We start from the raw sequence: 57,671 nt of genomic DNA on the forward strand, positions 1-57,671 counted from the left end.
GATTATCGGCACGATTATCGGCGGCGCTGCTACCGTCGGCACGGCACAGCTTGGCTTCAAGCTGGGGTTGACGGCTTGGTGGTTTACGCTGGGCAGCGGTATCGCGCTTTTGCTGATGGCGGCGTTTTACGCTGTGCCATTGCGCCGCAGCTCGCTGACCACAGTAGCGGAGTATCTCGTTACGGATTACGGCAAGCCTGCGGGGTGGCTGGCGACCTTCAGCGCCTGCGCCGGTATTTTTTTCAGCATCGTGGCGAGCACGCTTACCGCGCTGCATCTGATTGCTGGCTTGTTCGGCGTACCTTTGCTTGCTGCAGCAGCCATTGTTATCGCTGTTACTTTGCTGCTGGTGTTTTTCGGCGGCCTCAGCAGCAGCGGTATGGCCGGCATTTTTAAGATTGTGCTGATTTTCGCCAGCATTTTCGTCGGCGGCTTTCTGGCCTACGCCGATATGGGCCGATGGCAGGGGCTGACGCAGAGCTTTGCTGCATATCCCTGGTTCAGCCTTTTCGGACGCGGCGTGGAGGACGGTCTTGTCAGCTTCGGTTCGATGATTGTGGGGGTTATTTCTACGCAGACCTATGTGCAGGCACTGTTTTCGGCGCGCGATACCAAAACTGCAGCTGTCGGCTGCTGTGCTGCCGCACTGATAGTAATTCCCGTGGGATTGCCGTCGGTAATGATCGGTATGTTCATGCATCTGCATCATCCGGAGATAAATTCTATCGATGCACTGCCGCTGTATCTCGTTACCTATCTGCCGCAATGGCTTGGCGGTATCGGTCTGGGCGCTGTGCTGCTTTCGGCACTGGGCTCAATCGCCGGTCTGGCGCTGGGCGTAGGTACGATGATTTCACGTGATATCGTCAGCAAAATCTGGCTTAAGGCTACGGCTGCAGGCCAGCTGTGGGCAAGCCGCCTGAGCGTGCTGGCCGTTTCTGTCGCTGCGATGGTGTTTGTCTTTATGCACCTTGATTCGTCGGTGCTGGAGTGGAATTATCTCTCCATGGCGCTGCGAGGCAGCGGTATCTTTCTGCCGCTGACGTTCTGCATCTTCTTCCCGGGCAGGGTGCGCGCTTCAATGGGTGTGGCTGCTATGGGCGCAGGTATTTTTGCGGCACTTTTCTGGAAGCATATCAGTCCTTGGGAAATCAACAGCCTGTTGCCGGCGCTCGTGTATAATCTGTTCTTTTTGCTCATTGGTCTGGCGTGGGGTAAAAAAGGGGAATAGAAAAGAAATATTTACATACATTTGCCGCGGATTTGCGCGGCAGCGGTCTTTAAATTTAAGGAGCAAGAGATGACAAAACGCTTTACTCATTTACATGTACATACGGAATACAGCCTGCTGGATGGCGCTTCGAAAATCCACGAGCTGGTGGCCTACGCCAAGGAGCTGGGGATGGACAGCTTGGCGATTACCGACCACGGCGCAATGTACGGCGCAGTGGAATTTTATCAGGAGTGTACCAAGGCAGGCATCAAGCCGATTATCGGCTGCGAGGTGTATCTTGCGAAGGGCTCGCATCTGGAAAAAAATAACCGTGGCATGTACCATTTAATTTTGCTGGCGGAGAACGATACAGGCTACCATAACCTGATGAAAATTGTCAGCATTGGTCAGCTGGAGGGCTTTTATTATAAACCACGCGTAGACAAGGACGTGCTGCGTACCTATCACGAGGGCGTTATCTGCCTCAGTGCCTGCGTTGCCGGCGAGGTGCCGCAGATGATTCTGCAGGACAACCTGGAGGGAGCACGTCGCTGCATTCAGGAATATATAGACATTTTCGGCAAGGAAAACTACTTTCTGGAAATTCAGGACCATGACCTTGATGAGGAGCACAAGGTCAGCGCGGAGCTGAAGCAGCTGGCGCAGAAGTTCGGTCTTGGTCTGGTGGCGACAAACGATTTGCATTATGTGCAGCAAAAGGATGCCGCGGCGCAGGATATTCTGCTGTGCATCCAGACGACGAGCACGGTTGATGAGCCTGATCGTATGCGCTTCAACAACGACAGCTATTATCTGAAAAGCTATGATGAGATGGAGGCACTGTTCGGCGATTGTCCGGAGGCTTTGAGCAATACCAATAAAATTGCTGACCGCTGCAACGTGAAGATGGAGTTCGGCCATCTGCTGCTGCCGGAGTTCCCGGTGCCGGAGGGCTTTGATGCCGTGAGTTATCTGCGTCACCTGTGCGAGGAGGCCTTGCCTAAGCGCTACGAGGTTGTGGATGAGAAGGTACGCAAGCGTCTGGATTTTGAGCTGGACATCATCAATACGATGGGCTACGCCTGCTACTTCCTCATTGTTTGGGACTTCATCAACTACTGCCGCAGCCATGATATTCCGGTCGGGCCGGGTCGTGGCAGTGCCGCAGGCAGTATCGTGGCCTATCTGCTGCGTATAACGAATATTGAACCTTTGCGTTATCATCTGCTATTCGAACGCTTTTTGAATCCTGAACGTGTAAGCATGCCTGATATTGATACCGACTTCTGCTATGTGAAGCGTAATCAGGTGCTGGATTATGTGGTGCGCCGTTACGGACAGGAGCGTGTGGCGCAGATTATTACCTTCGGTACACTGCAGGCGCGCGCGGCAGTGCGCGACGTCGGCAAGGCACTGGGCATGAGCTACGGCGAGGTAGATGAAATCGCCAAGCTGATTCCGCGTGAGCTGGGCATTACGTTGGAGAAGGCGCTGAACGGCAGCAAGGACTTCCGTCAGGCATATGACTCGCGTCCGGAGGTCAAGAAGCTGATTGACCTTGCGCAAAGCGTGGAGGGCCTGCCGCGTAACGCAGGCACGCATGCCGCCGGTGTTATTATCGCGCCGCATAATATGAAAAATTACGTACCGCTGCAGCAGGGCAGTGAGGGTGGCGTCATCACCCAGTACGATAAAAATAAAGTAGAAGAGCTTGGCTTGCTGAAGATGGACTTTTTGGGGCTGCGCACGCTGACTGTTATCGGTGACTGCATTCGCTTTATCCGCGAAACTACGGGTGAAGAAGTTGATATTGATAATATACCGCTGGCAGATGAGGCGACCTGCGCAATGCTGCGCCGCGGTGAAACGGCCTGCGTTTTCCAGCTGGAGTCGGCAGGCATCACCAAGCTGGTTATGGATTTGGCTCCCGAAAGCTTTGAGGACCTGATTCCGTTGGTGGCTTTGTACCGTCCGGGGCCTTTGGGAACCGGTATGGCGGAGGACTTTATCGCCGGCCGTCACGGACAGCGCACAGCCAAGGTATTACATCCGCTGATGGAGCCTATTTTGAAGGATACCTACGGCGTTATCCTGTATCAGGAGCAGGTTATGCAGATAACCTCCGCACTAGCAGGCTTTACGCTCGGTCAGGCAGATATTCTGCGCCGTGCGATGGGCAAGAAGAAGGCCAAGGAGCTGGATTCTATGCGCCAGTCCTTTATCGACGGTGCCAAGAAGCTGCACAATATTCCCGAAGAGCTCAGCGACCAGATTTTCTCGCTCTTGCAGCACTTCGCTGGCTACGGCTTCAACAAATCCCACTCCGTAGCCTATGCGCTGGTAGCCTATGAAACCGCTTATCTGAAGGCGCACTGGCGTCCGCAATTCTATGCGGCCTTCCTCAACAGCATTATCGGTGATGCGGATAAGGTGAGCTGGTATATCAACGTCTGTCGTAATGATAATGTCAAAATCCTGCCGCCGGATGTCAACGAAAGCGGTCACAACTTTACGGTACATCAAAATGCATCCATCCGCTTCGGCCTGGCAGGCATCAAAAATACCGGTGATGCCGCAGTAGATGCCATTATCAGCGCCCGCAACGAGGGCGGTCCGTTCAAGAGCCTGACGGATTTCTGTTGCCGTGTGAATATGCGCGTAGTCAACAAGCGCGTTATCGAAAATATGATTAAATGCGGTGCGATGGATTCCTTCGGCGCCAGACGCTCGCAGATGCTGGCTATTATGGACCAGGCGATTGATTTGGGCGCTGCCTGCCAGAGGGACAAAGCCAACGGCCAGCTGGGACTGTTCGGAGATGACAGCTTCGGCGTGACGGAAATCAAGCTGCCGCCGCTGCCGGAAATCCCCAAGCAGCTTATTCTGCAGAACGAAAAGGAAATCATCGGCTTTTACGTTACCGACCATCCGCTGAGCGATTACAAGCAAATGCTGCAGCGCTTCATGCCGCTGCACCAGTTCGGCGGCGAAACGCAGGTGCAGGACGGACAGTTTGTGCGTGTGGCCGGTATTATTACGGATTGTGTGATAAAAAATACCAAGCGCGGCGATACGATGGCTCTTCTGACGCTGGAGGATTTCAGCGGACGCTTCCCGATTATCGTGTTCCCGCAGGCTTATCATGCAAATGTCAAGGATATCTATGAAGACAGCATTGTGGCTATTGAGGGACGCTTCAGCGTGGATGAGCGTGAAAGCAAGATTATTGCCAATAGCGTGCGCGCTCTGCCGTCCAAGCCGCCTACGGAGATCCGTCTGCGCATCGAAGCGCATCTGGAAAATCCGCTGGTGCAGCGTGAGCTGATGCAGCTGTTCCAAAAATATAAGGGCGATGATTGCGTATACCTGCAGCTGATGGGCTCGCGCAAGCTGATCAAGACAACACCTAACTTTTGGGTAAACAGCGAAGCACCTGGCTTTGCCGAGGATGTAGTCAAAATACTGGGCGAAAACTGCGTAGTAAAGAAAGGCTGATTTAATTATTTGAGCTGTTTTTCATAAACTTTCATGATATACTTGCAAGTTTAAGTACAAAAATGCTAAAATAAAGAGAAGAATGTAAAAAAGCCGGAGCAGCAGCTCCTGTAATAAGCTTAAGGAGGCAGCAAATGAATATTCTCGTTTGTTTAAAACAAGTGCCGGATACGGCAAAAGTAAAATTTAACCGCGAAACCAATACCTTGGACCGTACGGGTGTAGAAAATATTATGAATCCCTATGACCGTCAGGCATTGGAGGTAGCACTGTGCCTGAAGGATAAGGAAGGCGCTAAGGTAACAGTACTGACCATGGGCCTGCCCCAGGCAACCGATATTCTGAAGGAAGCAATCGCTATGGGCGCTGATGACGGCGTTCTGCTGAGCGACCGTGTTCTGGGTGGCAGTGATACTCTGGCAACCAGCCTGGCTCTGGCTGCTGCTGTAAAACATCTGGGCGAGTTTGATCTCGTGCTCTGCGGCAAGCAGGCAGTAGACGGCGATACCGCACAGGTTGGCCCGGAAATGGCAGAGCATCTGGGAATTCCGCAGATTACCGGCGCTCTGAGCCTGAGCTATGAAGACGGCAAATTTGTTGTTGTCCGCGAAAACGAAAATTATCAGATGACCTTGGCTTGTGCAGCACCGCTGCTGGTTACCGTAACCAAATCCGAAAAAGAGCCGCGTTTTGCCAGCATTAAGGGCAAAATGAAAGCTCGTAAGGCTCAGATTCCTACTCTGACCGTTGCTGACCTGGATATTGATCCTGCAACCGTAGGCCTGAAGGGTTCTCCGACTAAGGTTAAAAAAGCCTTCACCCCGACCCCGCCTGAAATCAATGGCGAAATCATTACCGAAGCAGATGCTGATGCAGCAGTAGACATGCTGTTTGAAAAGCTGGTTAAGGCAGAGGTTATTACCCGCTGAGGCGAACCATGCTGATAAAAGTAAACAGGCAGCTTTGCTGTGGCTGTGAGGAATGTGTGGCGGTATGCCCGATGGGCGCTGCGACGCTGCGAGAGGGCAAGGCGCAGATTGATATGCAGCAGTGTGTCTGCTGCGGTGCCTGCATCCGCGAATGTTCCATGGAGGCTATAGCTATTGCCGAAACTGACGATACTGAAGATAACGAATAGGAGTGTGTAAATATGTGGGTTATTGCTGAACAGGAAAATGGTCAGCTGATGAATGTTACCTTTGAGCTGTTGGGCGCTGCCAAAGAGCTGTGTGCCAAGCTGGAGGAAAAATGCTGTGCGGTACTGGTGACCGCTGCTGCAGGCGAGCTGCCGCAGCAGCTGATTGCTGCCGGTGCTGATGTTGTTTATGTTATTGAGGATGCTAAATATGCAGATTATGATACCGAGTTATATACCGATGCTATCTGCCAGCTGTCCAAGAAATATGATCCGGCTTCTATTATGTTCGGTGCTACCGATGACGGCCGTGACCTGGCTCCGCGTGTTGCAGCACGTCTGCATACCGGCCTGTGCGCTGACTGTACCGCTCTGGATGTAACCGATGATAAGCTCGTTGCCTGGACTCGTCCCGCACTGGGCGGCAATATCTGCGCTACCATCATCTGCGACGTTAACCGTCCGCAAATGGGTACCGTTCGTCCTAAAGTATTCAAACCGGCTGAATTGGATAACACCCGCACCGGTGAGGTTATTGCCTTCACTCCGGAAGCAGGCGCTGTAAGCCGTGTTGAACTGGTTAAAAAAGAAGCTCTGAGCAGTGAAAACGCTGTTAAGATTGATGAAGCTGATATGATCGCAGCAGGCGGCCGCGGCTTCGGCAGCAAGGAGAAATTCGACGTGCTGGAACAGCTGGCTGCTCTCTTTGAAAATTCCGCAGTAGCAGGCACCCGTGCCGCTATTGATGAGGGCTGGCTGACTCATTCCCAACAGGTTGGCCAATCCGGTAAATCCGTTACTCCGCATATCTACTTTGCCTGCGGCATCAGCGGTGCTATCCAGCATCTGTCCGGCATGAAGGACAGCGATATCATCATTGCTATCAATAAAGATGCAGAGGCACCGATTTTCACCGTTGCTCATTATGGCATCGTAGGTGATGTAAACGTAATCCTGCCGAAGCTGATTGAAAAAATCAAAGCTTACAAGGCTTAATCCAATTACCTGATTTACAGGAGGCATTCTAGTATGTGGAAAACAATTTATATTGCCCACACTGAGGAACAAGCCAAAAAAATAAAGCAAATGCTGACGGAAAACGGCTTTTTGGTACAGCTAAAAAGTGCCGGAGGCAAGCATAACAAGGCTTATGAAATCTGTCTGCCGGTTTCGGAGGCAGAGGATGCCTATGAGGTTTTGTGTGAGAATAAGTTTCAGTACTGAGGAGGCGCAGTCCTGATGAAGAAAACGAAGATTATCTGTACAGTAGGTCCCAGCACGGACAATGTAGAGCTGCTGCGTAAGATGATGCTTGCAGGCATGGACTTGGCACGCTTCAACTTTTCGCACGGCAACCATGAAGATCATGGCAAAAGGCTGCAGCTGGTGCGCCGGGCAGCAGAAGAGGCCGGTAAGGTAATCGCTACGATTGCCGATACCAAGGGCCCGGAAATGCGCCTGGGCATGTTTGCCGAAAGCAAAATCGAGCTGAACGAGGGCGATGATTTCTGCCTGACTACTGAAGAATACCTGGGCGACCGCCATATGGCACACGTTAATTATGCAGGTCTGCCGCAGGAGGTAGAAATCGGCAGCAATATTCTGCTGGCCGACGGACTGCTTTCCCTAAAGGTTGTACGCATTGACGGCTGCAGAATTTATACTAAGGTGGTCAATGGTGGCGAGCTGAGCTCGCGTAAGCGCGTGGCTTGCCCCGGCATTGAGCTGAAGCTGCCATTCTTGTCGGAGCAGGACAAGGCAGATATTCTTTTTGCTGTCGAGCATGATATGGATTATATTGCGGCATCCTTCGTGCAGAAGGCCGATGATGTTATCGCTATCCGTAAAGTGCTTGAGGAAGCAGGCTCTTCCATCGGGATTATTTCCAAAATCGAGAATGAGGCCGGTGTGCAGCATATCGATGAGATTATCGGCGTATCCGACGGTATAATGGTTGCCAGAGGCGACCTGGGCGTAGAGATACCGACCGAGGATGTACCTTTGGTACAGAAGGATATTATCGCGCGCTGCAATAAGGCGGGCAAGCCTGTTATCACGGCTACGCAGATGTTGGAAAGTATGATTAACAGCTACCGTGCAACCCGTGCCGAGGCCAGCGACGTTGCCAACTCTATTTTCGACGGCAGCGATGTTATTATGCTGAGCGGCGAAACTGCCAGCGGCAAATATCCGCTGGAGGCGGTGCAGACAATGGCTAAGATTGCCGTTCGCACGGAAAATGCACTTGATTATGTGCATATCTTCCAAAAGAAGGGCATCAGCGAGCGCATCCATTCTACTGACGCAATCAGCCATGCTACCGTACAGATTTCTCAGGAAATAAAGGCAGATACTATTCTTACGATTACCGAATCAGGCTTTACGGCGCGTATGATTGCCAAATATAAGCCTCAATGTACTGTTGTTGCTGTATCACGTCTGCCTGAGCGCGTGCGTGCGATGCAGCTTTATTGGGGTGTATTGCCGCTTTTGGGGCCATACTCCACAAATACTGATGAAATGATTGAGCTGTCTTTGCAGTGTGCTTTGCATCACTCCGTAATCAAGGACGGCGCATCTGTTGTTATAACTGCCGGCGTGCCTATCGGTACTCCGGGCAGTACAAATCTGATTAAGGTGGTTACAGTGGGCACCAAGCTGCTCAGCGGTACCGGTATCGGCAGCAAGACTGTCACCGGCCGTATCTGCGTAGGCAGAACTGCGGCAGACTTCAAGGACAAGCTCCAAAAGGGCGATATCCTTGTAGTTGATGTGCTGAATGACGAGTTTGTACCGCAGGCTGCTGCCAAGGCAGCAGCGATTATCGCTGAAGAGGGCGGCCTGACATCCTCCACTGCTATTGTTGCCGTAACCTGCGGCCTGCCTGTTATCGTAGGCGCGGAGAAAGCAACCTCCAAGCTGGCCGACGGCCTGCTGGTAACGGTGGATCCTGTTTCCGGTGATGTCTACGAAGGCGATATTAACCTGTAGAAATATGGTAACAGAACTTATTTTAGAAACATGTATTGCTCTGCGTGACGGCAGAGAACAAAACGCCTGCACAGCTTTTTCGGGTATTATTGCTGAAGCAGCAGATAATGAAGCATTACAAGCAATCAGCTGCTGTCTGCTGGTGGCCTTACGCCACCGGCAACGGCAGCTTTTTACGGCTTGGATGCAGGAAAGCAGGCCGCGTCTGGAGCAGCTGCTGGTCAATCCGCAGCTGGCACATCGGGGCGGCAGCGTTCTGCTGAGGCTGACGTTTGCCGTGTGCGACAGGCGTTTGGCTGAGGTGCGTCCCATGCTTGCACTGCTGGTGCGGCGCTGGCTGCGGACGCAAGCCGACAATACTGCAATGCTGCAGGAATTTATGGGCGAATGGCTTAGTTTGGCGGCGCGTATGGCACGCAGGCGGTGGCGCGAGGAGACGGCGTTTCTGCTGCGTGAGGCCGGACGCTGGCTTTTAAAGCAGCAGGACTTGCAACGGTGGGCGTGGAGCCTGCAGCAGCTGCAGCTGCATTTCGTCGTGTATGCACGTTGGGACGGCTTTGACAAAGCCTGCAGGATTTACAGAGAACTGACGCTTCTGTACCGTATAATGCTGCGGCGTGTGCCGAAGGCACAGCCTGAGCGGCAGACAGCGCTTCTGCAGCTGCTTTTGCGTCACCTGCGTGATGTAACCTCCAACGTATCACGTTCGGCGATGCTGGATGATGCGGATATCTTCCGCCAATGGTACAGCTTTTTCTGGCAGCTGACTGCCGATGACAAGAGCGCCAGGGAGGAGCTGCTGCGACTGCTGCAGCTTGCTATAACCTATTGGCATCAGACCATGCCCAAAACCAGCCGCAAGCAGGCAGTACTCCTTAAGGATTTGCTGCAGCCGAATCTGATTGACGGGCAATACGCATTGTTATTACAAAAAATTATATAAATCCTGAAGACAGGAGGTAGAAAATATGTCAAAGATTGTCGTAGTAGGCAGCTGTAATATTGATATTACCGTTGAATGTGACCGCTGGGTGCATCCCGGAGAAACTATTTTCGGCAACCGCCTGACCGTTTCTCCCGGCGGCAAAGGTGCCAACCAGGCTGTTGCTGCAGCCCGCCTGGGAGCAGATGTTATGATGGTCGGCTGCATCGGTGATGATGTATATGGTCAGCTGGTATTGAAGGCATTAAAGGAAAACAACGTTGATTCCACCTATGTGAAGGTGCTGCCGGGTGAAAATAGCGGTACCGCACACATTACCGTAGCGGAGGACGATAACACGATTATCGTTATCAAGGCCGCCAATGACCTAGTATCCCCGGCGTTGATTGATGAAGCGTGGGAGGACATCAGCAAGGCAGATATGGTGCTTTTGCAGCACGAAATTCCTGCTGCTACTAACGCTTATGTTATCGAAAAATGCGCAGCGCACGGTGTACCTGTGCTGCTGAACCCCGCACCTGTTGCTCCGGTGCCGCAGGCTCTGCTGGATAGGATTACTTATCTGACTCCCAACGAGCACGAGGCAGCAACATTGTTTGCCGGTAAGGGCAAGGCGGATATCCTTGACCAGAACCAGGGCAAGGTGATTATGACGCTGGGCAGCAAGGGTGTTGCCTATGCAGAAAAGGGACAGGTTATTACTGTTCCCGGCTTTAAGGTAAAGCCGGTTGACACTACGGGTGCAGGCGACACCTTTAACGGTGCCTTTGCTGTTGCCCGTGCAAATGGCAAATCCATGCAGGAAAGCATCAGCTTTGCCAATGCCGCCGCAGCTCTTTCGGTGCAAAAGCTGGGAGCACAGGGCGGTATGCCTTATTTACATGAAGTAGAGGAGATGCTTAAGTAATGCAAAAGGGTGGAATGTTAAACAGCTCTATTGCGAAGGTGCTGGCTGATTTGGGCCACACCGACACTATCGTTATCGGTGACTGCGGTCTGCCTGTGCCTGCAGGCGTGCAGAAAATCGACTTGGCTCTGAAGCCGGGAACTCCTTCCTTCCTGGAGGTTGTTGAGGAAGTAGCCAAGAATATGGTTATCGAAAAGGTAGAAATTGCAGCGGAAATGGAAGGCAGAAATCCTGCTGTCTACGGCGCTATGAAGCAGCTTTTCACTGAAGAGCAGTGGATTATCGATGCAGACCACGAAGCCTTCAAGGAGGCAACCAAGCATGCAAAATGCATTATCCGCACCGGCGAAATTACTCCTTTTGCCAATGTGATTCTGCACAGCAATGTTTTCTTTTAAAAATTAGCGTAAGGTAGGAATAAGGAAAAGTATGGAGATTGAATTAAGAAATATCCATAAGGCCTTTGGTTCTAATGAGGTGCTCAAGGGTGTTGACCTGAAGCTTAAAAGTGGTGAGGTACACGCTCTGATGGGTGAAAACGGTGCCGGCAAATCAACACTGATGAATATTCTGACGGGTATTCACAAGCAGGATAAGGGACAGATTTTTGTCGACGGCAAGGAAATCAGCTTCAAAAATCCTCTGGAGGCAGAAGCTTACGGCATCGCCTTCATCCATCAGGAGTTGAATATCTGGCCGAACCTGAGCATTCTGGAAAACCTGTTTTTGATGCACAGCGTAACCAACGGCATGGGTATCTTGGATTTTAAGGCTATGCGTGCTATGGCAGAGCAGAAATGCCGTGAAATTGAAATTGAGCTGCCACTGGATATGGAAGCCGGCGAATGCTCGGTAGGACAGCAGCAGATGACGGAAATCGTCCGTAACCTTCTGCTGGATGCCAAGGTTGTTATTATGGACGAGCCTACGGCGGCGCTGACCGAAAGAGAAACAGAAAAGCTCTTTGAGGTTATGCGCTCCCTGAAAAAACGCGGTGTAGCAATGGTTTATATTTCGCACCGTATGGAAGAGGTTACGCAGAACTGCGACACGATTACCGTTATGCGTGACGGCGTATCCGTTGCAACCAAACCTGTTAAGGAATATAGCATGGAGCAGATTGTCCGCGATATGGTTGGACGCTCCATTACGGAATTTTATCCCGACCGCCGCAATAAGCCGGGCGAGGTGCTGCTGGAGGTTAAGCACTTTGAACAGCCGGGAGTTTTCCATGATATTAACTTTAATCTGCGCAAGGGCGAGATTTTGGGTTTTGCCGGCCTTATGGGCAGCGGCCGTACCGAAATCATGCGCGCCGTTTTCGGCGTTGATCCTCATGCAGGCGGCGAGCTGGTTTTCAAGGGCGAGCCTTTGAAGATTACCAAGCCTGAGGATGCTATTCAGGCAGGATTGGGCTTCGTAACCGAAAACCGCAAAACAGAGGGCCTGATTCTGGACTTCTCCATTTTGCGTAACATTGCTCTGCCGAGTGTTGACAGCTTTGCCAAAAGCGGTGTCATCAATTTTAATGTTCTTAATAATTTTGCCGATAAAATGGCAAAAAAGCTGGGCGTAAAGACCAGCAGCCTGGAGCTTGAGGCCGGTGCGTTGTCCGGCGGTAACCAGCAGAAGGTGGTTATTGCCAAATGGGTTGGCATGCACCCGGAGGTCATTATTATGGATGAGCCTACCCGTGGTATCGACGTAGGTGCAAAACGCGATATATATGAGCTGATGAACGAGCTTACTGCAAGTGGCGTTTCGATTATTATGGTTTCTTCGGAGCTGCCGGAGGTATTGGGCATGAGCGACCGCATCGTCGTCGTTCACGAAGGCCGCATTGCCGGCGAGCTGCTGCACGATGAAGCAGACCAGGAAAAAATTATGACACTTGCAACGGGAGGGCAATAAAAAATAATGGATGTAAAAGCAATCTTGAAAAAATCCGGTTCCATAATCGGACTTGTTGTGTTGTTTGTGGTCATTTCCTGCCTCAACAGCAGCTTTATCGACCCCAGCAACTTGAAAAACCTGCTGCGTCAGGTTTCTATCAATGCCTTAATTTCCTTTGGCATGACCTTTGTTATCTTAACCGGCGGTATTGATTTGTCTGTCGGCAGTATTCTGGCGCTTTCCAGTGCACTCATGGGCAGCTTTATCAAGGGCGGTATGGATCCTGTATTCGGTATCGTGCTGGCCTGCCTCATCGGTGCTGTACTGGGCAGTGTCAACGGCCTGGTAATTACCTACGGCAAGGTGGCGCCCTTTATCGCAACCCTGGCGACCATGACCATTTTCCGTGGTCTGACTTTGGTATATACCAACGGCAACCCTATCAGCAGCCTGTCCGAGGATGACCGCTTCCTTGAATTCGGCCAGGGGTATGTTGCCGGTCTGCCGGTTCCTGCCATTATGATGTTGATTATGTTTTTTATTTTGTGGTTCATCCTGCACAAAACTCCGCTGGGACGCAAAACCTATGCTGTCGGCGGTAATGAGAAGGTTTCCTTCATTGCAGGTATCAAAATCAACCGCATTAAAATATTTGCTTATACCGTAACAGGTTTCCTTTGCGGTATGGCAGGCGCTATTCTTACCAGCCGTCTGAACAGTGCTCAGCCTACTGCCGGTACCGGCTATGAGCTGGATGCTATCGCAGCTGTAGTATTGGGCGGCACCAGTCTTTCCGGCGGTAAGGGCCGCATCTTCGGTACCATTATCGGTGCGCTGATTATCGGCACTCTGAACAATGGTCTGAATATCTTAAACGTATCCAGCTTTTACCAACAAGTTGTCAAAGGTATTGTAATTTTGCTGGCTGTGCTGATGGACAGAAAGAAAAACTAAGCGTGATGCGGACGTAAAGCACCATCCAGTGCTTTTCAGCCGCAGCCTGCTTAATTCAAGTTTTTGTCCGCATAGTAATTTCTAATTCCGGGAGGTATTTTCTCACATGAAAAAAATTTTATTGGTATTAACCTGCATTGTAGCAATGGCTATGATGATTGTCGGCTGCGGCGGCAGCGACAAGAAGGATGCTGCAAAAGGCAACGACAAGAAAATCACCGTTGGCTTCTCCGTATCCACTCAAAACAATCCGTTCTTCGTTTCCCTGGCTAAAGGCGTAGAAGCTAAGGCTAAGGAGCTGGGCGTAACCGTAAAGGTTGTTGACGCTCAGAACGATCCTGCAAAGCAGGCTAATGATATTGCTGACCTGCTGCAGCAAAACATCAGCGTTCTGCTGGTTAACCCTGTTGACTCTGATGCAATTTCTACATCCGTAAAGGCTGCCAACAAGGCTAACATCCCTGTTATCTGCCTCGACCGCAGTGCTAACCAGGGTGATGTAGCATGCCTGGTTGCTTCCGATAACGTAAAGGGCGGCGAAATGGCTGCTGATTACATTATCAAAAAGCTGGGCGAAAAGGTTAAGGTTGCTGAGCTGGAGGGTATCCCCGGTGCCAGCGCTTCCCGTGAACGCGGCGAAGGCTTCCACAAGCTGGCTGACAGCAAGCTGACCGTTGTTGCTAAACAGACTGCTGAATTTGACCGCAGCAAGGGCCTGACTGTAGCAGAAAACATGCTGCAGGCTAACCCGGACATCAAAGCTATTTTCGCTCAGAACGACGAAATGGCTTTGGGTGCAATCGAAGCTGCTAAGAGTGCTGGCAAGCAAATCTTCATCGTTGGCTTTGACGGTACTGCTGACGGCGTAAAGGCTGTAGAAAGCGGCGCTATGAGCGCTACTATCGCTCAACAGCCGGAAATCATGGGCCAGCAAGGTCTGGAAGTAGCTGTTAAGGCTGCTAAAGGCGAAAAAGTAGAAGCTAAGATTTCTGCTCCGCTGAAGCTCATCGAAAAGAAATAATAGCCGCTTAATTTATATTAACCTGACAACTTGAAGCAATAATGCCTCTGCGCGTTCGCGTGGGGGCATTTTGTTATGTTGAAAGCTAATAGTAACGATATATTTTTGTGAGTGGTATTTACAAAATTATTTGCCGCACTTGACAAACAGCGCTGCATTTTATATACTAACAGTTAAGCTAAGAAGAAGAGTAGTAATCTGCAAACTCAGCGAGCCGTGACAGTGTAAGGCGGCAAAGGCGGATGAAGGCGCTTTGGAGCTGTAATAGTATATTGATTGAGGCGGGCTGCAGTTATTGCAGTCAAGCAGGGTGGAACCGCGGAGTTTGAGCTGTATGCACTCCGTCCCTGTAACATTTAAGTTACGGGGACGCGGGTGCTTTTTTGTTTTTTCGGACAAAGCTGCTGCCATTGCCGTCTTTGTAACAAATATAGGAGGTAAAACATGGATTTTCAGACAATTATTTTGAAGCTGCAAAAATTCTGGGCAGGCCAAAACTGCATTATGGCACAGCCCTATGACATCGAAAAAGGCGCAGGCACAATGAACCCGTCTACCTTTTTACGCGTACTCGGACCTGAGCCCTGGCGTGTGGCTTATGTAGAGCCTTCCCGTCGTCCGGCAGACGGCCGTTACGGTGATAACCCGAACCGTCTGTTCCAGCATCATCAGTTCCAGGTTATCGTAAAGCCCTCTCCGGAAAACATTCAGGAGCTGTACCTGCAGAGCCTGGCTGAGCTCGGCATTCATCAGGAGGAGCATGATATCCGCTTTGTAGAGGATAACTGGGAATCTCCGACTCTGGGCGCTTGGGGCCTTGGCTGGGAGGTTTGGCTGGATGGTATGGAAATCACCCAGTTCACCTACTTCCAACAGGTAGGCAGCATTGACGTTAAGCCTGTAACCGTTGAAATCACGTACGGCCTGGAGCGTCTGGCTATGTATATCCAGGGCGTAGAAAACGTATTCGATATCCAATGGGTTGGCGACATCACCTACGGTGACGTGTTCCACACCAACGAGGTAGAGCAATCCTTCTACAACTTCCAGGTAGCAGACACCGCGCTGCTGTTTGACCTGTTCGACAAATATGAAGCAGAAGCTAAGCGCGTTATCGAGCTTGGTTATATCCGTCCTGCTTATGATTACGTTCTGAAATGCTCCCATGCATTCAACCTGCTGGATTCCCGCGGAGCAATCAGCGTAAGTGAACGTACTGCCTACATCGGCCGTGTACGTGCGATGGCCCGCCTGTGTGCAAAGGCTTATGTAGCACAACGTGAAGAAATGGGCTTCCCGCTGCTCAAGAAAGGGGAGAATAAATAATGGAAAAATTACTTTTTGAAATCGGTACAGAAGAGATTCCTGCGAAATTTATGCCTGCCATTCTGGCACAATTAAAGGATTTGGCAGAAAAGAAAATGACTGAGCTGCGCATTCCCTTCGAAGCAGTTAAAACCTATGGCACTCCCCGTCGCATGACCTTCATTGCCAGCGGCGTTGCCGAGGCTCAGGAGGACAGCACTGTTGAGGCTAAAGGTCCTTCCGCAAAAATCGCTTTTGTAAGCGGCGCTCCCTCCAAAGCAGCTATCGGCTTTGCTCGCGGCCAAGGCGTTGACGTAAAAGAGCTCGTTGTCCGCGATGATTATGTATATGCTGTTAAGCATCTGGCAGGCCAACCGGTTAAGGATTTGCTGCCGGGCCTGCTGAGTGATATCCTCACCAGCCTGAACTTCCCGAAAAACATGCGTTGGGCAGATCATGAATTCAAATTCGTCCGTCCGATTCGTTGGCTGGTTGCACTGTTCGGCGATGAAGTTATCCCTGTTGAAATTACCGGCGTAAAATCCGGCAAATTCAGCCGCGGTCACCGCTTCCTGCGTCCTTCCGCACTGGATAACGCTAAAGCTCATGAGTCCATCGGCGATGCTGCCAAGGCTTTGTTCGACACCGTAAAGAGTAAGGCTAAGAATGCAGTAGCTTCTGTTGCTATCGGCACCATCGGCGCTGTAGAAATCCCTGATGCTGATTCCTATGAAAAGGTTATGTATGACAACTACGTAATGGTTGACCAAGACGCTCGCCGTGAGCTGATTCGTCAACAGGTTACTGACCTGGCAATTGCCGAAGGCGGTCATGCCGAAATCAACGAGGACCTGCTGGAGGAAGTAAACTATCTGGTAGAATGGCCGACTGCTCTGTGCGGCAAATTCGAAGAGAAATTCCTTGCTCTGCCGAAGGAATGCATCATCACCCCGATGCGTGAGCATCAGCGTTACTTCCCGGTACTGGCAGAGGACGGCTCCCTGCTGAACAAGTTCATCACCGTACGCAACGGCGGCAAGGAGCATCTGGAAATTGTTGCTCACGGTAACGAGCGCGTACTGCGTGCACGTCTGAGTGACGCTGAATTCTTCTTCAACGAAGACAGAAAACAAACTCTGGCTGACCGTCTGGAAAAACTCAAAACCGTTTCCTTCCAGGAAGGCCTGGGAAATATGAATGATAAGAGCAAACGTCTGGTACAGGCTGTTGATATGCTGGCTATGGCTATCAATGCCAAGGTTGATAAAGAAAAGCTGGAGCGCACCGCTCTGCTGTGCAAATGTGACCTGGTAACCGGTATGGTTATCGAATTCACCGAGCTGCAGGGTGTTATGGGCCGCGAATATGCTAAGCTCGACGGTGAAGCTCCTGAGGTTGCACTGGGCATTTACGAGCATTATCTGCCGCGCTTTGCCGGTGACGAGCTGCCGACTACTGATATCGGCCGTCTGACCGGTATTGCCGACAAGCTGGACAACATCTGCGCTACCTTCAGCCGCGGTCTGGCTCCGACCGGCTCTCAGGATCCGTACGCACTGCGCCGTCAGGCTCTGGGCATCATCAACATTCTTCTGGACGGCAAATACCATGTATCTCTGTACAAGGTTATCGCCGGCGCTCTGTACCTGCTGAACATCCCGGCAGAGGATACCAAAAAGCTCGTACCGCAAATTGCTGAGTTTATGAAACAACGTCTGCGCAACATGCTGATGGATCAGGGCATCCGTTATGACGTAGTTGACGCAGTTCTGGCTGACCAGATGAACGACGATTTCACCGATCTTGTTGCCCGTGCTAAGGCTCTGAACAGCTTTGTTGCTTCCGCAGAGGCTCCGGCACTGATTCAGGCTGCAACCCGTGTTGCTAACCTGTGCAAGAAGATTGAAGAAGAATCCGCTATCAACCCGCAGCTCTTCGCTGTAGAGGCCGAAGGCGCTCTGCACAATGCTGCTATGGCAGCCAGCAAGGAAGTGCTGGTTGCAGCAACTAAGTATGACTATGCTGCAGTTATGGCTGAAGCAGTTAAGCTGGTTGACCCGATCAACAAATTCTTCGAAGACGTTATGGTTATGGACGAGGACGTTCGCGTGAAGAACAACCGTCTGGCACTTTTGGCAGCAGTTAAGGATATTACCCATGCTGTAGGTGACCTGAGCGTTATCGTACAATAATAAAAACTAAGGAGATTAGTATAATGGAACAATTTAATGCAGAAGCAAAAGCACTTGTAGAAATGCAGAACGAATACGTTTTGCTCACCAGCAAAAACCCCAGCGAAATGTGCCACGATGATTTCATCCGCGCAGAAGAGCTGAACGTACAGATTAAGGACGCAACCAAGGTTATGGCTGCGTTGGCAATCGAATTTGCTGGCTACAAAAAAGACGAAAAAGGCCTGTGGGTAGAAAAATAATTCTCCCGCTGTGCTTTTTAACAGCCTTTGGGGCTTAAGACCATAAGCCTCGCGTGATTGTTTTTGTAATTTAACCGGTCTCTGATATGCTATTACATATAGCTGTCGGAGGCCGGTTTTATTTTTTAGCTTTTTGAGTAATAAAAAAGTATCGGAGCCCCTGACCGTTATCGGTCGGGACTCCGACACTGAGAAAAGAAATGTTTTATGAATGTAAGGCGACAGATGTTACAGCTTTGCCGTCCACAATCCGTGCAGATTGCAATAAGCATAAGCGGCGAGCGGAGCTGCACCCTCGGCAAGAGCGAAAACAGCCTCCGGCTTGTCACCGGGCTTTAAGATATAGCGCTGACCGCCATGAGTTGTCTGCAGATAAATCCATTGGATGTAGTGCTTTTCAATCATGGGATGCTCCACGCTGCCTACAGCTACACGAACTGTGCTGCCATCAACAGTAATAACCGGCACATGCTTTTCCTGCGCTGCGTCTTCGGTGTTGGCAACAAGCTCCTGCATGGGCTTGCCGCAGCAGACAAGCTCGCCGCCGCCGTCCTGAATCAGGCCGACGATATTACCGCAAATACTGCATTTCAAAAATTTTACTGTCATTGTGCATCGCTCCTTTCGCAAAATAAAACCTTTATAGACCCGGAAACTCAATGTTCCTAACTTAATTATAGCTTATGTTATATGCAAAGTATATAGCTTTACAGAAAATGTTGCACACTTCTCACAATTACAGGAAAGATGCAAAGTGATATTTTGGTGTTATGTAGGCTGCGGAATTGATGTAAAGCATTATCTTAGCGTGCTGCTGGTTCTTTGCAGGCTGTTTTTGTGATATAATTAGATATATATACAATAAAATCGAAAAGGTCAGGTGGAAATATATGAAGCAGATAATTCCCGTAAAACAGGGGGATAATATTACGTTAACTGTCAATGGTCTTGGCAGCAGCGGCGAGGGCGTTGGCAAGTATGAAGGCTTTACAGTCTTTGTCAAAGGCGCGCTGCCGGAGGAAGAGGTACGCGTAACTATTACGCTGGTGAAGAAAAGCTACTCTGTAGGTGCGCTGGAGGAGATTGTCAAAGCATCTGCCGAGCGTGTGGAGCCTGCGTGCCCGGTGTATAAGGAATGCGGCGGCTGCCAGCTGCAGCATTTGAGCTATAAGGGACAGCTGGCATGCAAGCGTCAGCAGGTGCAGGATGCACTCACCAGAATCGGACATCTTAATTTAGAGGTATTGCCGGTGTTGGGGGCGGCGGAGCCGTGGAGCTACCGCAACAAGATGCAGTTCCCGGCGGCAGCGGACGCCGAAGGCGTGCTGCAGATAGGCTGCTATGCAACGGCAACACACAGCGTTGTAGATACGGATGCCTGCATGATATCCAAAGAGGCGAACAATGCGATTATGAAAACGGTACGCACCTGGATGCAGCATTATAACATCAGCGCTTATGACGAAAAGACAGGCAAGGGACTCGTGCGCCATATTATGGGACGCGTGGGCGTGCACAGCGGCGAAGTGATGGCGGTTATTATTACCTCCGGCTATGACATTCCGCATCGCGGCGTGCTCATCGAATGGCTGAAGCGTCATGTTCCGGGACTTGTGAGCGTGGTGCAGAACATCAACAAGAAGCAGACCAACGTTGTTATGGGCAGCAAGACGCGTGTGCTGTACGGTCCGGAATCGATTAAGGACAGCCTGGGCAGTCTGAGCTTTCATATTTCCGCGCAGGCCTTCTTTCAGGTGAACAGCGAGCAGGCCGAAAAGCTGTATAACAAGGCGTTGGAGTTTGCGGCGCTGAGCGGCAAGGAAACCGTAGTGGACGTTTACTGCGGTACAGGTACGATTTCTCTGTATCTTGCGCGTCACGCCGAACAGGTTTACGGTATCGAGATTGTGGCGCCTGCGATTGAAAACGCCAAGAAAAACGCTGAGGAAAATAAATGCGCTAATGCGGAATTTATCTGCGGTGATGCTGCGGTAGAGCTGCCGAAGCTGCTGGCCGGCGGTGTGCGTCCGGACGTTGTGGTGGTGGATCCTCCGCGTGCGGGCTGCGAGCAGAAGGTGCTGGCGGCGATTGCTGAGGTACAGCCTGAGCGCGTTGTTTATGTGTCCTGCAATCCTGCGTCCTTGGCGCGTGATTTGGCGTTTATGGAGCAGCATGGGTATAAGGCGATTGTAGCGCAGCCGGTGGATATGTTCCCGATGACGAGCCATGTTGAGTGCGTCACCCTGCTCACTAGGAGCTGAGCGACGCGGTGAGCAGCTGGTGCGCGCCATGCGATAGCCGTCCAAGAATGCGAGCGTGAGCGAAGCGTGATTGGAGACGGCAAATCGCTGAAACTGTGGTGCTGCTGACTAAAGTACAGAATGAGCAGTATGAAAAATGATTGAAATACGCCTTTTGAATAGAGCTTTTGAAAACGAAAAAACAAACACAAATAAAAAATTAAATGTTTTGGTAGTTTGTGGTCAGTAGGATAGATATTATAGGGAGGCAGATGATATGCCAACAACAATAGAAGTTAATAAGCAAAGTGTGGAGACGCTTTTGGGTAGCGGAAAATCAAAGCCGTTTGTCATACCAGAATACCAGCGTCCTTATGCTTGGACTGATGAACAGGTAGAAACTCTCTTTGAGGATTTATGGGAGTTTACTGCTACAAGTGGTGGAACAGAAAGAGAAAGTTCCTATTTTCTGGGAAGTGTGGTTTCCTACGAAAATGAAAATGGTGAGCAGGAAATAATAGATGGGCAGCAGCGTATTACATCACTTTTTCTGTTATTGCGTGCTATTTATACAAAACTTGTTGCAACAGCAGCATCAGAGAGAACAGCAGAGGCCAACAATTTTATTGGAAAGATTGAGCCTACGATTTGGCGTACCAATAAACTTACCGGAATGGTGGATTTCAAGAACATTCTTTTGAATTCACGTGTTGTAAATAACGATGGTAATGAAATCTTACGTTCTATTTTGGAGACTGGAAAAGCTGATGAAAATGCGAAAGACAATTATTCGAAGAATTATCGATATTTCCAAGAGTTGTTTGATAAGCATTCTAAAGAGAATCCTCTGATGGTTTACCAGTTTATCTATGCTCTTTTGAACCAAGCTATTCTGCTTCCGATTAGAGCTGATACTCAGGATACTGCCTTGACGATTTTCTCAACATTAAATGATAGAGGACTTCCTTTATCAGATGCGGATATTTTCAAAGCGAAGATTTACAACAAACTTGAACAGGATGCTAAAAAGGCATTTATAGAACGCTGGAAAGAGTTAGATGAGCAAGCTACAGATGCGAATGAAAGTATACAACAGCTTTTCTACTACAATATGTTTTATTACCGGGCACTTGACAAAGATACTAAGACTACTACTCCGGGTGTTAGAAAGTATTACGCAGCTAATAAATTTGAACGATTATACAAGCCAGAACTTTTAGATACCCTTTTTGTGATTTTGAATCTATGGAAGGTTGTAAACAAGGGTGAAGAGCTAGAAGGTGAAGATTGGTCTAAAAACAAAAAAATTAGGCAGACACTGGATACCTTGGCTTCATATCCAAATGAGTTCTGGAAATATCCGGTTGTTATTTACTACGTTTGCTACAGAAATAAAGCGAATTTTGAAAAAAGATTTGCTCTGTTCTTGAATAAATTACTTATGGAGCTGATGACAAAGTATTTGATGACACCTACAATCAATGCTGTAAAACTAGATATCTTAAAATTGAATTCTGCAATTGTTGTTTCTATTGTACCTGCATTTGAGTTTAAGGTTATTGATATGCCACAGCTGGAACCATATATTCAGAATCCTAATCGTAATACAGTGCGTATGCTTTTGAAGACGCTTGCCTATGAGCATCAAGATGATTTGCTTCCTGCAAAATGGGAGATTGAGCATATCTTCCCTCAGAAGTGGCAGACCAACTACTTTCCAGATGAGTCGGATTCAACAATAAAGGAGAAAATAGAGCACATAGGAAACAAGCTACCATTTGAAAAGAAGTTGAATATTGTTGCCGGCAATGGCTATTTTAAGAAAAAGAAAAAAGAGTATGCTACTTCTAAGATTAAAATCACAAATGCTATGGGCATTTCGGATGTAATGGATTGGAATGTGGACTCTATCATGAAGCGAGACATTCGTGTATCGGATGAGGTAGTTAAGATTTTAAATAGATGGAACAACGAATATTTAAATATTCCAGGCGACGAAGAAAAGGCAGAATTACCTTCAGAGGAAGACTTAGCTCGAATTGAGGAGTTTAAGAAGAAGGGCTGGATATAATGACAAGGTAAAAAGGTGGCTTTTAACTTGGCAAAAAACAAAACCGAAATAACCATCCGTTCCAGCGCAGCGGAATACCTGACCTATGTTGCCTCTGTGGGTGACCAGCAGGACAGCATTGATATGCGCTACGAAGATGAAAATATATGGCTGACACAGAAGATGATGGTCACATTATATGGTGTTGGTTTGCCAACGATAAATGAACATATTAAAAAGATTTATGCAGATAGTGAATTAGAAGAGTCTGCAACTATTAGGAATTTCCGAATAGTTCAAACCGAAGGTTCACGTCAGGTGACTCGTGATACAAAGCATTATAATCTTCAAATGATTATTGCTGTTGGATTCAAGGTAAACAATGAGCGAGCTGTACAGTTTCGCAAGTGGGCTAACCGTATCGTTAAGGACTACACCATCATATGATCAAACAGCAAAAACGACCAAGCAGTTCTTTGCAAAGGTTCAAAATAAGATGCATTATGCAGTTCATGGACATACAGCAGCGGAGTTGATTTACGAGCGGGCTGATGCTGATAAGCCACATATGGGATTAACCACTTGGGCAGCAGCGCCAGAAGGAAAGATTGTAAAAAGTGATGTGAGTATTGCGAAGAATTATCTTTCGGAGAAGGAAATGCGTTCGCTGGAGCGTATTGTATCTGCTTATCTGGATTTGGCAGAAGACCGTGCGGAACGTCACATTCCGATGACGATGGAGGACTGGTCAAAGCGACTTGATTTATTTTTGATGGCCGATGACAGAGAGGTTCTTCAAGATGCAGGAAAAATCACTGCTGAGATTGCCAAGGCAAAAGCTGAAACTGAATTTGAAAAATATCGTGTCATTCAAGACAGATTATTTATGGCTGATTTTGATAAGTACATGTTGGAACTGGAAGAGAAAGCAAAAAATAATGGCTAGTCTCAGTGCGAGATTATGAAATGCGAGGAAGCGCTGAAAGTATGGTATTGTTAAACTATGTCCGAGGTGATTTTTGTGATGTTGAATAAAATTAGTTTTAAGCTGTCAACAGAAACTTTTGGGTGTGATAATGAGCCTACGGATGTAGTTGAAATCTATATTGATGGAGATAATCTGCGTAAAAAGATTTCATGCGGATTACCATTGTGGCCGTCGGAATTATATACAAGTCTTATGAGAAGTTTCTTTTTGGAGGGTGAACCGGTCAACATATTTGTATGTGGTTGTGGATGTGTTGGTTGTGGAGATACCGAGGTTCATATTGATGAAACGGAACGTTTGGTTATTTGGCATGATTTCATTCACGATTCTAAAACCATTGAGTTTAATCAGATATTTGTTTTTGATCGAGAGCAGTACTATTCTGAGGTAAATAAAATACTTGAATGGGTTGGAGATACAAGACTTGTTCATTATCTAGGAAATGTGTTTACTGTATGGTCTGATGAGCTGCGTTTAAGATATTTGGCAGATAATCTTAGTTGCTCATGTGCTCTAAGATATGATTTCAAGTCAGAAATTTATTTTGGGCGGGAAGAAGTGTTGAATGCGCTGAAGTTAGAGTTCGCAGAGGGTGCATATAAACAAAAAGAAACTCAAAATTTTTTCTACAGAATAGGTGGCTTTCATAGAAGAATGAAAGCAAAAGGATATAGTGACAAGTATCTGGAGTTATATCATCATGAAAGTCTAACTGAAGCAGTTATGCATGTGTTTTATAATACTGATTCAGATGGAAAAATCAATGATATATTGCTCAGAAGAAATATAGAGCGGTGAATTAAAATGTTGAGGAGGTGAAAGTGATAATGGTTACATTTAAATTGATAGAAGAAACAGACGAGTACTTAATTTACTGGTATTATACTAATGGTAATGAAAGCCTAAAACCGGGAATAATCATCGTTGATAAAATTAACGGTAAGATTGATATTACAGAGCTTGCCGAGGATGATTGGGAACGTGATATATCTGTTGAAGAGCTAAATGAATTAGCTGAATCAGTCAATAGGGAGATACGTGAAGAAGGAGGAACGGATTTTCTGGAGCTTGCAACGGAACCGGAGCATAGCGTATTTTTTGGAGACCATGCAGTAAATGCAATTTGGGATAAATTGCGTGAAGGAATTGTTCCGAAAAAAGGTGCTCGGGCTTGGTATTGATGAAGCGTTGAAGCAGTGATTTTGCTCTATTTTGAATAAGGCAGGAAAGAAAATTTTATCCTTGCTGGCAGCATAACAGCATAGCATTACAAGGCGTTCTACATGATTGCGGTAGAACGTCTTATTCTTCAAGAAAGATTAGAGAATTTTCATACTGTTCTTGATATTATCGCAATTATCTGATAATATAAGACCGTAAGATTTTGCACGCCTGCTTGGAGTACGGTCGTCGCAGCGTCATTGAGAACGCCTTATGTATTATTGAAGTAGTACATAGGGCGTTTTTTTTAGGAAGGGAGGTGAAGTAATGCAGACAAATGAAGCAAGTCAAGAAAGTGAAATCAAGCAGGTCATCCGCAGCCTTTGCATGATGAACAACAGGTTTATGAACTTTATGCTTGATGACAACAAAGAAGCAGCGCAGGTTTTCTTGCGCGTAATCCTGGGAGATGATAAAATTAAGGTGAGGAATGTCAGGATACAAAGCTTTATTCAAAACATCTACGGACATTCTTCGCAGTTGGATATCCTGGCGCAGGATAGCGAGGGACGCTATTTTAACGTAGAGGTACAAAGAAGCGATGAAGGTGCTCCGGCAAGACGCGCCAGATTTTACAGCAGTATCCTTGATACACACTTCCTGCAACCAAGTAAGCTTTACGAAGAGCTGCCGGATACCTACGTAATTTTTATTACAGAGAATGATGTCTTGCGCGATAATCTGCCTTTGTATAATATAAGACGCAGAATAGATGAAAATGCGAAATGCTTTGAAGATGGTTCGCATATCATTTATGTCAACAGCCAGCGTCGAGATGATACAGCGTTGGGTAAACTGATGCAGGATTTATATTGTACAGAGCCTAAAAATTTACATTACCATGAATTTGCCGATCGCATGGAGTTTTTGAAATACAGCAAGGAGGGCGAAGAAAAAATGACTGACGTAATTGAAGAATATGCTGCAAGAAAAGCCGAAGCAGCAGCGAAGGCAGTTGAAGAAAAAATGACTGATGTAATTGAAGAATATGCTGCAAGAAAGGCAGAAGCATTAGCTAAAGAAGCAGCAGAAGCAATGGCAAAAGAAAAGAAGATTGAATTTGCCAAGGATTTGCTGGCTGAGGGTATGAGCATTGAGTTTACCGTTCGTCTTTCCAAGCTGTCGGAAGCAGAGGTGCGCGAGCTGGCCTCCAAGCTGAGCGCGTAAAAGCATAATAGCATAGCATTACAAGGCGTTCTACATGATTGTGGTAGAACGCTTTTTTTATATAAACGCTCTCCGCATTCTCCATGATTTATGCTATAATAAACTACAAGTATGTTTGCAGGAGGTTGCCATGTTTGCTGTTAATGTTGCGATAAATTTACCGGTAAAAAATTTATTCCGTCAGTTTACTTACAGTGTGCCGGAAGCACTGCAGTTTATAGACAGCGGCTGGCGTGTAGTTGTTCCCTTCAGTGGCCAGAAGGTGGAAGGCTTTGTGGTAGAGCGTGTGCCGCTGCCTAGTGATGAAGTGCTGAGAAGTAAGCTGAAGCCTGTAGAGGCAGCCTTGGGCGATACTCCTTGGTTTGATAAGGAAATGCTGGCTACTGCCAAATGGATGGCAGATTATTATATGTGTTCGCTGGCAGAGGCGATGCGCCTTTTTGTGCCGGGTAAGTCGAGCATTAAGCGACGTGCCGTGCGTGATGCGCAGGGACGTTTGCTTTATTATGTTTATAATGAGCGTTTGCAGGAAAAAACAGTGCTGGCCTACCGCATCAATGCCACAGGCAGGAAAGCGCTGGCCAAAGGAGTACTTGCCAAACGCGCCAAGGGGCAGCATGCTGCGCTGGGCGTACTGGCGCAGGCTGCGGGAGCACTTAGCGTAAGCGAGCTGGCGCAGCAGGGTGTGAGCTCCGCTGTGGCGCGCGCATTAGCGCAAAACGGTTTGGCGGACGCAGTGCAGAAGCGTGTGCTGCGCAACAGCTACAACACGGTGCAGGAGCGTGGCGAAAGCCTGCAGCTGACGGCGGAGCAGCAGGATGCTGCTGTTAAAATCAATCAGGCGATAGATGTACAGCGTGCGCAGTCGTTTTTGCTGCAGGGAATTACCGGCAGCGGCAAGACGGAGGTTTATCTGCGCGCGGCGGCTCATGCTGTGGATGCAGGCTGGCAGGTGCTGATGCTGGTGCCGGAAATTGCGCTCACAGCACAGCTGGTGAAGCGCTTTCAGGCGTGGTTCGGCAGCGAAATTGCTGTGGCGCACAGTAAGCTTTCACAAAACGAAAGAGGCGACGTGTGGTACCGCATGCGTACAGGCAAGGCAAGGGTGCTGATTGGTGTACGCAGTGCTGTGTTCGCTCCGTTTGAAAAGCTGGGCTTGGTGATTGTCGACGAGGAGCACGAGGGCAGCTACAAGGAGGAGGACCACCGTCCGCATTACAATGCGCGTGATGTTGCCCGCACCCGCTGCCGCCTGACCGGCGCAGCTTTGGTGCTTGGCAGTGCCACGCCGGATTTATGCACGTATTATAAGGCACTGCAGGGCGAATGTACACATTTGCATCTTACGTCACGTCCTAATGGTGCTGCTTTGCCAAAGGTTGAGATCGTGGATATGCGCAAGGAACTGGAGGCACGCAATTTCAGCGTGCTGTCGCGCGCGCTGCAGCAGGCGCTGGTGATGACGGCGGCGGCGGGGGAGCAGGCGATTGTCCTCTTGAACCGCCGCGGCTATTCTACCTTTGTGATGTGCCGTGACTGCGGCCAGACGATTACCTGTCCGCATTGCGCTGTAGCAATGGTTTACCATAAGAAAAACGAGGATTTGCGCTGCCATTACTGCGGTAACACGATGCCGCTGCCGCAGGAATGCCCGAACTGCCACAGCCGCCGCATCAAATATTTCGGCAGCGGTACGCAGAAGGCGGAAGAACAGCTGCAGCAGCTGCCGGAGGTGCGGGTTTTGCGTATGGATCAGGATTCGACTGTGGCGAAGTTTGCACATGCCGATATCCTGCGGCGCTTTGCCGACGGTGCAGCCAATGTTTTGATAGGCACGCAGATGGTGGCAAAGGGGCATGATATTCCCAATGTAACGCTGGTGGGAGTGCTGGCGGCGGATAGCACGCTGCATCTGCCGGATTACAGGGCATCCGAGCGCGCCTTTTCGCTGCTGACGCAGGCGGCGGGGCGTGCGGGACGCGGTGACAGGCCGGGACATGTAATCTTCCAAACCTATGATCCGGATAACCCGATTCTGCAGCTGGCGGTGACGCAGGATTACGACACCTTTGCCAAGCGTGAGCTGCAGGAACGTCAGAACTATTTTTATCCGCCGTTCGCCCAGATGCTCAAGCTGCAGATAGTGGATAAAGATGAGGGGGCAGGACTGGCATTGGCGCAGCAGGTTGTCTTTTATCTGCAGAGCTTGAAGCTGCAAGGCAAACTGGAGGATTTGCTGATTGCAGGACCGTTTCCCTCACTGGTGGCGAAGGCCTATGATCTGTACCGCTTCAATGTGCTGCTGAAGGCACAGGACCTGCGTGAGACCAAGGAAGCGCTGTTGAACAGCGAATTTAAGGAAAAGCCTAATTTGTACTTTAATGTTGACCCTGTAAGTGTAATTTAACATGGTAAATGATTGTATAAAAACAGAGTTTGTGTTACAATATAGGAAATTTAACACTGCTAATACCGGTAGAATGTTGCAAAAAATCTGCCGGTGTCAGCAAATTGATTAATGGGAGTAATTGTTTATGAGCATGCAGATGGAATTTATCAAGGTTCTGCCGTCGCCGCAGGCCTTAATGGAGGATTATCCGGTAAGTAAGGCTTCTAAGCTGCTGAAGCTGCAGCGTGACGAGGCTATAAAGAATATTTTTACAGGCAAGGATGACCGCTTTTTGCTGGTTATCGGTCCTTGCTCCAGCGATAACGAGGATGCTGTGCTGGACTATGTTTATCGTCTGGCTAAGCTGCAGGAAAAGGTACAGGATAAAATTTTTATCGTACCGCGTCTGTACACCAACAAGCCGCGTACTATCGGCGTAGGCTATAAGGGTATGCTGCACCAGCCTTCTCCCGAGGGTGAAGAGGATATGCTGGGCGGTATTATCGCCATCCGCAAAATGAACGTGCGCGTGGTAGAAGAAACAGGACTGACTGGTGCAGAGGAAATTCTCTATCCTGAGGTTTTCCGCTATCTGTCGGATTTGCTGAGCTATGCCGCAGTTGGCGCGCGCTCCAGCGAGGATCAGCTGCACCGCATGATTGCCAGCGGCGTAGGCATTCCCGTAGGCATGAAGAATCCTACCAGCGGCGATTTGTCTGTTATGCTCAACAGTGTGGCGGCAGCGCAGCATGAGCAGGAATTCCTGTTCCGTGGCTGGGAGGTACGCACCAAGGGTAATCCGCTGGCGCATTCTATTCTGCGCGGCTATGTTGACCCCATCGGCAACAGCTTTCCCAACTACCATTATGAGGTGCTGAAAATCGTTATTGATATGTATGCAGAACGTCAGCTGCAGAATCCGGCGATTATTGTGGATACCAACCACGCCAACTCCGGCAAAAAATATCTGGAGCAAATCCGCATTGCTAAGGATATCGTGCATTCCCGCAAGCTGAACGCTGATATTAACAGAATCGTCAAGGGTCTGATGATTGAAAGCTATATCGAGGACGGTGCTCAGGGCGTACATGACGGCGTCTATGGCAAATCTATTACCGACCCCTGCCTGGGCTGGGAAAAAACGGAAAGATTGCTGCTTGACCTGGCGGAAGAATTGTAAACTGATAAGTATAAGCTGCTGCAGCGAAGGCTGCGGCAGCTTTTTTGCATGCAAAAAAGACCGCCTGCTTCAGCGGGCGGCCTCTAAATTTTCTTAGCTATTAAAATGTTTCCAGCAGCTTGTAGCCACGACCGATGAGGAAGGTGGCGGTTTCCGGCTCGTTGGTTTTGAAAACTACTACCGGCTTAACGTTATCACGGTTAAAGGAAATATACAGATAAGAAATGTCGATGTTGGCACCGTGAATAGCGGCAAGAATTCCGTCCAGATAACCCGGAGTATCGTTCATCTCTACGGCAATAACCTTGTCCTGACGGCATTGATAGCCTTCTGCCTTAAGCACCTCGATAGCAGTTTCTGCCTTGTCCACAATCAGGCGCACAATGCCGAATTCCGCACTGTCATTGGCCAGCATAGTGTAAATATTGATATTGGCTTTAGCAAGAATGGTGGTGATTTTGAACAAACCACCCTCGTTGTTTTCGGTGAATAAAGAAACCTGGTTCAGCATATGTAAAAATCCTCCCTAAATTATCATAAAGCGGGCTGTACTGTTGTCAGTTTTTGCTTGCTTAATAAAAGATTATAGCACAAAATTTGATGAGAAGAAAGAGGCTTTTGTAAAGTTATCTTTACCTGACGCAAGCTATTGTGAAGTGAAAGAGGACAAAAATAATATTTGTTTTTGTTTTGAAAGAAGCAAATAACAGGTTTTTGGGTTAAGGTTGATGCTTGCTAACCATTTCAATCTTTAGCGTAAATGTTTCAGTAGACTTCTGGTTGAAACGAATAAAGATTTCAAATTACTTGATTTTTCGTATGAAAGTGCTATAATAATTCTTGCAATATATGAACAAGCATCGAAGTGTTTGCAAGAAGGCGGAGGTTGATAATATGGGTATGAAAAAATTATTAGCAGTGTTATTTTCAGCTTTGCTGCTCGTAGGCGTTGCCGGCTGCGACGACAGTAATTCACAGCAGGGAGCCGTAACACAAAAGGTGATGAACGCTAAAAGCAAGCAGGATTTTGAGCCTGTGACGGAAATCAAGGAAGGACGCAAAAACGTTTATGCCGTACTTAAGGTTATGAAGGGTAACTACTGGGAAGAAGTTATCCGCGGTATTAAGGACGGTGCAGCCAAGGCTGACGTTAACGTTTATGTAGGCGGCGTTATGAAGGACGGCGACTGGGAGCTGCAGCGCGATATGGTCAAGGAGCTTCCCGGCAAAAAAGCAGATGCAGTTATTCTTGCTCCGGCGGACAGCTCCAATATGACGGCAAGTGCGAAAACACTGCGCGAGCAGAAGCTGCCGGTGTTTTTGGTTGATACTGCACTCAGCAGCAATGATTATGATGCAGCCTTCCTTACCAACAATCTCGAAGCCGGCGCCGAGGTTTGCCAGCAAATGGTAGAGCAGATGAAGGCTAACGGTGTGAAGGAATCCGAGGAGGCAACAGTTTTGGTACATGTCAGCACCTTGGCCAGCACTACGATTGCCGACCGCTTGAACAGCATTATGGCAAATTGGGGTAAATTTGCTCCTGCAAGCTGGAAAATCGAACATGATTATATTATTAACTACGGTGATGAAGCGGGCGCTGTTAAGCTGGTTGCCGAAAAAATCAAAAACACTCATAATGTTAAAGGCATTATTGCCTGCAACAACGGCTCCACCAATGCAACTGTGGAGGCTGTAATGGCTGCAGGTCGCAAGGATGTTGCCGTTACCGGTTTTGACCTTGGCAAAAAGACTTTACTGGGCTTGGAGGACAAGAACTATAGTATTGCCGTTGCCGTACAGAATCAGTACAAAATGGGCTACGAGGCTGTGATGGCTGCCGCTGCTGCAGCAAAAGATGGCAGCAAGCCGGCACAGAAGCTGGTGAATACTGGTATCAGTATGGCAGATAAAAATAATTATAAAAAATAGATAACAAAAAAGCTTAAGAGCCTTCTGCTTCTGACGGAAAATCCGCCTGACGCAGAAGGCTTTTGCTGTTTGGGCATAAATATATGAGGAAGCCTGCACAGAGAATTTGTTTTTTTCTGTAGTAATGTGTTATAATGAACTATTGGAATAGCTACAAGGAGGAACAAAAATGGCTAAGTTAAAAATAGTGATTGCCGGCGCTCCAGTGCTGCGTGAGGTAGCTCAACCGGTAGAGCGTATAGATAAAAAATTGCAGCGTCTGCTGCGTGATATGGCAGAAACAATGTATGCGGCCGACGGCGTAGGCCTGGCAGCACCGCAGGTGGGTGTAAGCAAGCGCGTAGTAGTTATTGACGTAGGCGAAGGCCTGTACGAGCTGATTAACCCTGAGATTGTTAAACGTGAGGGCAAGGTGTTGGGCAGCGAAGGCTGTCTTTCTGTGCCTGATTATGAGGGCGAGGTAGAGCGCTCCGAATATGTAGAATGCGAATTCACTGACAAAACCGGTCAACGCATGCTGCTTTCCGCAAGCGGTCTGTTGGCTATCTGCATTCAGCATGAGCTGGACCATCTGGACGGCATTCTGTTCATCGACAAGGCTAAAACCATTTCGCCTAAGCAGAAGGAAAATCCCGAGGATGCCGTAAGATAAATCCTAAGCGGGATATGAAAAAAGATATACGGAGGAAAACAAATGCGTATAGTATTTATGGGAACACCGGATTTCGCAGTCGGCAGCTTGCAGGCGCTGTGCGAAAGCGGTAAGCATGAAATTCTTGCGGTAGTAACTCAACCGGACCGTCCAAAGGGACGCGGCAACAAGCTGCTGCAAACACCGGTTAAAGAATATGCGCTGGCGCAGGGCCTAACTGTTTACCAGCCGCAAAAGGTAAAAACTCCTGAATTTGTTGAGCTGCTGCACGAGCTGCAGCCGGAGCTGATTGTCGTAGCTGCCTTCGGCCAGTTCTTGAGCAAAGAAATTCTGGAGCTGCCGAAATACGGCTGCATCAACGTACACGCTTCGCTGCTGCCGAAGTATCGCGGTGCGGCACCGATTCAGTACGCTATCATCAAGGGCGAAAAGGAATCGGGTGTAACGATTATGCAGATGGATATCGGTATGGATACCGGCGCTATGCTGGACAAGGTAGTAGTGCCTATCGAAGAAAATACCACAATGGGCGAGCTGCATGACGCTCTGCGTGAGCAGGGTGCGGCACTGCTGCTGCAGGTTATCGACAAGATTGCGGCAGGTACTGCCGTGGCTGAACCGCAGGATAACGAGCAAGCTACCTATGCAACACTTCTCGACCGCAGCATGGAGCATATCGACTGGAGCAAAACGGCGCAGGAGGTACACAACCTTATCCGTGGCTTCAACCCAGCACCCAGCACCTTTACCAAGTTGCCGAACGGCAAGAGCCTGAAAATCTGGGGCAGCAAAATGACTGACAAAAGCAGCGCTGCTGCTGCCGGTACCGTTATCGAAACCGGCAAGCACAGCTTCTTTGTGGCTTGCGGTGAGGGCGTACTGGAAATCACCGAGGTACAGCCCGAATCCAAAAAACGTATGCCGGCGCAGGTTTTCCTGAACGGCCGCGGCGTACAGGAGGGCGACCTGCTTGCCTGAAGCAGGCTGTGATTTGAAGGAGTAATCTTTTAATGAACGAAGACAGTGTATTTAAGCCTAAAAAACGTATATTTATGGCTCTGACCTCCATCAGCGCCATTTTAGGTGCGTTGATGTTTTATGTGGTCTGGAAGGTAACCTTTCCGGGACTTTATGAAATCAGCAGATTTTTGCCGATAGTCTTCGGCTTTTTCGGCGTACTTATAGTGTTGGCGATGCTCAGCGGCGTGCTGGGAATTGTTATGGCGCTGTTGGGAATACCGGTACTCAAGATTTTGTATTTTTGGGCGTGGAAGGCAATTAATATTCTTTTCCCCTTTGCGGTAGTACTGGGACGCTTGTTCAACATTCCCCGTGACCGCATCGAGCAGTCCTTTATTGAGGTCAGCAACAATCTGGTGCTGCAGCATAAGGTGAAGGTGCCTGCCAACCGAATAATGATTTTAACACCGCATTGTATCCAGCTGGATACCTGCGTACATAAGATAACCCGTAACGTAGAGAACTGCCGTCAGTGCGGACGCTGCAGCGTAGGTGCTATGCTTGGGCTGGCGCACAAATATGGTTGCCATTTTGCTGTGGCTACAGGCGGTACGCTAGCAAGGCAGATGGTTAAGCAGGCAAGGCCGAAGGCTATTGTGGCCGTGGCCTGCGAGCGTGATCTGACCAGCGGCATTCAGGACGTGTTTCCTCTGCCGGTTCTGGGCGTTTTAAACGAGCGTCCCTTCGGTCCCTGCTTTAATACACGGGTAGATATCAATAAGCTGGAAGCAGCAATTTTAGCATTTATGGAAGATGATGAGGAAGAAACAAAGCATGCGGAAGGAACAAAAAGCAAATTATCCTGAAAGCGCCCGCGGAGCAGCGGCGCTTTTGGTGCGTATGGTGCTGGAGGACGGCGCTTATACGAATATCGCTCTGAACCAGTATCTGCGCGGCAGCAGATTGAGTGACCTTGACAGAAGGCTGGCAACGGAGCTGGTATACGGCACGGTAAAGGCCAGCGGTACGCTTGACTGGTATCTGGCGCAGTGCGTCAGCCGTCCGCTGGATAAGGTGGCCGGTGATATTCTGGCGATACTGCGCATCAGCACCTACCAGCTGCTGTATATGACACGCATTCCTGCGTCGGCGGCAGTAAACGAGGCTGTGAAGCTGGCGCGCTCGGTGAGCCATGAGGGCAGTGCCAAGTTCGTCAACGGCGTGCTGCGCGGTCTGCTGCGCAAGCAGGAGGCAGGTGCGTTCGTCCTGCCAGATGCCGAAAAGCAGGATGCCGATTATCTGTCACTGAAATACTACCATCCGCGCTGGTTGGTGAAGCGCTGGCTGGGACCGTGGGGACGCGGCGGCACCGAACGCCTGCTGGCGTTTGATAATACGGCTGCGCCGGTGTGCCTGCGTGCCAATACGCTGGTGACTACGCGCGACAAGCTGTTGGCTGATCTGACGGAAATGGGTGCGCAGGTGCGTGCTTCCGAATGGAGTCCCTACGGCATTGTGGCAGAGCATCTGCCGTCGCTGCATACACTTTTGGCGGCACTGCCGCAGCATTTTTACATTCAGGACGAAAGCTCTATGCTGGTAGCGCCGGTGTTGGCGCCGCAGCCCGGAATGCGCGTGTTGGATATGTGCAGCGCTCCCGGCGGCAAGGCAACGCACGTGGCACAGCTTATGCAGGATAATGGCGAGGTTATCGCCTGCGATATCCACGAGCACAAGCTGGAGCTGATTGCCGAAAACGCTGCCCGTCTGGGTATGAAGAGCGTCAAAGCACTGCAGAACGATGCTCTGCAGCTGCGCAGCGAATGGCTGGGCGCGTTTGACAGAGTTTTGGTTGATGCACCCTGCTCCGGTCTGGGTGTACTGCGCCGCCGTGCGGAAGCACGCTGGCGCAAGCAGCGTAAGGACTTGAAGCTGTTCCCACCGCTGCAGCTGGCAATTTTAAAGAATGCCGCACAGTATGTGAAGGACGGCGGCACTCTGGTGTACAGCACTTGCACGATTGAGCAGAGTGAAAACCATTATCTGGTGGAAGAGTTTTTAACGCAGCATCCCGAATGGCAGCGTGTGGAATTTACGCATCCGCTGACGGGCGAGCAGGTACAGGAGCTGCAGCTTCTGCCGCAGAATGACGGCATTGACGGCTTTTATATCTGTAAGCTGATGAAAAAGCAGTAATATAGAGGTAAGAGAATGCAAGATATTTTTGCTTTACCAATAGAAGAATTACAAGAATTATTTGTGGCGGCAGGCCTGAAAAAGTTTCGTGCCAAGCAGGTGTTTCAATGGCTGTACCAAAAGTCGGTCTTTGATTTTGCCGCTATGCACAACCTGAGCAAGGCCGATATTACCGTGCTGCAGGAAAAATTTACCGTGCTGCCGCGCAGTCTGGAAATTTTGCGCGAGCAGAATTCCTCCGACGGCATGACGAGCAAGCTGCTCTTGGGCTTGCCGGACGGAAATTCGGTAGAAACGGTTCTGATGCACCATGATTACGGCTACAGCGTGTGCGTTTCCAGCCAGGTCGGCTGCGATATGCACTGCGCATTCTGCGCCAGCGGCCTGAAGGGCGCTGTACGCAATCTGACGGCTGCGGAAATCGTGGCTCAGGTTTACCTGTTCAACGAGCGCCTGCGTGAGCAGGGAGCAATGGTGAGCAGAGTGGTGGTTATGGGCAGCGGTGAACCGATGCTGAACTTTGACAGCGTTTTGCAGGCGCTGGATTTTCTGCACCGCGAGGACACCTGCAACATGAGTTACCGCAACATGACGCTTTCCACCTGCGGCATTATTCCGGGTATCAAACGCCTGGAGGAGCAGGGCAAGCCGATAAATCTGGCAATTTCGCTGCACGCGGTAAAAAACGAGCTGCGTACGGCGCTGATGCCTGTCAACAAGGGCTATCCCTTTGTGGATGTGCTGACAGCTGCTGAAAGCTACAGCAAGGCCAGCGGCAGGCAGATAACTTATGAATATATTCTGTTGAAGGGAAAAAATGACAGTCCGCAGGACGCGGAGCTTTTGAGCAATTACCTGCGCTATAAGCAGGCATCTGTTAATCTGATACCGGCCAACCCGGTACCGGAGCAGGGCTTTGAGCGTCCGTCCAAAGCGGCAGTAGAACGTTTTTTGCGCATCCTGCAGAAAAACAGGATTAACGCTACCGTTCGTAAGGAGATGGGCAAGGATATTGATGCAGCCTGCGGTCAGCTGCGGGCTAAATTTGCCAAGGAACAGGAGCAAAAATAATGCAGGTAATCAGCAGAACCCATGTGGGCCTGGTCAGAGAGAATAATGAAGATGCGCTGCTGGTACGCGAGCCTTCTCTTTTTGCCGTTGCCGACGGCATGGGAGGCTATGCGGCAGGCGAAATCGCCAGCAGGTCTACTATTAAAGCCTTTGAGGCTGCGACACACAGCCTGCGCCATGAGCAGGAGGAACAGAATATCCGTAAGGTTATGCTGGAGGCCTTTGACAAGGCCAATACGCATGTTTTCAAAATGGCGGTGAGTAATGAAAGCTATTCCGGCATGGGAACGACGATGACGGCGCTTTATCTGCCGGGGGACGGGCACGGCTACTGTTGCCATGTAGGCGACAGCAGACTGTATCTGTTCCGCAACGACAAGCTGGAGCAGCTGACGCATGACCATACACTGGTAGCAGATTTAAAGGAACAGGGAAAAATCACGGACGAGGAAGCCTTTGTACATCCGCAACGTAATATTTTGCTGCAAGCCCTGGGTGTCGAGGAAACGGTAAAGGCTGATTTCTTCAGCTTCCGTCTGCAGGAGGGTGACAGGCTGCTGCTGTGCAGCGACGGTCTGTCCGACATGCTGCGTGCAGCTGAAATCAGCCGGATTATAGGCTGTGCAGATCCAGAGCAGGCTGCTGACAAGCTGCTGGAGCAGAGCTTGGACAATGGCGGACGCGATAATGTGTCTCTGATTCTGATTGATTTAACTACGCAGGGGGAGGAAAGCTGTAATGGATAAAAATGGCAAGACCATCTTGAACGGACGCTATGAGCTTATTCGTCCGATTGGCTATGGCGGTATGGCCGAAGTCTTTTTGGCCCACGACCAGCTTTTGGACCGTAATGTAGCCGTGAAAATGCTGCGCGACCAGTTCCTCGAGGACAACGAGCTGCTGGAGCAGTTTCGCAGGGAGGCAAAATCCGCGGCGCGTCTGGTGCATCCGTATATCATCAACATTTATGATGTTGTGTCGGAAGGCAGCAACCAGTATATAGTTATGGAATATGTTGACGGTGTTACTCTGAAGGAGTATATGCAGGAGCATAAGCTGAGCCTGAATACCGTTCTGGAAATCGCTGTGCGTCTTGCAGATGCACTACAGCATGCTCATAGCCATAATATTATTCACTGTGATATCAAGCCGCAGAATATTTTGATTGATAAAAATATGAATCCTAAAATCGCTGATTTCGGTATTGCCAAAATGGTCACGAATCAGACGATGGTTTATTCCAAATCGGTGATGGGGTCAGTGCATTATATTTCACCGGAGCAGGCCTGTGGCGGTAAGATTACTGCCAGCAGCGATGTCTATTCCTTGGGCATAGTGCTCTTCGAAATGCTTACGGGTGAGGTTCCTTACGTTGGTACAACGGCTGTTTCTGTTGCTATGATGCATGTAGAAAAGCCTGTGCCGCAGCTGAAGGACTACATGGATAATGTTCCCGAGGGCATGCAGGAGATTATGAACAAGGCGCTGGCGAAGCGCTGTGAGGACAGATACGCTAACGCCGGACAGATGCGACGCGATTTGCTGAACCTGAAGATGAAGCTCTTCCCGTTCAGCAGCGAGGACTATCATCAGGAGCTGGGCGCGGTGAAGTCCAACGGCAATGTTGTCGATAGCCCTGATGACGGTGCTACGGTGATTATGAAGCCGGTGCGCAGTGAGCTGCCGCCGAAGCAGGTAACTCCGGCTGTAACACAAGAGCCGGAAAAAATTCAGGAAAAGCAGGCAGCAATGCTTTCCGAAAAAACAGGGGATGAAAAACCGGTGGTTAAGAAAAAGCTGAATTATACCAAACTGATAGTAATGATTACTGCTGCGGTAGTAGCAATTTCACTGGTAGCGCACTTTATCTTCAACCGCAACCTGGCGGAAATTGAAGTGCCTAATGTTACCAATATGACGGTAGTTGAAGCACAGAAGCTGCTTGAGGAAAAGGAGTTTAAGGTAGAGTTAGAGGAAAAATACGGCGATCCTGATAAGTTTAAGCCCGGTACTGTTATGGAGCAGTCCCCAAAGGCTGGCGAAAAACGTAAGCAGGGCAGCCTTATTATCCTGACCATCTGTAAGGGCGCGGAGCTGAAGGCTGTGCCTGATGTTACAGGCATGTCGTTCTCGAAGGCGGAGCAGCAGCTGCAGGCCGCAGGCTTTAAGGTCGGCAAGGTGACGCGCAAGCATGTGGACGGCGGCAAAATCGGCGCTGTTCTCAGCCAGTCGCCGAAGGGCTTGGACAAGGCTCCTAAGGGAACTGGCATCGACCTGGTAATTAACGAAGGCGATAAGCCGGTACCGGATATTATCGGCAAATCTGTTGACGAAGCTAAGGGTATGCTGGAGCAGGCAGGCCTGAAGCTTGGTGAAATCAAAAAGGTTCAGGATGCCAGTGCCAAAAAGAATGTAGTTCTGGCCTGCAACCCGGGTGTAGGCAGTAACCTTAACGACGGCGCGGCAGTAGCGATTACGGTGGCTGCCGGCGGCGAGAAGAAGAGCGCCTACGTTGACTTTGTCGTACCGAGCGGCAAGCCTGCCAACGTACGCATTGTGCTGACGGATGACAACGGCACGGCAACGCTGTACAGCGGTACACAAAACGGCAGCGTGCGTCTGCGTCAGAAGGTGGAATATGCAGGCAATGCCAAGGTCCAGTTCATCTGTGACGGCAAGCTCATTTCCGAAAGGAACCTGTAAATATGGCAGAGCTGCAGGGCAGAGTCCTGAAAAATTATAACGGCTATTATTACCTTAAGGTAGAAGGCGAAAGCGAGCCCTATACCTGCAAGGTAAAGGGAAAAATGAAGAAAAACCGTTTTTCGCTGGCAACAGGCGATATCGCCTGCTTTGAGGTAAGCAGCAGCGAAAAGCGCGAGGGGATGATTACCGGTGTGCTGCCGCGCAGAAATTTTCTGCCGCGTCCTACGCTGGCTAACCTGGATTTGTTTGTGGCAGCCTTTGCCTGTGCTGCGCCGGACTTCAGCTTTCTGCTGGCAGATAAGCTGCTGGCGTTGGCAGAGCTGGCGAAAATTCCTGCGATTTTGGTGCTCAACAAGGAGGATAACGCTCCTGCGGGCCTGATTGAGCAGGTGAAGGCAGTTTATGAGCCTATCGGCTACGAGGTTTATACTCTGTCGGCGCAGAATGGCACCGGCGTGGAGGCTCTGCGTGAGCGTTTGCGTGGTAAAATCTGTGCCTTTGGCGGACCTTCGGGCGTAGGTAAATCTTCTACGATTAACGCTATCGACAGCAGCGTGGACCTGCGCACGGGCGAGGTTAGCGAAAAAATCGGCCGCGGCAAGCATACTACACGCTATGCACAGCTGCTGCCGTTCGACGAAGGCTATATTGCGGACACTCCGGGCTTCGGAAATCTGCTGCTGGAGGGCCTGACATCTGAAATGGTGCTGGCCTCCTTCCGTGAGTTTGCCGATTATGAGGCAGGCTGCAGGTTCTGTCCCTGTACGCACACGCACGAGCCTGTCTGCGGTGTAAAGGATGCTGTGGCTGCAGAAAAGATTTCTCCCAGCCGTTATGAATCATATTTGACAATGTTAGCAGAGGTAAAACTCCTGCAAGAGAAAGAGGGAAGAAAATGATGATTAAAGTTGCTCCATCAATTTTATCTGCCGATTTTGCATATCTGGCGGACGAAATCAAAAAAATTGAAGCTGCCGGTGCCGACTGGGTACACATCGATGTTATGGACGGCCAGTTTGTACCTAACCTGACCTTCGGTGCTCCTGTAGTGAAAAAAATCCGTAAGGTAACCGACCTGTTTTTCGACTGCCATCTGATGGTAGAAAATCCGGAAAAATATATTGCCGACTTCAAGGCTGCCGGTGCCGACCAGATTGTTGTGCATGTAGAAACCACCAAGCATCTGCACCGCTGCATCCAGCAGATTAAGGCTGGGGGCATGAAGGCCGGCGTTGCACTGAACCCTGCTACCAGCCTGAGTACGGTAGAAGAAATTCTGCCTTACGTTGACATGGTACTGCTGATGACCGTTAACCCCGGCTTCGGCGGCCAAAGCTTTATTGAAGGCGTAGTGCCGAAGATTGAACGCCTGCATGCAATGATTACCGAGCGTGGCCTGAACGTGGATATTCAGGTTGACGGCGGCGTTAACGCCGAAACCTCCAAGCTGGTGAAGGCTGCCGGTGCCAACGTATTGGTAGCAGGCTCCTATGTTTACGGCGCTGAGGATACCGCTGCTGCTATTGCCAGCCTGAAATAGTATTCAGTGATTAGTGAACAGTAAATAGCGTTCGGAGAATAAGAAAAACCGTCCTTTCCCGCTATCTGCAAAAATGCAGACAGGGAAGGACGGTTTAATTTTGCTTTTTGTGTTATTTTTTTTCGCTATCGTTGGCTTTTTGCCAGATATACCACACTGCGAGCGAGCGCCAGGGACGCCATGTTTCCGTAAGCGTATTGATTTTGCCGCGTTTGGGGATTTCGTTAAGATTGAGCATTTTCTGCAGCTCTTTCTTGAAGATAAAGTCGGCACTGGGTACAACGTCTGTGCGGCACAGAGCCAGCAGCAGAAACATTTCGATGGTCCATTGGCCGAGGCCGCGGATTTGCATCAGCTGCTTGGTAATCTGGCTGTCGGTCATATCATCGAACTTATCCATGGTTACGCTGCCGTTGATCACTGCTTCGGCAAAGCTGCGCAGGTAATCCACCTTTTGCTTAACAAGACCGATGCTGAGCAGGTCCTCGGCGGAAGCAGCAAGCACTGCCTGCGGTGTAATGGGATTGCCGGTGAGACCTTCGAGCCTTTGCATCAGCTGCTGGCTGACATCAGGCGGCAACTGTTGGGCGATAATACCGGTCAGTAATATAGTAAAATAAGACTCTTTGGATTTTGGTTTTAACGGACAGGGCGAATAACGGTCAACTAACGGGGCGAGCTCTGGAACGTTTTCACGCAGATAGCGGTCACCGACGGACCAATCTGGGGCTTGGCACATAAGCATCCTCCTTTTGTTTACTTTATTACAATATTATAATACGAAAACGGCGGTTAGACAAACGAAAAAAATGCGAAATAATAGCAATAAAAGCAGTTTTCTATGAACGAAGTCATTCGGATTTGCTTTTTCTTTAAATCATGAAGAAAAATAAAAAACGGCGGCAACGCAGATTAATATTTGCACTTTTTTCTTCAAAGCTGTATAATTAGTCTGATTGACAATCTATATTCGTAATTAAAATGTAAGGAGACGATGAAATGTCTGAAGTCAGAGTAAGATTTGCTCCCAGTCCTACTGGGTATTTACATATTGGTGGTGCGCGTACTGCGCTGTTTAACTGGCTGTTTGCCCGCAAAATGGGCGGCAAGCTGATTCTGCGTATTGAGGATACCGATATTGAACGCCTGAAAGAGGATTCCGTAAGCCAAATCCTTACCAGCCTGAAATGGTTGGGCATCAACTGGGATGAAGGTCCGGAGGCCGGCGGTGAATATGGTCCTTACTATCAGTCCGAGCGCTTTGATATTTACAAAAAATATGCTCAGCAGCTGCTGGACGAAGGCAAAGCATACTACTGCTTCTGCACTACCGAGGATTTGGCTGCACAACGCGAAAAACAACGCGCTGCTAAGCAACCGTTCCGTTATGCACGTACCTGCCGCGATATTCCGGCAGAAGAGGCTAAAGCACGTATCGCTGCAGGCGAACCGTATTCCATTCGTATCAAAATTCCTGCTGAGGGCAGCATCACCGTTCATGACCTGATTCATGGCGAAGTTACCTTTAACATGGACCAGTTCGACGATTTCGTAATTGTAAAATCCAACGGTATTCCTACCTATAACTTCGCTGTTTGTGTCGATGACCATCTGATGGGCATGACTCACGTACTGCGTGCCGAGGAGCATCTTTCCAACACTCCGAAGCAGCTGCTGGTTTACGAAGCACTGGGCTGGGAGCCGCCTAAGTTCGGTCATATGCCGATGATTCTGGCTATGGACCGTTCCAAGCTGAGCAAACGTCACGGCGCAACCTCCGTTGAAGAATTCCGCAGCCAAGGCTACCTGCCGGAAGCTATCATCAATTATCTTACTCTGCTTGGCTGGGGCCCCGGCGATGAACGCGAAATCTTCACTCTGGAAGAAACCGTTAAGCTGTTTGAGCTGGAGCAGATGAGTAAAAAGGCTGCTATTTATGACACCAAAAAGCTCACTTGGATGAACGGCCAATATCTGTCCGAGCTGCCGCTGGAAAAAATTCTGCCGGATGCTAAGCCCTTCTTCGTTAAAGACGGCCTGGTAACCGAAGAATGGTTCAACGATGCTGCCAACGAAGCATACTTTGAAAAGCTCGTAGACGTTGTACGTGTACGTGTTAAAACTCTGCAGGAGGTTGCCGATGCTTCCACTTACTTCTTCAAGGATGTTGAAGAATATGATGAGAAGGGTGTAGCTAAGCACTTCAAGGCAGAAAATATTCCTGTTCTGGAGCAATGCATTGCAGCAATTAAGGCTGATGATGTATATGACCTGGCTTCTACCGAAGCAGCTTATAATAAGATTGCTGCCGATAACGGTCTGGCTCTGGGCAAGGTTATCCATCCGACTCGTCTGGCTCTGACCGGACGCACCGTAAGCCCCGGTATGTTTGACGTTATGGTTCTGCTGGGTAAGGAAAGAACTCTGGCACGTCTGGAAAAGGCTGTTGAGTTCATTAAAAGTTTATGATTGTAAAATAGCGATTGGCGGCTAGTTTTAGCGCGATTGCTTTAATTAAGCAGGAGGGCTTTTCTTCCTGCTTAATTTTTACCAAGGGGTTCAAGGCTTGGGAAATGTTTTTGGAAAGGAGCTGCAGGCTATGAAAATCCTGTTGACAACATTATTGTGCTTATGTTTATCTCTGCCGGTGCTGGCAGACCAGCAGACTACGGTGCTTACCGAACAGACCTCTGTCGGCAAGGCAACGGCAACGCTGCCCTACATCGACGGCAGTAATTCCGCTGAGCTGGAAAAACAGGCCAACGCATTGGTGCGCGATGCTGCAGCTAAGCTGGTCAAGGAGGTAGGCGGTCAGGGAAGTGTAACCTATAAGGTAATGCTGAACCGTCCGAGTCTGGTGAGCCTGCTGCTGGAGGCAGATAATGGCGGACGCAAGGCATATGCCGGACTGAATCTTGATCTGACAACCGGCAAGGAGTTCGAGGTTACGGATTTCTTTGTCGATAATGATAACGTAAAAAATGCTTTGGGCAATTATGATAATGTGCTCTTCGGCGAAGAGGGCTTGTTTGTGCGCAGCAAGAAAAATGCTGCCTACAGCAGCTTTGTGCCCTACAGGGATGTAGTTACCTCTCTGCGCATCGGCGAAGCAGGACGCTTGCTGCAGCTGGCGAAAATTACCGATAAGGCTGCAGGCAAAACACTGCGTCTGCCTGCAAGCGGACTGATGGCGCTGAAGCTGGACAGCAATCCTTCCACCGGCTACGGCTGGCAATTTGCCTGCAGCTCACCGGCAGTAAGCAAGGTAGGCAGCTCGTTCACCATTCCGCGTGGTGACGAGGAAAGAATGGGAGCGCCCGGCGTTGAAATTCTGGTGCTGGCAGTTACCAAGCCCGGTACCTATAATATCCGCATGGATTACAAACGCTCTTGGGAAAAAATGAGCCTGCAGAGCTTTAACTTTACCGTTATCGCAGAATAAGCTAGAGGATGTGTTTATGGAAAAAGCATCAGTTTCTGTAAAAATATATAATAGTACCTATGCATTAACGACCTCTGCTTCCGAAGAACAGGTGCTGAAAATAGCAGCAGAGGTAGACAGAAGAATGCAGGAGCTGGCAGAAAGCAAAAAGCTGCTGCAGACAGATAAAATCGCCATCTGGACGGCGCTTGACCTGGCTGCAGACAGACTGGAGCTGCAGGAAAAATGCGTTGCTCTGAAACAGGAAATGCAGCAGCAATCCGTGGCAGCGGAGCAGAAAATGCAGGAAAAATGCGCTGCGATGGAGCAGGAAATGCAGCAAAAGTGCGCAGCAGCAGAGCAGAAAATGCAGGAAAAATATGCTGCGCTAGAGCAGGAAATGCAGCAAAGAAATGCTGTGCTGGCAGAAGAGCTGCAAAGCCTGCAGGCCAGATATGACAGACTGCTGGCAGCAGTGCGTGAAAGGTAGATAACATATGGAAAAGAAAACAATAGAACTGCTTGCTCCCGCAGGCAGCTGGGAAGCATTGGAGGCAGCGGTAAACGCCGGCGCCGATGCTGTATATATGGGCGGTAAAGCCTTTGGCGCACGTGCCTATGCCAGCAATTTTGATGAAGATGAAATGGCGAAGGCGGTGTATTTTGCGCATATGCACCATGTGCGCCTGTATATTACCGTCAATACTTTGGTTGATGACAGCGAGCTGGAGGCTTTATCCGCTTATCTGCTGTTTTTGAATAACGTGGGCGTAGACGGACTCATTGTGCAGGATTTGGGCGTTATCCGCCTGGCACAGATAATTGTGCCGGAGCTGCCGCTGCACGCCAGTACGCAGATGAGCATTACCAACAGCAGCGGTGTAGACTTCGCTATGGGCGCAGGCATGGAGCGCAGCGTATTGGCGCGTGAGCTGAGCCTGAAGGAAATCGGCGCAGCCTGCAGCCGAGGCAGTGAAATCGAAACCTTTATCCATGGCGCTTTGTGCGTATGCTACAGCGGTCAATGCCTTATGAGCAGTCTTATCGGCGGCCGCAGCGGTAACCGCGGACGCTGTGCCCAGCCTTGCCGTTTGCCGTATAAGCTGCTCAACGCGAAGGATGAGGATATGCTGCAGGGCAAGGATGCAGGCCAGTATCTGCTGAGCCCCAAGGATATGAATACCTTGAGCATTTTGCCGCAGCTGATTGACGCAGGCGTTGTGTCCTACAAAATCGAAGGACGCATGAAGCGCCCCGAATATGTTGCGGTAGTAGTAGATGCTTACCGCCGTGCGATTGACAGCTATCTTGCCGGTGACTACAACGTGCCGGAAGAAGATTTGGCGAATATCGAGCAAATCTTCAACCGTGACTTTACCACCGCTTATCTAGAGCGCCGTCCCGGACGCACAATGATGAGCGACCGCCGTCCCAACAACCGCGGTGTGCTTATCGGCCGTGTAGCTAAGCTGGACAAAAACCGCAATAAAGCGGTTATCAAGCTGGATAAGGAGCTGCATCTGGGCGATGGCTTGGAGTTCTGGGTAAGCGTGGGTGGACGCGTGGGTACCACTGTTACGGATATGCTGTGCGGCGGCAACAGTGTGCAGAGCGCTGCTCCCGGCCAGCAGGTAACGATTGATGTGCCTAACGGCGTACGTTTGAATGACCGCGTTTTCCGTACTCTCGACAGCAGACTGATGAGCTATGCGCAGCAGTTCTTTGGACCGGACGCTAAAAAACGCATTCCGGTAGATGCCGTTGTTACTGCACGTCTGGGCGAGCCCATGACCGTTACGCTGACGGATGATGAAGGCAACGTCGGCTACGGCGAAACCGATTTTATCGTAGAGGCAGCACGCAAGCGTGCGCTGGATGAGGCGGGCGTGCGCAAGCAGCTGGACCGCCTCGGTACGACTGAATATTTCCTGAACAGCCTGCTTTTTGAGCATGACGAAAATGTTATGGTGCCGATGAGCGAAATGAACGAAGCACGCCGTATGGCATGCGAGGCACTGGATGCAGCGCGTCTTAATGCCTTCGCACCGGCGCGCACAGCGGTGCACAGCTTCAGCGAGCAATTAGTGCCGCAGGCACATAAGGCTAAACAGCATGAATCCGTTCTGGTAGTGCATTGCGACAGCGTTGAGAAGGTCAATGCTGCGCTGCAGGCAGGTGCTGAACGCATTCTCTTTGGCGGTGACTGCTTCAATCATCAGCTGCCGTCAGAGGCGGATTATGCCAAGGCTGCTAAACTGGTGCGCAAGGCAGGCCGTCAGCTGGCCTTTGCTACTCCGCGTATCATCAAGGAAGCACAGCTGGCATATTTCGATAAGCTCTTCACTCTGTGGGAAGAGCTGCAGCCGGATTTTGTTTACATCAACAACAACGGCCTGTGGCCCTTGGCGAATAAGCATGCAGCGCTTAATTTGGTAGCAGATATGTCTTTGAACATCTTCAACAGTCAGACACTGCAGTTCTGGCAGGAGCAGGGCGCTGCAGGCGCAGTGCTCAGCCCAGAGCTGACTATGGCGCAGGTAGAGCATCTGGTGAGCGTCAGCCCGCTGCCGTTGGAGTGCATGATTCAGGGACGCTTGGAAATGATGGTTTCCGAATACTGCGTAGGCGGCAGTTTCCTGGGTGCGTTGGATAAGGGTGCCTGCAAGTTTAACTGTGCAGAGCCTTTATTCTTGGGTGACCGCAAGGATGCACGCTTCCCGATTGTTACGGACCAGTTCTGCCGCATGCATATTCTGAATGCGCATGAGCTTTCGATGACTGCCAATGTGCAGCATATGGCGGAAGCAGGTGTAGCAGCGCTGAGAATTGACGGCCGTGATTACGATGCGGCACGCTTGGGCGAGCTTGTGGCACTGTACCGCAAGATTCTCGGCGGTGCGGTGGAGGCACCGGAAAATCTGCCGGGTACTACAAGAGGCCACTATTTCAGAGGCGTAATGTAAAAGCAAATGTCAGCTTGCTAAGCTGAGTAAATTGAATAAGTCAAGGCTCCTGTCAGCAATCGCCGGCAGGGGCCTTTTGTCGCATGTACAATTTGTTTGTCTAAGCATTTTTATATGCTTAATTATAAAAATCAGAGATAGTTTTCAGGCTATAGAAATCATGTGCAGCAGAAAAATTTGCCTGCATCTTTCCGTTCCTGCCTGATTTATGATATAATACTAAAGTTATAGAGAAAAAAGACCATAAGGTCAGAAGATAAAATTTAGAGGAAAAGAGGAATGTGAAATGACAAATGGATTTGCAGCCTTAAAGGTTTGTGCCCACACCGTAGAGCAGCTTCAGAAAATGGGCATCAAAAAGCCGATGCCGGTACAGGAGCAGGCTATCCCGGCGCTGTTTGCCGGACGTGACGTAATCGCCCGTGCGCAGACAGGCACAGGCAAGACACTGGCTTTCCTGGTGCCGCTGGCAGAAAAAATCGATACTGCCAAAAGCTACGTGCAGGCACTGGTAATTACGCCGACGCGCGAGCTGGCACAGCAGATTGCTACCGAAATGAAAAAAATCCTGGGCGAAAGCGATATCAAGGTGCTGGCTGTTACCGGCGGACGCGATTTTGAAACGCAAAAATATAAGCTGGAGGGACGTAGTCATGTGCTGATTGGTACTCCCGGCCGTCTTTTGGACCACATCCGCAAGGGCAACACCGACCTTGGCGGCGTGCGCTATCTGGTATTGGACGAGGTTGACGAAATGCTGCAGCAGGGCTTTATGGATGAAGCGCTGGAGCTGATTGCTATGACTGCGCCGGAGCATCAGACGATGCTTTGCTCAGCAACTCTGTCGGAAGAAGTGCGCAAGCTTGGACGCAAGCTGACGAAAAACTGCGAGCTGATTGATATCAATCCTGACCAGGCTACCGTGGAGAAAATCAAGCAGATTTGTTTGAAAACAACCGACGAATATAAGAACAAGGCTGTGGCGGCGCTTATTGACCGCTTGAATCCTTATCTGATGATTGTTTTCTGCATGAGCAAGGAGCGCACCAAGGAGCTGGGCGACTGGCTGGGCATGCAGGGCTACAACGTTGATGTATTGCATGGCGAAATGTCTCCCGCAAAGCGCAAAACTGTTATGAAGGCCTTCCGTGATGCTAAGATTCAGATTCTTGTTGCCAGCGATCTGGCTGCCCGCGGATTGGACGTTGAGGGTGTAACTCATGTTGTAAACTACGATATTCCGCATGATGTCGACTGGTATGTTCACCGCATCGGCCGTACAGGCCGTGCAGGTAATGAGGGCGAAGCAATTACGCTTTATACTGCCGATGAGGTTAAATGGCTGCGTAATATCGAAACCAAGCTGGGAATTCTGATGGAACGCCAAAACCTGGAGGGCGGTGTTGTGGCACGTCGCGTTGCTGTGGCTGCCAAAAAGAAAAAGCCAGCAGGACCTAAGCGCGGACGCAATTCCGTTGTTGACAAGCGCAAGGCTCCCAAAACCGGCAGCAACCGCCGTCAGGGTGCTAAAAAAGGTAAATAAGCAGGCTTTTAAATCTGAATAACAAAACTTTAAGTGTGGATGCTTCTCTTAATTTACAGAGAGGCATCCATTTTTTCTTGTGCTGCAGAAGAATGTAACTTATGAGCCAATGTGCATTTTTTATCTTTTCAAGTATAGAAAAAATATGGTAAAATATAATGGAATAGGTATGCAATAAAAAAAGAACAGGAGGGCAGTATATGTTGACAATTCGTGAATATAAGCAGGCAGCAACGCTGGAGGAGGCCTGGCAGCTGAACCAGAAGCGTCCTAACCGCGTGCTTGGCGGTATGCTGTGGATGCGCCTGAGCAAGGGCAATGTGCAGACAGCGATTGATTTGTCGGCTTTAGGCCTGGATACAATAGAGGAAACAGAAACGGAATTCCGCATCGGTGCGATGGTGAGCTTGCGCCGGCTGGAGCTGCATGAAGGCTTTACCGCCTACAGTGAGGGAGCAAATAAGGAGGCGCTGCGCCATATTGTAGGTGTGCAGTTCCGCAATCTTGCTACCGTAGGCGGCAGTGTGTTCGGACGCTTCGGCTTTTCGGATGTGCTGACTTTGCTTTTGGTTATGGACAGCTATGTGGAATTATATAAAGGCGGTATTGTGCCGTTGGCAGATTTTGTGAATATGCCGTATGACAGAGATATTCTGGTACGCATTATTGTTAAAAAGACAGCAGCGCATTACAGCTATAAATCCGTGCGCATCAGCAAAACCGATTTCCCGGTTCTGACCTGTGCTGCGGCGCTGACTCAGGAAGGCGTGCAGGCCGCAGTGGGCGCACGCCCGGCAAAGGCAGCGCTGGTGAAGGATGCAGAGCAGCTCGCAACTCTGCCTATGACTGCCGAGAAGGCGCAGGCCTTTGCTGAATATGCTGCAGACTTACTGCCGACGGAAAGCAACCCGCGTGGCAGTGCTGCTTACCGCACGCATCTGATTAAGGTGCTGACTGCAAGATGTTTAACGGAATTGGGAGGTAAGGCCTGATGGAGATAACCTTAACCTTAAATGGCAAAAAGCTGACCCGTATGGTGGAGGCTGATACAGTTTTACTCGATTTTCTGCGCAAGGAAGGCTGCTACAGCGTGAAGCGCGGCTGTGACACTACCAACTGCGGTTTGTGCACTGTATTTATGGATGATAAGCCGGTGCTTTCCTGTGCTGTTCTGGCAGCGCGTGCCGCCGGCCACAGCATCGTAACGATGGAGGGAATGCAGCAGGAGGCAGCGGAATTCGGTGCTTTTATTGCAGACCAGGGCGCGGAGCAGTGCGGCTTCTGCAACCCCGGCATGATTATGAACGCGATTGCGCTGCTGCGTGAAAACAGCGAGCCTACGGAAGCAGAAATCAAGGAATTTTTGGCAGGCAACCTGTGCCGCTGCTCCGGCTATGAGGGACAGCTGCGCGGAATCCAGAATTTTATCGCCTGGAAAAAAGCTCAGGCACAGGCATAAGGAGGGGAGCTGCAGATGAAAATAGTTAACCAATCCTACCGCAAAAAGGATGCTATGCAGCTGGTGACAGGCCAGCCTGTCTACACCGATGACCTGGTGCCGAACGATTGCCTGCTTGTCAAGGTGCTGCGTTCTCCGCATGCGAATGCTATTATTGAAAGCATCAACACCGCGATTGCAGCCAAGGTGCCTGACATCGAAGCAATTTATACCTGGGAGGACGTGGACCAGGACGGCGAGCGCTGCACCTACGCAGGCCAGACCTATCCCGAACCGAGTCCCTATGACCGCCTGCTGCTGGACCGTCATGTACGCTTTGTGGGTGATATCGTAGCGATTGTTGCCGGCAAAACGGAAAAGGCTGTCGACAAGGCGCTGTCTTTGATTAAAGTAAAATATCAGCTGCTGGACGCAGTGCTTGACTTCCGCACTGCGCTGGATAATCCTATGCTCGTGCATCCCGAGGATACTTGGAAGGCTCACTGCCCGGTCGGCGCCGATAATAAGCGCAACCTGTGTGCCCACGAGGTTATCGAGGATGGCGAGGTTGATAAGATTCTGGCGGAATGCGATGTTGTTATCGACCAGACAACTCACACCAAGGCTGTGCAGCAGGATATGATGGAGCCTTTCGTAACCTATTGCTCTATTGATACCTACGGCCGTTTGAATGTCCTCAGCTCTACGCAGATTGTTTTCCACTGCCGCCGCATTATTGCGAACGCGCTGCATATCCAAAAAACCATGGTACGCGTGGTTAAACCGCGTATCGGTGGCGGCTTCGGCGCTAAGCAGAGCTGTGTCAGCGAAATGTATCCGGCCTTTGTTACCTGGAAAACCAAAAAGCCTAGTAAGATGATTTTCTCGCGTTATGAATGTCATATAGCTTCCAGCCCGCGCCACGAGATGGAGGTGCGCGTGCGTCTTGGTGCTACTAAAGAAGGCAAAATCCGCGCGATTGATTTATATACTCTTTCCAATACCGGTGCTTACGGCGAGCATGGTCCCACGACCGTCGGCCTTTCCGGTCACAAGTCTATTCCTCTGTACCGTACCGAGGCCTTCCGCTTCGGCTTTGACGTAGTTTACACCAACCTGCAGGCTGCAGGCGCTTACCGCGGTTATGGCGCTCCTCAGGGTATCTTTGCCGTAGAGTCCGCTGTGAACGAGCTAGCAGCACGTCTGAAGATGGATCCGATTAAGCTGCGTGAGATGAATATTACACGTGAGGGTGATATTATGCCGGCTTATTACGGTGCGCCCAATACAAGCTGTGCGCTGGACCGCTGCCTGGAGCAGGTACGCGAGATGAGCGGCTGGGAGCAGAAGTTCCCGCTGCAGCAGCTGCCTGACGGCAAGGTACGCACAATGGGCGTGGCTATTGCGATGCAGGGAAGCTCCATTCCTTACTGCGATGTCGGCGGTGCTACCCTCAAAATTAACGACGAGGGACATTACACACTTCTGATCGGTGCTGCTGATATGGGCACCGGCTGCGATACCGTTCTGGCGCAGATGGCAGCAGAGGTTCTGGAATGTGATTACGATAACATTACCGTATTCGGTGCGGATACCGACGCGTCTCCCTATGACTCCGGTTCCTACGCATCCAGTACAACATATATTACCGGCAAGGCCGTAGAAATCTGTGCACAGCGTTTGCGTGGTAAAATTTGTCAATTAGGCGCACGCCTGCTGGAATGCGGCACGGATCAGGTTGTCTTTGACGGACGCGAGGTGCGTGATACCGTCAGCGACAAGGCTGTAAGCCTCTTTGATATTGCCACTGCTTCTATGGTGAATAACGATATCGCTTTGGAAGAAACCGTGGAGCAGAACAGTGTACTGTCCCCGCCGCCGTTTATGGCCGGTGTGGCTGAGGTTGAAACCGACCTGCTGACAGGTGAAGCACAGGTAGTGAACTTCTACGCATCTGTTGACTGCGGTACTCCGGTTAACCCGCATCTGGCGAAGGTGCAGAGCGAGGGCGGCATTCTGCAGGGCATCGGCATGGCGCTGATGGAAAACGTAACCTACAGTCCCAAAGGACGCATTTACGAAAACTCCTTCATGCAATATAAGGTTCCCTGCCGTGAGGATATCGGTCATATCTATGTTGACTTTGCCAGCAGCTATGAGGAAAGTGGTCCCTTCGGTGCCAAATCCGTGGGCGAGCTGGTAATCAACACTCCGGCTCCTGCGATTGCCGACGCAATTTATCAGGCAACCGGTAAGCGCTTCATGACGCTGCCGATTACACCGGAAAAAATTGCTATGGGCGTTGATGAAGAATAAGATTTTAATAAGCTGAAAACAAATGTGGTTGCAAGACCACATTTGTTTTGGCATGCGTTATTCTCGGGTGAGAGTGACGCGATGGAAGGACTACATTTTGCTTCATTACTGAATTGAGCAATTAAAATATCGCAGAGTACAACCCTCAGTCAAAATCACTAGCGTGATTTTGCCAGCTCCCTTGCAGGGAGCATATAAAAGTTCGAAGTAATCACTGACTAAAATCTTAAAGATAGCCTATTATATCTTCCCTGAAAGGGAAGGTGGATGCGAGCACAGCGAGCAGACGGAAGGGTTGGAATATGCTTGGATCACGTTTAAAGCTAAAATCAGTTTACGTAATAAAAAAGGACTACAATCATGTACGACCAATACAATCGCAAAATAGATTACCTGCGCATTTCCCTTACCGACCGCTGCAATCTGCATTGCCGCTATTGTCAGCCAGAGGTGAGTGAGCATGTGCCGCATAACGAGATTTTGCGTTATGAGGAGCTTTTGCGTATTTGCCGCGCTGCGCTGCAGCTTGGCATCAGCAAATTCAAAATCACCGGCGGCGAACCGCTATTACGCAAGGGCTGCAGCGATTTTATCGCCAGCCTGAAGCAAACGGAAGGCGTGGAGCAGGTAACGCTGACGACGAACGGCACGCTGCTGTCAAATCAACTGCCAGCGCTTATTGCAGCGGGTGTAGACAGCATCAATGTGAGCCTTGATACGCTGGATGCAGCGTATTATACAGAGCTGACCGGCGGCAGCCTGGGCAGCGTTTTGCAGGCACTGCAGGAGCTGCAGTCTGCAGGGATTACGTTCAAGCTGAATTGTGTGCCCCTTGCAAAAAACGGCCTGACCGACATTATGCAATTACTAAAGCTGGCGCATAAATATCAGGCACCACTGCGCTTCATTGAGCTGATGCCGCTAGACTGCAACGCTGATCTAAAAGGATTGAGCGGCAGCGAAATCCGTAGTCAACTGGAGCAGGCAGGCCTGCAGCTGCAGCCTGACGCACAGCGCTACGGCAACGGTCCTGCAAGCTATTGGCGCATCAGCGGTTATGCAATGCCGGTGGGCTTTATCGAACCGCTGCATAATAAATTCTGCGCTGTCTGCAACAGGGTGCGCCTTACCTCCGTGGGCATGCTGAAGCCCTGTCTTTACTGTAACGAGGGCATGAATCTGAAGCGATTGCTGCGTGACGGCGCAAGTGATGCTGATTTGCTGCAGGCGATGCAGGAGATTATTTATGGCAAGCCTGCGGGACACAGCTTTGATGTCAAAGCAGCGCGCTTTAATATGAGCCAGATTGGCGGATAAATACAGGCTTTGAAGGAGCAGACGATGAGTGAATTTACACATTTTGACGCTGCGGGCAATGCGCTGATGGTGGATGTCAGCGATAAGGCTGACACCGCAAGGGTTGCCGTGGCGCAGGGAAAAATCTGCGTAAGCAGGGAAATATATGAAAAGATTGCTGCCGGCAGTATGGCCAAGGGTGATGTGCTGGGCGTAGCGCGTGTTGCCGGAATTATGGCGGCCAAGCGCACCAGTGAGCTGATTCCGCTGTGCCATCTGCTGCAGCTGACGAAGTGCACGGTGGATTTTGAGCTGCTGGTGGAAAACGGCAGCTACGCCGTACAGGCACAATGTTTGGTAAAAACTACAGGCAAGACAGGCGTGGAGATGGAGGCGCTGACAGGCGTGCAGATTGCTTTGCTGACGATTTACGATATGTGCAAGGCCGTGGACAAGGCAATGGTGATTACAGATGTGCATCTGCTGAGCAAAGCAGGCGGAAAGAGTGGTGATTTCGTATGGAAGCAAGCATAAAGGGTATAATCAAGGATGTTTGCATCAGTGAAAAGAAGGGTACAGAAAAGCATCCGGTTAATGAGATTGTCCTCAAAGAAAATTTCGGCATCGAGGGTGATGCCCACGCCGGGAAATGGCACCGTCAGGTGAGTTTGCTGAGTGCGGAAAAGGTAGATGAATTCAATGCGCGCGGCGGTGATGCCGCTATCGGTGCCTTCGGTGAAAATATTTTGGTCAGCGGTATCGACTTCAAAAAGCTGCCGGTAGGCAGCATCATGCGCAGTGGTGACGTAGTGATGAAGCTGACGCAGATTGGCAAGGAATGCCACAGCCACTGCACGATTTTTGCGCGTGTGGGCGACTGCATTATGCCGCGTGAGGGCGTTTTTGCTACGGTAGAGCATGGCGGCGTTCTGCGCAGCGGCATGGAGCTGGAGGTGACGCTGTCTGCAGCCGACGCACCCTTGCGTGCGGCGGTAATGACGCTTTCTGATAAGGGTGCAGCAGGTGAGCGTGTTGATACCAGCGGTCCGCGGGCAGCAGAGCTGTTGGCGGAGGCAGGCTACGAAATTGTGGAGCAGGTTTTGCTTCCCGACGCGCAGAAGAGAATCGAACGTGAGCTGATACGTCTGGCGGACAGCAGACAGGTGGATCTGATTATCACTACAGGCGGCACAGGACTTTCGCTGCGTGATGTTACACCGGAGGCAACAATGGCGGTGGCTACACGCAATGTGCCCGGTATTGCGGAGGCCATCCGTGCGGAGTCACTCAAGATTACACGGCGGGCAATGCTGAGCCGCGGCGTGAGTGTAGTGCGCGGACAGACGCTGATTGTGAATCTGCCGGGCAGCACCAAAGCGGTGGAGGAAGCGCTGGCAATCGTTCTGCCGCAGTTGGAGCATGGACTGCGTATTCTGAAGGGCAGCGCCCATGATTGTGCGAGAAAATGAGCGCTATTGACTGGTCGCCGCTGTGGATTTCGCTGCACACTGCGGCAGCAACAATCGTCATAGTTTTCTTTATCGGCGTGATTATTGCCTGGTGGGTGGAACGGCTGCAGAGCCAAAGTCTGAAGATTTTTGCCGACGCTGTAATAACACTGCCCATGGTGCTGCCGCCTACGGTAGCAGGCTTCTTTTTACTGTATTTTTTCGGCAATAACCGTTTTTTAGGCCAGCTTATTTATCAGCTGACGGGCATAAAAATAGCCTTTAGTTGGTTGGCGACGGTGCTGGCAGCAGCGGTGATTTCGCTGCCGCTCATGTACCGCAGCGCGCGCGGAGCCTTGTCGCAGGTTGATAAGGGCATGCTGGAGGCGGCACGTTCACTGGGTATGACGGAATGGCGCATTTTCTGGCGCATTCATCTGCCGAATGCACTGCCGGGCATTATTGCCGGCGGTCTGCTGGCTTTCGCCCGCGGTCTGGGCGAGTTCGGCGCCACGGCGATGATTGCCGGCAATATTGCAGGACGCACACGCACACTGCCATTGGCAGTTTATTCTGCCGTCGCGGCAGGCGATTGGGATGCCGCAGGCTGGTATGTGGCCGTAATTGTGGGCATCTGCCTATTAGTTGTTATCGGTCTTAATGTTTACTTATATAAAACGAAACAACAACAGGGGGAGTAAAATGAAAAAACTCTTATGCTTAGTATTTTCTTTAATGGTAGCTGTTATGGCTGCAGGCTGCGGCGGCAGTGATAAGCAGGCTGCTGCACCGCAGGCAGGCAAAACACTGCGTCTGGCTGCTGCTGCCAGCATGGAAAAGGTATTTACGCAAAAGCTCATTCCGTTGTATCAGCAAAAGCATCCGGAAATCAAAATCGAAGGCGTATATGATGCCAGCGGCAAGCTGCAGGCACAGATTGAAAGCGGTCTGGCAGCGGATGTGTTTATTTCTGCGGCCAACAAGCAGATGAACGCACTGAGCGAAAAGGGCTATATGGACAAGAGTACTGTAAAGCCGCTGCTGGAAAACAAGCTGGTGCTGATTGTGCCTAAAAGCGGCAGCGCAATCAAAGGTTTCAATGATTTCGGCAAGGCTAAGCATCCTGCTATCGGCGATCCTGCCAGCGTTCCTGCAGGCCAATATGCCAAGGAAGCACTGACCAAGCTTGGTCAATGGGAAGGTATTCAAGGCAAGGTAAGCCTTGGCACCAATGTAACACAGGTTTTGAACTGGGTTGCCGAAGGCAGTGCCGATGCAGGCCTTGTTTACGCTACCGATGCAGCACTCTTGAAGGATAAGGTAACTGCTGTTGCCGAAGCTCCGGCAGGCTCCTTAAAGAAGCCGGTAATTTATCCTATCGGCGTGCTGGCTAAGGCTCCGCAGGCTGAGGCTGCCAAGGATTTTGCTGCCTTCCTGCAGACCGAAGAAGCTATGAAGATTTTTGCCGCCTACGGCTTTGCGCAGGCTAAATAAGAGGTAGATAAACATGAAATTAATTCGTACTGAGGATGCGGTCGGCAGTGTTCTCTGCCATGACCTGACACAGATTATCAAGGGCGTTACTAAGGATGCCGTGTTCCGCAAGGGACATGTGGTACAGCCGGAGGATATTCCGGTGCTGCTTTCCATCGGCAAGGAGCATTTATATGTGTGGGAAGCTGATGAAAGTATGCTGCATGAAAATGATGCCGCACGCATTTTGTGTGACATCTGCAAAAATACCATGATGGATGAATCGCCTGTGAAGGAGGGCAAAATCGAGCTGGCCGCCGCTGCTGACGGTCTGTTTAAGGTGGACAGCGCGCGTCTGCGCCTGGTGAACAGCTTCGGACAGATGATGATTGCGACGCGTCATGGCAATACGCCGGTGAAGAAGGGCGATAAGCTCTGCGGTACACGCATTATACCGCTGGTTATCGAAAAGGAAAAAATGCAGCGTGTGCGTGAGCTGTGCGGCGAAGAGCCTTTGCTGCAGCTTTTGCCGTATAAAATCAAAAAGGCTGCCGTTCTGGCGACAGGCAGCGAGGTTTTCCACGGACGCATTAAGGATACCTTTACGCCTGTGCTGGAGGAAAAGCTGGCAGAGTTCAACGTGGAGGTAGTATATAAGCAAGTTCTGGATGATAAACCTGAGCAGATTACCGCTGCGATAAAAACCGCAATTGAGGAAAAGGGCGCGGAAATGGTGCTCTGCACCGGCGGCATGAGCGTTGATCCGGACGACCGCACACCGCTGGCAATAAAAAACACTGGTGCACGCATTGTGTCTTACGGTGCGCCTGTGCTTCCGGGGGCAATGTTTTTGCTGTCGTATTACGGTAAAGACCAGGTGCCTGTTCTGGGCCTGCCTGGCTGTGTGATGTATGCTAAGCGCACTGTTTTCGACCTGGTGCTGCCGCGTGTGCTGGCCTGTGACCTTGTTACTGCCGACGAGCTGGCAGCTCTGGGCGAGGGCGGACTGTGCCTGAACTGCGCCGTTTGCACCTATCCTGCCTGCGGCTTTGGCAAGGGGTGGTAAAATGACCTACGCAGACCCGCAGCATTATCATGTGAAGGTGCGCGTTTATAACGAAAGCATTGATTTCGGCAAGGGTGTGGCGGAGCTTTTGCAGCGCATTGAGGCCACCGGTTCGCTGAGTGCT

Annotated in this window: 51 protein-coding genes and 1 pseudogene (1 of these 52 running past the window's edge); 49 read left to right on the forward strand and 3 right to left on the reverse strand. The window is 50.1% G+C overall.

Annotated features, from left to right (window positions below):
• The 16 genes from Q7Q81_RS03390 to Q7Q81_RS03465 all read left to right on the forward strand — a co-directional run.
• Positions 1-1,231, forward strand: a 1,231-nt coding sequence (locus Q7Q81_RS03390; protein WP_304273730.1) for a sodium:solute symporter family protein, incomplete at its 5' end; no start/stop codon positions are given.
• 69 nt (positions 1,232-1,300) lie between these two features.
• Positions 1,301-4,708 carry a DNA polymerase III subunit alpha gene (locus tag Q7Q81_RS03395; RefSeq protein ID WP_304273732.1) on the forward strand — a complete coding sequence of 1,136 codons (3,408 nt, stop codon included), beginning with the start codon at positions 1,301-1,303 and terminating at the stop codon, positions 4,706-4,708.
• A gap of 134 nt (positions 4,709-4,842) precedes the next feature.
• Complete coding sequence (locus tag Q7Q81_RS03400; protein ID WP_299823434.1) at positions 4,843-5,637, forward strand: electron transfer flavoprotein subunit beta/FixA family protein; 795 nt, start codon at positions 4,843-4,845, stop codon at positions 5,635-5,637.
• A gap of 8 nt (positions 5,638-5,645) precedes the next feature.
• Positions 5,646-5,846, forward strand: coding sequence for a 4Fe-4S dicluster domain-containing protein (locus Q7Q81_RS03405; protein ID WP_293823319.1), 201 nt, complete (start codon positions 5,646-5,648; stop codon positions 5,844-5,846).
• Positions 5,847-5,858: 12 nt separating this feature from the next.
• Positions 5,859-6,839 carry an electron transfer flavoprotein subunit alpha/FixB family protein gene (locus Q7Q81_RS03410; protein WP_293691339.1) on the forward strand — a complete coding sequence of 327 codons (981 nt, stop codon included), beginning with the start codon at positions 5,859-5,861 and terminating at the stop codon, positions 6,837-6,839.
• 33 nt (positions 6,840-6,872) lie between these two features.
• Positions 6,873-7,067, forward strand: coding sequence for a glutamate decarboxylase (locus tag Q7Q81_RS03415; protein ID WP_210684592.1), 195 nt, complete (start codon positions 6,873-6,875; stop codon positions 7,065-7,067).
• Positions 7,068-7,082: 15 nt separating this feature from the next.
• Complete coding sequence (gene pyk, locus Q7Q81_RS03420) at positions 7,083-8,834, forward strand: pyruvate kinase (protein WP_303710581.1); 1,752 nt, start codon at positions 7,083-7,085, stop codon at positions 8,832-8,834.
• 4 nt (positions 8,835-8,838) lie between these two features.
• Entirely contained in the window at positions 8,839-9,777 is a 939-nt protein-coding gene (locus Q7Q81_RS03425) for a hypothetical protein (RefSeq protein ID WP_304273734.1), read from the forward strand.
• Positions 9,778-9,802: 25 nt separating this feature from the next.
• The gene (gene rbsK, locus Q7Q81_RS03430; RefSeq protein WP_304273736.1) at positions 9,803-10,684 is read left to right on the forward strand and encodes a ribokinase; all 882 of its coding nucleotides are present in this window, start codon (positions 9,803-9,805) and stop codon (positions 10,682-10,684) included.
• Positions 10,684-11,082 (forward strand): D-ribose pyranase, encoded by a 399-nt coding sequence (gene rbsD / locus Q7Q81_RS03435; RefSeq protein WP_009146329.1) that lies wholly within the window; start codon positions 10,684-10,686, stop codon positions 11,080-11,082. Before rbsK ends, rbsD begins: the two co-directional genes overlap by 1 nt.
• 31 nt (positions 11,083-11,113) lie before the next feature.
• Positions 11,114-12,595: a sugar ABC transporter ATP-binding protein gene (locus Q7Q81_RS03440; protein WP_304273738.1), complete on the forward strand. Its 1,482-nt coding sequence runs from the start codon at positions 11,114-11,116 to the stop codon at positions 12,593-12,595.
• Positions 12,596-12,601: 6 nt separating this feature from the next.
• Positions 12,602-13,531 (forward strand): ABC transporter permease, encoded by a 930-nt coding sequence (locus tag Q7Q81_RS03445; RefSeq protein ID WP_021719878.1) that lies wholly within the window; start codon positions 12,602-12,604, stop codon positions 13,529-13,531.
• A 106-nt stretch (positions 13,532-13,637) separates the two neighbouring features.
• Positions 13,638-14,552 (forward strand): ribose ABC transporter substrate-binding protein RbsB, encoded by a 915-nt coding sequence (gene rbsB, locus Q7Q81_RS03450; RefSeq protein WP_009146332.1) that lies wholly within the window; start codon positions 13,638-13,640, stop codon positions 14,550-14,552.
• Positions 14,553-14,996: 444 nt separating this feature from the next.
• On the forward strand, positions 14,997-15,878 hold the full coding sequence (gene glyQ, locus Q7Q81_RS03455; RefSeq protein ID WP_021719659.1) for a glycine--tRNA ligase subunit alpha: 882 nt from the start codon (positions 14,997-14,999) through the stop codon (positions 15,876-15,878).
• Complete coding sequence (glyS, locus tag Q7Q81_RS03460; protein WP_304273740.1) at positions 15,878-18,049, forward strand: glycine--tRNA ligase subunit beta; 2,172 nt, start codon at positions 15,878-15,880, stop codon at positions 18,047-18,049. Before glyQ ends, glyS begins: the two co-directional genes overlap by 1 nt.
• A gap of 23 nt (positions 18,050-18,072) precedes the next feature.
• Positions 18,073-18,291: a hypothetical protein gene (locus tag Q7Q81_RS03465; RefSeq protein WP_009146335.1), complete on the forward strand. Its 219-nt coding sequence runs from the start codon at positions 18,073-18,075 to the stop codon at positions 18,289-18,291.
• 228 nt (positions 18,292-18,519) lie between these two features.
• Here Q7Q81_RS03465 and Q7Q81_RS03470 read toward each other — a convergent pair whose 3' ends face one another.
• A complete protein-coding gene (locus Q7Q81_RS03470) occupies positions 18,520-18,900 on the reverse strand; it encodes a desulfoferrodoxin (RefSeq protein WP_293390297.1) in 381 nt (126 codons plus the stop codon).
• A gap of 281 nt (positions 18,901-19,181) precedes the next feature.
• On the opposite strand from Q7Q81_RS03470, the gene rlmD reads away from it, so the two are divergent.
• The 8 genes and pseudogenes from rlmD (at position 19,182) to Q7Q81_RS03510 (ending at position 29,526) form a co-directional block, all read left to right on the forward strand.
• Positions 19,182-20,552: a 23S rRNA (uracil(1939)-C(5))-methyltransferase RlmD gene (gene rlmD, locus Q7Q81_RS03475; protein WP_304273742.1), complete on the forward strand. Its 1,371-nt coding sequence runs from the start codon at positions 19,182-19,184 to the stop codon at positions 20,550-20,552.
• Between the two features lie 256 nt (positions 20,553-20,808).
• Positions 20,809-22,602, forward strand: coding sequence for a DUF262 domain-containing protein (locus tag Q7Q81_RS03480; protein WP_304261727.1), 1,794 nt, complete (start codon positions 20,809-20,811; stop codon positions 22,600-22,602).
• Positions 22,603-22,629: 27 nt separating this feature from the next.
• Positions 22,630-23,527: pseudogene (gene rhuM / locus Q7Q81_RS03485) on the forward strand (RhuM family protein).
• Between the two features lie 78 nt (positions 23,528-23,605).
• Positions 23,606-24,367, forward strand: a complete 762-nt coding sequence (locus Q7Q81_RS03490) for a hypothetical protein (protein ID WP_299823404.1) — start codon at positions 23,606-23,608, stop codon at positions 24,365-24,367.
• A 29-nt stretch (positions 24,368-24,396) separates the two neighbouring features.
• Positions 24,397-24,750: a hypothetical protein gene (locus tag Q7Q81_RS03495; RefSeq protein WP_304261733.1), complete on the forward strand. Its 354-nt coding sequence runs from the start codon at positions 24,397-24,399 to the stop codon at positions 24,748-24,750.
• A gap of 307 nt (positions 24,751-25,057) precedes the next feature.
• Positions 25,058-25,957 (forward strand): Rpn family recombination-promoting nuclease/putative transposase, encoded by a 900-nt coding sequence (locus tag Q7Q81_RS03500; protein ID WP_304273745.1) that lies wholly within the window; start codon positions 25,058-25,060, stop codon positions 25,955-25,957.
• A gap of 130 nt (positions 25,958-26,087) precedes the next feature.
• A complete protein-coding gene (gene priA, locus Q7Q81_RS03505; RefSeq protein ID WP_304273747.1) occupies positions 26,088-28,364 on the forward strand; it encodes a replication restart helicase PriA in 2,277 nt (758 codons plus the stop codon).
• A gap of 127 nt (positions 28,365-28,491) precedes the next feature.
• The gene (locus tag Q7Q81_RS03510) at positions 28,492-29,526 is read left to right on the forward strand and encodes a 3-deoxy-7-phosphoheptulonate synthase (RefSeq protein WP_009145209.1); all 1,035 of its coding nucleotides are present in this window, start codon (positions 28,492-28,494) and stop codon (positions 29,524-29,526) included.
• A gap of 100 nt (positions 29,527-29,626) precedes the next feature.
• On the opposite strand, the gene Q7Q81_RS03515 is transcribed toward Q7Q81_RS03510, so the two are convergent.
• Positions 29,627-30,037, reverse strand: a complete 411-nt coding sequence (locus Q7Q81_RS03515; protein ID WP_293725075.1) for an amino acid-binding protein — start codon at positions 30,035-30,037, stop codon at positions 29,627-29,629.
• A gap of 383 nt (positions 30,038-30,420) precedes the next feature.
• Here Q7Q81_RS03515 and Q7Q81_RS03520 point away from each other — a divergent pair, with 383 nt between their 5' ends.
• The 10 genes from Q7Q81_RS03520 (at position 30,421) to rpe (ending at position 40,583) form a co-directional block, all read left to right on the forward strand.
• Positions 30,421-31,458 (forward strand): substrate-binding domain-containing protein, encoded by a 1,038-nt coding sequence (locus Q7Q81_RS03520; RefSeq protein ID WP_304273749.1) that lies wholly within the window; start codon positions 30,421-30,423, stop codon positions 31,456-31,458.
• A gap of 169 nt (positions 31,459-31,627) precedes the next feature.
• Positions 31,628-32,110, forward strand: a complete 483-nt coding sequence (gene def / locus Q7Q81_RS03525) for a peptide deformylase (RefSeq protein ID WP_021719674.1) — start codon at positions 31,628-31,630, stop codon at positions 32,108-32,110.
• Between the two features lie 42 nt (positions 32,111-32,152).
• On the forward strand, positions 32,153-33,088 hold the full coding sequence (gene fmt, locus Q7Q81_RS03530) for a methionyl-tRNA formyltransferase (RefSeq protein ID WP_304273752.1): 936 nt from the start codon (positions 32,153-32,155) through the stop codon (positions 33,086-33,088).
• A 32-nt stretch (positions 33,089-33,120) separates the two neighbouring features.
• Entirely contained in the window at positions 33,121-33,936 is an 816-nt protein-coding gene (locus Q7Q81_RS03535; protein WP_293851485.1) for a DUF116 domain-containing protein, read from the forward strand.
• Positions 33,905-35,266, forward strand: a complete 1,362-nt coding sequence (gene rsmB, locus Q7Q81_RS03540) for a 16S rRNA (cytosine(967)-C(5))-methyltransferase RsmB (RefSeq protein ID WP_304273755.1) — start codon at positions 33,905-33,907, stop codon at positions 35,264-35,266. The genes Q7Q81_RS03535 and rsmB overlap by 32 nt, the downstream gene beginning before the upstream one ends.
• A gap of 15 nt (positions 35,267-35,281) precedes the next feature.
• The gene (gene rlmN, locus Q7Q81_RS03545; protein ID WP_304273756.1) at positions 35,282-36,337 is read left to right on the forward strand and encodes a 23S rRNA (adenine(2503)-C(2))-methyltransferase RlmN; all 1,056 of its coding nucleotides are present in this window, start codon (positions 35,282-35,284) and stop codon (positions 36,335-36,337) included.
• A complete protein-coding gene (locus Q7Q81_RS03550) occupies positions 36,337-37,083 on the forward strand; it encodes a Stp1/IreP family PP2C-type Ser/Thr phosphatase (protein ID WP_304266636.1) in 747 nt (248 codons plus the stop codon). The genes rlmN and Q7Q81_RS03550 overlap by 1 nt, the downstream gene beginning before the upstream one ends.
• The gene (gene pknB / locus Q7Q81_RS03555; protein WP_304273758.1) at positions 37,076-39,040 is read left to right on the forward strand and encodes a Stk1 family PASTA domain-containing Ser/Thr kinase; all 1,965 of its coding nucleotides are present in this window, start codon (positions 37,076-37,078) and stop codon (positions 39,038-39,040) included. Before Q7Q81_RS03550 ends, pknB begins: the two co-directional genes overlap by 8 nt.
• Before the next feature lie 2 nt (positions 39,041-39,042).
• Positions 39,043-39,942 carry a ribosome small subunit-dependent GTPase A gene (gene rsgA / locus Q7Q81_RS03560; RefSeq protein ID WP_304273760.1) on the forward strand — a complete coding sequence of 300 codons (900 nt, stop codon included), beginning with the start codon at positions 39,043-39,045 and terminating at the stop codon, positions 39,940-39,942.
• Positions 39,942-40,583 (forward strand): ribulose-phosphate 3-epimerase, encoded by a 642-nt coding sequence (gene rpe / locus Q7Q81_RS03565; RefSeq protein WP_368502106.1) that lies wholly within the window; start codon positions 39,942-39,944, stop codon positions 40,581-40,583. Before rsgA ends, rpe begins: the two co-directional genes overlap by 1 nt.
• 112 nt (positions 40,584-40,695) lie before the next feature.
• Here rpe and Q7Q81_RS03570 read toward each other — a convergent pair whose 3' ends face one another.
• Positions 40,696-41,322 (reverse strand): DNA-3-methyladenine glycosylase family protein, encoded by a 627-nt coding sequence (locus Q7Q81_RS03570; protein ID WP_304273764.1) that lies wholly within the window; start codon positions 41,320-41,322, stop codon positions 40,696-40,698.
• A 260-nt stretch (positions 41,323-41,582) separates the two neighbouring features.
• Here Q7Q81_RS03570 and gltX point away from each other — a divergent pair, with 260 nt between their 5' ends.
• The 15 genes from gltX to Q7Q81_RS03645 form a co-directional block, all read left to right on the forward strand.
• Entirely contained in the window at positions 41,583-43,052 is a 1,470-nt protein-coding gene (gene gltX, locus Q7Q81_RS03575) for a glutamate--tRNA ligase (protein WP_009145224.1), read from the forward strand.
• A 130-nt stretch (positions 43,053-43,182) separates the two neighbouring features.
• Complete coding sequence (locus Q7Q81_RS03580) at positions 43,183-44,025, forward strand: protease inhibitor I42 family protein (RefSeq protein WP_304273766.1); 843 nt, start codon at positions 43,183-43,185, stop codon at positions 44,023-44,025.
• A 16-nt stretch (positions 44,026-44,041) separates the two neighbouring features.
• Complete coding sequence (gene zapA / locus Q7Q81_RS03585; protein WP_304273768.1) at positions 44,042-44,494, forward strand: cell division protein ZapA; 453 nt, start codon at positions 44,042-44,044, stop codon at positions 44,492-44,494.
• A 7-nt stretch (positions 44,495-44,501) separates the two neighbouring features.
• Complete coding sequence (locus Q7Q81_RS03590) at positions 44,502-46,967, forward strand: DUF3656 domain-containing U32 family peptidase (RefSeq protein WP_304273770.1); 2,466 nt, start codon at positions 44,502-44,504, stop codon at positions 46,965-46,967.
• A gap of 286 nt (positions 46,968-47,253) precedes the next feature.
• Entirely contained in the window at positions 47,254-48,510 is a 1,257-nt protein-coding gene (locus tag Q7Q81_RS03595; protein WP_304273771.1) for a DEAD/DEAH box helicase, read from the forward strand.
• 200 nt (positions 48,511-48,710) lie between these two features.
• On the forward strand, positions 48,711-49,502 hold the full coding sequence (locus Q7Q81_RS03600; RefSeq protein ID WP_304273772.1) for an FAD binding domain-containing protein: 792 nt from the start codon (positions 48,711-48,713) through the stop codon (positions 49,500-49,502).
• Positions 49,502-49,969: a (2Fe-2S)-binding protein gene (locus Q7Q81_RS03605; RefSeq protein ID WP_303710550.1), complete on the forward strand. Its 468-nt coding sequence runs from the start codon at positions 49,502-49,504 to the stop codon at positions 49,967-49,969. The genes Q7Q81_RS03600 and Q7Q81_RS03605 overlap by 1 nt, the downstream gene beginning before the upstream one ends.
• A gap of 15 nt (positions 49,970-49,984) precedes the next feature.
• On the forward strand, positions 49,985-52,264 hold the full coding sequence (locus Q7Q81_RS03610) for a xanthine dehydrogenase family protein molybdopterin-binding subunit (protein ID WP_304273773.1): 2,280 nt from the start codon (positions 49,985-49,987) through the stop codon (positions 52,262-52,264).
• Positions 52,265-52,624: 360 nt separating this feature from the next.
• A complete protein-coding gene (gene moaA, locus Q7Q81_RS03615; RefSeq protein ID WP_304273774.1) occupies positions 52,625-53,581 on the forward strand; it encodes a GTP 3',8-cyclase MoaA in 957 nt (318 codons plus the stop codon).
• 24 nt (positions 53,582-53,605) lie between these two features.
• Positions 53,606-54,094: a cyclic pyranopterin monophosphate synthase MoaC gene (gene moaC / locus Q7Q81_RS03620; protein ID WP_304273775.1), complete on the forward strand. Its 489-nt coding sequence runs from the start codon at positions 53,606-53,608 to the stop codon at positions 54,092-54,094.
• Positions 54,079-55,029: an MOSC domain-containing protein gene (locus Q7Q81_RS03625; protein ID WP_304273776.1), complete on the forward strand. Its 951-nt coding sequence runs from the start codon at positions 54,079-54,081 to the stop codon at positions 55,027-55,029. Before moaC ends, Q7Q81_RS03625 begins: the two co-directional genes overlap by 16 nt.
• Positions 55,030-55,034: 5 nt before the next feature.
• Complete coding sequence (modB, locus tag Q7Q81_RS03630) at positions 55,035-55,709, forward strand: molybdate ABC transporter permease subunit (RefSeq protein WP_363316405.1); 675 nt, start codon at positions 55,035-55,037, stop codon at positions 55,707-55,709.
• A gap of 1 nt (position 55,710) precedes the next feature.
• Entirely contained in the window at positions 55,711-56,502 is a 792-nt protein-coding gene (gene modA / locus Q7Q81_RS03635) for a molybdate ABC transporter substrate-binding protein (RefSeq protein WP_304221104.1), read from the forward strand.
• A gap of 13 nt (positions 56,503-56,515) precedes the next feature.
• Positions 56,516-57,547, forward strand: coding sequence for a molybdopterin-binding protein (locus tag Q7Q81_RS03640; RefSeq protein WP_304273777.1), 1,032 nt, complete (start codon positions 56,516-56,518; stop codon positions 57,545-57,547).
• Position 57,548: 1 nt separating this feature from the next.
• Positions 57,549-57,671 carry the start of a winged helix-turn-helix domain-containing protein gene (locus Q7Q81_RS03645; RefSeq protein ID WP_304273778.1) on the forward strand. The gene runs 222 nt beyond the window's last position, so the window shows 123 of its 345 coding nt (coding positions 1-123); its start codon is at positions 57,549-57,551; its stop codon lies beyond the right edge, outside the window.

The organism is Phascolarctobacterium succinatutens (assembly GCF_958453765.1).
Taxonomy (GTDB): Bacteria; Bacillota; Negativicutes; order Acidaminococcales; family Acidaminococcaceae; genus Phascolarctobacterium_A; species Phascolarctobacterium_A succinatutens_B.

Bases quoted from the DNA above. Each gene is read 5' to 3' on its own strand.
- Q7Q81_RS03395 (WP_304273732.1), top strand. From the start codon at position 1,301: ATGACAAAACGCTTTACTCATTTACATGTACATACGGAATACAGCCTG.
- Q7Q81_RS03400 (WP_299823434.1), top strand. From the start codon at position 4,843: ATGAATATTCTCGTTTGTTTAAAACAAGTGCCGGATACGGCAAAAGTA.
- Q7Q81_RS03405 (WP_293823319.1), top strand. From the start codon at position 5,646: ATGCTGATAAAAGTAAACAGGCAGCTTTGCTGTGGCTGTGAGGAATGT.
- Q7Q81_RS03410 (WP_293691339.1), top strand. From the start codon at position 5,859: ATGTGGGTTATTGCTGAACAGGAAAATGGTCAGCTGATGAATGTTACC.
- Q7Q81_RS03415 (WP_210684592.1), top strand. From the start codon at position 6,873: ATGTGGAAAACAATTTATATTGCCCACACTGAGGAACAAGCCAAAAAA.
- pyk (WP_303710581.1), top strand. From the start codon at position 7,083: ATGAAGAAAACGAAGATTATCTGTACAGTAGGTCCCAGCACGGACAAT.
- Q7Q81_RS03425 (WP_304273734.1), top strand. From the start codon at position 8,839: ATGGTAACAGAACTTATTTTAGAAACATGTATTGCTCTGCGTGACGGC.
- rbsK (WP_304273736.1), top strand. From the start codon at position 9,803: ATGTCAAAGATTGTCGTAGTAGGCAGCTGTAATATTGATATTACCGTT.
- rbsD (WP_009146329.1), top strand. From the start codon at position 10,684: ATGCAAAAGGGTGGAATGTTAAACAGCTCTATTGCGAAGGTGCTGGCT.
- Q7Q81_RS03440 (WP_304273738.1), top strand. From the start codon at position 11,114: ATGGAGATTGAATTAAGAAATATCCATAAGGCCTTTGGTTCTAATGAG.
- Q7Q81_RS03445 (WP_021719878.1), top strand. From the start codon at position 12,602: ATGGATGTAAAAGCAATCTTGAAAAAATCCGGTTCCATAATCGGACTT.
- rbsB (WP_009146332.1), top strand. From the start codon at position 13,638: ATGAAAAAAATTTTATTGGTATTAACCTGCATTGTAGCAATGGCTATG.
- glyQ (WP_021719659.1), top strand. From the start codon at position 14,997: ATGGATTTTCAGACAATTATTTTGAAGCTGCAAAAATTCTGGGCAGGC.
- glyS (WP_304273740.1), top strand. From the start codon at position 15,878: ATGGAAAAATTACTTTTTGAAATCGGTACAGAAGAGATTCCTGCGAAA.
- Q7Q81_RS03465 (WP_009146335.1), top strand. From the start codon at position 18,073: ATGGAACAATTTAATGCAGAAGCAAAAGCACTTGTAGAAATGCAGAAC.
- Q7Q81_RS03470 (WP_293390297.1), bottom strand. From the start codon at position 18,900: ATGACAGTAAAATTTTTGAAATGCAGTATTTGCGGTAATATCGTCGGC.
- rlmD (WP_304273742.1), top strand. From the start codon at position 19,182: ATGAAGCAGATAATTCCCGTAAAACAGGGGGATAATATTACGTTAACT.
- Q7Q81_RS03480 (WP_304261727.1), top strand. From the start codon at position 20,809: ATGCCAACAACAATAGAAGTTAATAAGCAAAGTGTGGAGACGCTTTTG.
- Q7Q81_RS03490 (WP_299823404.1), top strand. From the start codon at position 23,606: ATGTTGAATAAAATTAGTTTTAAGCTGTCAACAGAAACTTTTGGGTGT.
- Q7Q81_RS03495 (WP_304261733.1), top strand. From the start codon at position 24,397: ATGGTTACATTTAAATTGATAGAAGAAACAGACGAGTACTTAATTTAC.
- Q7Q81_RS03500 (WP_304273745.1), top strand. From the start codon at position 25,058: ATGCAGACAAATGAAGCAAGTCAAGAAAGTGAAATCAAGCAGGTCATC.
- priA (WP_304273747.1), top strand. From the start codon at position 26,088: ATGTTTGCTGTTAATGTTGCGATAAATTTACCGGTAAAAAATTTATTC.
- Q7Q81_RS03510 (WP_009145209.1), top strand. From the start codon at position 28,492: ATGAGCATGCAGATGGAATTTATCAAGGTTCTGCCGTCGCCGCAGGCC.
- Q7Q81_RS03515 (WP_293725075.1), bottom strand. From the start codon at position 30,037: ATGCTGAACCAGGTTTCTTTATTCACCGAAAACAACGAGGGTGGTTTG.
- Q7Q81_RS03520 (WP_304273749.1), top strand. From the start codon at position 30,421: ATGGGTATGAAAAAATTATTAGCAGTGTTATTTTCAGCTTTGCTGCTC.
- def (WP_021719674.1), top strand. From the start codon at position 31,628: ATGGCTAAGTTAAAAATAGTGATTGCCGGCGCTCCAGTGCTGCGTGAG.
- fmt (WP_304273752.1), top strand. From the start codon at position 32,153: ATGCGTATAGTATTTATGGGAACACCGGATTTCGCAGTCGGCAGCTTG.
- Q7Q81_RS03535 (WP_293851485.1), top strand. From the start codon at position 33,121: ATGAACGAAGACAGTGTATTTAAGCCTAAAAAACGTATATTTATGGCT.
- rsmB (WP_304273755.1), top strand. From the start codon at position 33,905: ATGCGGAAGGAACAAAAAGCAAATTATCCTGAAAGCGCCCGCGGAGCA.
- rlmN (WP_304273756.1), top strand. From the start codon at position 35,282: ATGCAAGATATTTTTGCTTTACCAATAGAAGAATTACAAGAATTATTT.
- Q7Q81_RS03550 (WP_304266636.1), top strand. From the start codon at position 36,337: ATGCAGGTAATCAGCAGAACCCATGTGGGCCTGGTCAGAGAGAATAAT.
- pknB (WP_304273758.1), top strand. From the start codon at position 37,076: ATGGATAAAAATGGCAAGACCATCTTGAACGGACGCTATGAGCTTATT.
- rsgA (WP_304273760.1), top strand. From the start codon at position 39,043: ATGGCAGAGCTGCAGGGCAGAGTCCTGAAAAATTATAACGGCTATTAT.
- rpe (WP_368502106.1), top strand. From the start codon at position 39,942: ATGATTAAAGTTGCTCCATCAATTTTATCTGCCGATTTTGCATATCTG.
- Q7Q81_RS03570 (WP_304273764.1), bottom strand. From the start codon at position 41,322: ATGTGCCAAGCCCCAGATTGGTCCGTCGGTGACCGCTATCTGCGTGAA.
- gltX (WP_009145224.1), top strand. From the start codon at position 41,583: ATGTCTGAAGTCAGAGTAAGATTTGCTCCCAGTCCTACTGGGTATTTA.
- Q7Q81_RS03580 (WP_304273766.1), top strand. From the start codon at position 43,183: ATGAAAATCCTGTTGACAACATTATTGTGCTTATGTTTATCTCTGCCG.
- zapA (WP_304273768.1), top strand. From the start codon at position 44,042: ATGGAAAAAGCATCAGTTTCTGTAAAAATATATAATAGTACCTATGCA.
- Q7Q81_RS03590 (WP_304273770.1), top strand. From the start codon at position 44,502: ATGGAAAAGAAAACAATAGAACTGCTTGCTCCCGCAGGCAGCTGGGAA.
- Q7Q81_RS03595 (WP_304273771.1), top strand. From the start codon at position 47,254: ATGACAAATGGATTTGCAGCCTTAAAGGTTTGTGCCCACACCGTAGAG.
- Q7Q81_RS03600 (WP_304273772.1), top strand. From the start codon at position 48,711: ATGTTGACAATTCGTGAATATAAGCAGGCAGCAACGCTGGAGGAGGCC.
- Q7Q81_RS03605 (WP_303710550.1), top strand. From the start codon at position 49,502: ATGGAGATAACCTTAACCTTAAATGGCAAAAAGCTGACCCGTATGGTG.
- Q7Q81_RS03610 (WP_304273773.1), top strand. From the start codon at position 49,985: ATGAAAATAGTTAACCAATCCTACCGCAAAAAGGATGCTATGCAGCTG.
- moaA (WP_304273774.1), top strand. From the start codon at position 52,625: ATGTACGACCAATACAATCGCAAAATAGATTACCTGCGCATTTCCCTT.
- moaC (WP_304273775.1), top strand. From the start codon at position 53,606: ATGAGTGAATTTACACATTTTGACGCTGCGGGCAATGCGCTGATGGTG.
- Q7Q81_RS03625 (WP_304273776.1), top strand. From the start codon at position 54,079: ATGGAAGCAAGCATAAAGGGTATAATCAAGGATGTTTGCATCAGTGAA.
- modA (WP_304221104.1), top strand. From the start codon at position 55,711: ATGAAAAAACTCTTATGCTTAGTATTTTCTTTAATGGTAGCTGTTATG.
- Q7Q81_RS03640 (WP_304273777.1), top strand. From the start codon at position 56,516: ATGAAATTAATTCGTACTGAGGATGCGGTCGGCAGTGTTCTCTGCCAT.